Below are 55065 nucleotides of genomic sequence, written 5' to 3'. Positions count from 1 at the left end.
GGGGCGGCCGAAATGCGCAAGCAGGATGACCTTGGCGCCCTTTTTCGAGAGCTCGGCGATGGTCGGGCCGATGCGCTCGATGCGGGTGGCGTCGGTCACCTTGCCGTCGGCGACGGGAACGTTGAGGTCGACGCGCACCAGGACGCGCTTGCCGCTGACGGCGCCGATATCATCGAGTGTCTTAAAGCCGGCCATGGTCGTTCCTTCCTGGTGCCTTGACGCAATCCGGACGGAAAACCGCCCACACTTTTCGTGAAATTGCTCTAGCGAAAACGCGGCGACCTTACTCGGCGCGAAGGACGATGCAAGGGCCGCGTCGATGGCGCGCGCGCAAAAATGATGTCGCCGTGAGACATCAGCCTTCGCCGGTTGCCTTCTGCCCGTCCGCTGCGGGCGCCACCGTGTTAACCGGCACGTCGTCGGCTGCCTGCTTCGCCGTCGGCCTGCGCCAGCTGCGGATCAGCGCCGCGATGCGATCGCCGATCTCGCCGGCGCTCATGAACACCGGCACGCGCGCGACCGGCGCGGTCGGCTCGAAGGACAGGCCGAGGCCGGTGATTCTGCCTTTCTCATCGACATCGCGCACGATCAGCTCGATCGGTCCGATCATCACACGGTCGGCATATTCGGCACGGCCGCCGAGCCGCTCGGTAACGAGCGCTGCAACGGTGAGCTTCTGCTCGGCCTCGGACAGGCCGGGGGCATAGGCGGCTTCCAGCTCCGCGGCCGAGCGGGCCGGATCGACGGCAAAGGCGCCGAAGAAGTCGGCATCCTCAGGATCGACCACGGCGCGGCTGGCAAAAAGCTTGTCGAGCAGACGCGGGTAGCGGTCCGGTACGAAGATGTAGACCTGATCGCCGGCCGCCAGCCGGCCCATGTCCTGGAAGCGCATCGAGCGGCCGTCGCGCAGCACCAGCGAGGGCCTCGCCCAGCGCGGGATGCGCTCGCCCCGCGCCACCGGGCTGCCGGGTGCTACGCGATAGGCGAGCAGCTCATGATGTGCCGAGCCCGGCAATTCGAGCTCAACCTTGTCCAGCGGCCCAAGACGGGCCGGCACGATCAGCCCGAGGCGGCGCGCCAGCGGACCGACCGTCCAGCCCTGCACCACCAGCGACACCAGCACGATGATGAAGGCGGCGTTGAAGATCAGCCGGCCGTGCTCGAGCCCGCCGAGCAGCGGCGTGATGGCGAGCAGGATCGAGACCGCGCCGCGCAGGCCGACCCAGGAGACGAAGGCGACCTCTGGCCGCGGCAGCCGGAACGGGGTCAGGCAAAGCCAGACGGCGACCGGGCGGGCGACGAAGATCAGGAACAGGCCGAGCAGGATCGCCGGCACAAGGATTTCGGGGAATTGCGAGGGTGTGGCGAACAGGCCGAGGATCAGGAACATGATGATCTGCGCCAGCCACGACATGCCGTCCTGGAAACGCTTCAGGATGGTGACGGCGCGTATGTCGGAATTGCCGGCGATCAGCCCGGCAAGATAGACGGCGAGGAAACCCGAGCCGCCGACGGCGCCGGCTGCCGCGAACACCATCAGCGATAGCGTCAGCACGAAGATGGGCAGCAGGCCGTGATCGAGATTCAACCGCTCGACCAGACGCACGATGGCAAAACCGCCGAGCACGCCGATGACGGCGCCGAGCCCCATATTGGCGAGGAAGCCGAGCAAAAGGTTGGTGGCCAGCACGTTGGCTTCCGGGTTGGCATGCGCGGCGATGATCTCGACCAGGGTGATGGTGAGGAAGATGGCGATCGGGTCGTTGGTGCCGGATTCCACCTCGAGCGTCGCGCGCACGCGCTCGCGCAGATGGATCTCGCCGGCGCGCAGCAGGAAGAAGACGGCGGCCGCGTCGGTGGAGGCGACGGCAGCGCCAAGCAGGGAGGATTCCAGCCAGCTGAGCTTGAGAACATAGGAAGCGGCGGCGCTGAAGATGGCTGTGGTCAGGATAACGCCGATCGTGGCCAGCGACAGCGCCGGCCCGGCTGCTTGCCTGAGCGCGTTGAGCGGCGTGCCGAAACCGGAATCGAACAGGATCACGGCCAAAGCCAGTGAGCCGGCAAAATAAGCCAGCCGCGCATTGTCGAATTCGATGCCGAGGCCGTCGACGCCGGTGGCAAGCCCGATGCAGAGGAAGAGCAGCAGCAAAGGAGCGCCGAAGCGGAAGGCGATCAGGCTCGAAAACGCGGCGGCGACAATGAGCGCCGTGCCGACCAGCGTCACGAGATAGATCGCATGCTCCATCCGCTATTGCCCCTCCAAATCCCTCTGCTTGTGGCTTTACGGGAGAGTGGGGCGAAGACATGACCAGTGCAAGGCAACAGGATGTTTTTTGGGTTCAATGCTTCCAAACTTCGTCATTCCAGGGCGAAGCAGGAGCGAAGCTCAGCCGCGGATTCTGGAATGACGACGCGATTGGTGTTCCGGCTAGTCACCATGGTGCGCTGATCCGCCGAGACTTAAACGAAAACGCCCGGCCGAAGCCGGGCGTTTTGAACTGTAAATTGACGAGCGATCAGCCGATGGTCTTGCCGAAGGCGACGGCGGTGTCGCCCATGCGGTTCGAGAAGCCCCATTCGTTGTCGTACCAGGACAGCACCGAGACGAAGTTGCCGTCCATCACCTTGGTCTGGTCGAGTGCCACGATCGAGGAATGCGGGTCGTGGTTGAAGTCGATCGACACGTTCGGGTGATGGGTGACCGACAGAACGCCCTTCAGCTTGCCATTGGACGCGGCGATGACCGCTTCGTTGATCTCCTGAGCGGAAGTCGAGCGCTTGGCGATGAACTTGAAGTCGACAACCGAGACGTTCGGGGTCGGCACGCGGATCGAAATGCCGTCGAGCTTGCCCTTGAGCTCGGGCAGGACAAGGCCGATCGCCTTCGCGGCGCCCGTCGAGGTCGGGATCTGCGACAGCGCCGCGGCGCGGGCGCGGTAGAGATCCTTGTGCATGGTGTCCAGCGTCGGCTGGTCGCCGGTATAGGAGTGGATCGTCGTCATCATGCCCTTCTCGATGCCGACGGTCTCGTGCAGCACGGCCGCCAGCGGCGCCAGGCAGTTGGTGGTGCAGGACGCGTTCGAGATGACGATGTGGTCCTTGGTCAGCTTGTCGTGGTTGATGCCGTAGACGACGGTGAGGTCGGCGCCTTCGGCCGGGGCCGAGACGAGAACGCGCTTGGCGCCGGCGGTCAGGTGCGCGGCGGCCTTGTCGCGGGCGGTGAAGATGCCGGTACATTCGAGCGCGATGTCGACACCGAGCTCCTTCCAGGGCAGCTGGGTCGGATCCTTGATCGCGGTGACCTTGAACTTCTCCTTGCCGACCGAGATCTGGTCGCCGTCGACGGTCACCTCATGCGGGAAGCGGCCATGCACGCTATCATAGCGCAACAGGTGCGCGTTGGTCTCGACCGGGCCGAGGTCGTTGACGGCGACCACGTCGATGTCCTTGCGGCCGGATTCATGGATGGCGCGCAGGATGTTGCGGCCGATGCGGCCAAATCCGTTGATGGCAACTCTGACGGTCATTGTTCTCTCCCTTGGGGCGGATGGGTCCGCAGTGTCATAACGGCGGAAGGCGCAAGAATCCAGCCGCAGAAGGTCGCATTTAAATCGATTAGGTTGGTCCAGCCCGGCAAAACCGTTAATCGGGCTGCCGGGCCCGAGGCAATTCTCCTACTCGCCGTGTAGCCGGGCTTCGACCGCCTTGGCGGCAGCTTCGGCGGTGATGCCGAAATGCGGGTAGAGCTGCTCGATCGAGCCGGAGGCGCCAAAACCGTGCATGCCTACGAAAATGCCGTCGGTGCCGATCAGGTGATCCCAGCCCTGGCGGATGCCGGCTTCGATCGCGACCTTCACCTTGGCGTTGCCGATCGTCTTCTTGCGGTAATCCTCGCTCTGCTGGTCGAACAGCTCGAAGCAGGGCACAGAGACGACGCGGGTCGGATGGCCGTGCTTTTCCAGCAGGTCGCGCGCGCCAAGCGCGATCTCGACCTCGGAGCCGGTGGCGAAGATCGTCACCACGGCCTCGCCGCCGGCGGCGGCCAGCTCATAGGCGCCCCGGCTGGAGAGGTTCGTCGCCGAGTGCTCCGTGCGCACGGTCGGCAGGTTCTGGCGGGTCAGCGCCAGTGTGGAGGGCGTCTTTTCGGATTCCAGCGCGATCTGCCAGCATTCGGCGGTTTCGACCGCGTCGGCCGGGCGGAAGACATTGTGGTTGGGGATGGCGCGAAGTGCGGCCAGATGCTCGACCGGCTGGTGGGTCGGGCCGTCCTCGCCGAGGCCGATCGAATCATGCGTCATGACGAAGATCGAGCGGATGCCCATCAGTGAGGCAAGGCGCATCGACGGGCGGGCGTAGTCGGAGAAGCACAGGAAGGTGCCGCCATAGGCGATCAGGCCGCCATGCAAGGTCAGGCCGTTGATCGCCGCCGCCATGCCGTGCTCGCGAATGCCGTAATGGACATAGCGCTGGCCGTAATCGTCGGGGGTGATGTTCTTGGTCTGGCTGGTCTTGGTGTTGTTGGAGCCGGTGAGGTCGGCCGAGCCGCCGATCGTTTCCGGCACCGCGCCGTTGATGACTTCCAGCGCCATCTCCGACGACTTGCGGGTGGCGACCTTCGGCTTGTCGGCCGACAGCTGCTTCTTGTAGTCGGCGATGACGGCGTCGAAGTTGGAGGGCAGCTTGCCGGCGAGGCGGCGCTCGAACTCGGCCTTGAGCTTCGGCTCGGCCTTCGCCAGGCGGCCTTCCCAATCGGCGCGGGCCTTGGCGCCACCCGTGCCGACGGCGCGCCATGCGTCGAGGATGTCGGCCGGAATCTCGAAGGGCGGCGAGTCCCAGTTGAAGAATTTGCGCGCGCCGGCGATTTCCTCGGCGCCCAGCGGCGAGCCATGCGCCTTGTTGGTGCCGGCCTTGGTCGGGGCGCCGAAGCCGATGGTGGTCTTGCAGGCGATTATCGTCGGCTTGTCGGAATGGCGCGCCGCCTCGATGGCATAGGCGATCGCTTCCGGATCGGTGCCGTCGATGTGACTGGCGTTCCAGCCCGAGGCCTGGAAGCGGGCGACCTGGTCGGTGTTGTCGGCCAGCGAGACCGGACCGTCGATCGAGATGTTGTTGTTGTCCCAGAAGACGATCAGCTTGTTGAGCTTCAGATGCCCGGCCAGCGCGATGGCTTCCTGGGATACACCTTCCATCAGGCAGCCGTCCCCGGCCAGCACATAGGTATAATGGTTGACGAGGTCGTTGCCGAAGGCGGCGTTCATGATGCGCTCGCCGAGCGCGAAGCCGACCGAATTGGCAAGACCTTGGCCGAGCGGGCCGGTGGTGGTCTCGATGCCGGCGGCATGGCCGTATTCGGGATGGCCGGCGGTCTTGGAGCCGAGCTGGCGGAAATTCTTGATCTGGTCGATCGTCATGTCCTCATAACCGGTGAGGTAGAGGAGCGAATAGAGCAGCATCGAGCCGTGGCCGGCGGAGAGGATGAAGCGGTCGCGGTCGGCCCAGTGCGGTGCCTTGGCGTCGAATTTCAGGAAACGGCTGAACAGCACCGTGGCGATGTCGGCGCAGCCCATGGGCAGGCCTGGGTGACCGGAGTTCGCCTTCTCGACGGCGTCCATGGAAAGGAAACGGATCGCGTTGGCCATCCGATCATGTTGTTCACGCGAGGTCATGCTTCCTCCGGAAGTGAGTTGGAGCCTGGGGAGAACCCTTGGAAAAGGATGCCGCGACACATAGCAGGCACGGTCTTTTAGTCAACAAATCGGGATGGATTTTGCCGGGCTTGTGATGGCACCCGGCGCCTACATTAGCGATAGCGGGGGACAGTCGCGAGAGCTTTGTTGACGCGCCCTTCACCCGGCGCCTAATCTTTCCCAGGTAACGCATTCTGAACGCGTGCGATTCGGTGATGGGCAGGGCATAGGACGAAGCCATGACCGGGGAAACGACCCTCAAGGAAGTCATCGCCAGGCTGGGCAAGGCCATGGAAGGGCTGGAAAACGCCGTGGCGGCGAAGCTCGAGCATGAGCGCGATTATTCGGAAGCCGAGGCCGAGGTGCAGCGCATGAACGCCGATCGTTCGCGCCTGGCGCAGGAGCTCGACAATTCCGAAGCGCGCGCCGAGCGGCTGGAGGACGCCAACAAGGAAGTGTCGCGGCGGCTGGTGACCGCCATGGAAACCATCCGCGCGGTCCTGGACAGGTAAGGCAATGGCACAGGTCACGGTTTCCATCGACGGCAAGCAGTATCGCATGGCCTGCGACGAAGGCCAGGAAGAGCATCTGATCGACCTTGCCGAGCGCTTCGACCGCTATGTCTCGCACCTGAAGGATTCCTTCGGCGAGATCGGCGATCAGCGACTCACCGTCATGGCCGGCATCATGGTGATGGACGAGCTCTCGGAGCTCACCAAGCGTGTCAAAGGCATGGAGAGCGAAGTGCTGACCTTGCGCAAGACGCGCGACGAGGCGCTGACCAAGGCCGACAAGAGCGACAGCGTGCTCACGACCGCGCTCGGCGCGCTCGCGCAGCGCATGGAAGACCTCACGGCGACGCTCGCGATAAGGAAAGCCTGAGCGGCCCACCCTCTCGCAAAAGTGGAAAAATCCTGCCGAGCGTCGCCGTGCTCGCCAAAAAAATATTTGGCTGCAGCGAGCTAGGTTACGGCTCCTGGCGTTTGACCGATGCCGCGATGGTGGTAGCTTAGAATGCTTGCCGGCCGCGCCGGCCATCGTTTCATCAAAAGGGTAGGGATAGGTCATGAGTCTTCGTATCAACGATGTCGCGCCGGATTTCACGGCCGAAACCACGCAGGGCACCATCAAGTTCCACGACTGGATCGGCGACGGCTGGGCGGTGCTGTTCAGCCACCCGAAGAATTTCACGCCGGTCTGCACCACCGAGCTCGGCACCATGGCCGGCCTCGAAGGCGAGTTCAAAAAGCGCAACGTCAAGATCATCGGCATCTCGGTCGATCCGGTGTCGAGCCACGAGAAGTGGCAGGCCGACATCAAGACCGCCACCGGCCAGACGGTGAACTATCCTTTGATCGGTGATAAGGATCTCAAGGTCGCCAAGCTTTATGAAATGTTGCCTGCAGGCGCCGGCGAGACCTCCGAGGGCCGCACGCCGGCCGACAACGCCACCGTGCGCTCGGTCTATGTCATCGGCCCGGACAAGAAGATCAAGCTGGCGCTGACCTATCCGATGACCACGGGCCGCAACTTCGACGAGATCCTTCGCGTCATCGATTCCATCCAGCTGACGGCCAAGCACCAGGTGGCGACGCCGGCCAACTGGAAGCAGGGCGACGACGTCATCATCACCGCCGCCGTCTCCAACGAGGACGCGATCAAGCGTTTCGGCGCGTATGAGACGGTGCTGCCGTACCTCAGGAAGACCAAGCAGCCGACGGCCTGAGCCTTTCCTTCTCCCCGTTCCACGGGGAGAAGGTGCCCGAAGGGCGGATGAGGAGCGGCGCGGCAGTCGAGGATCAGCGCGCCGGCCCTTTGAAGCGATTGTTGCCCTGAACGACAACCTCGCAGCGTCGGCGCTGCCCCTCATTGTCCTACCGGACATTTCTCCCCGTATAGTGACGGGGAGAAAGGGGCGCGCGACCGCTTTCGCCAAAAAAACGGCGGCGCCAGATTCTGGCGCCGCCGTTTTGCTGCTCAGTGCGCGGGTGGCTTTACGCCGCCGGCTGCGCCTCGATGGTCCGCAGTGCCTGGGTCTGGCGCTTGGCGGCCGCCTTGACCGCGTCCTGCACCTTCTCGAAGGCGCGCACCTCGATCTGGCGCACGCGCTCGCGGCTGATGTCGAACTCGGCCGAGAGTTCTTCCAGCGTCAGCGGCTCTTCCGCCAGGCGACGCGCCTCGAAGATGCGCCGCTCGCGGTCGTTGAGCACCGACAGGGCGCCCGACAGCATGGTGCGCCGGTTTTCCAGCTCGTCCTGCTCGATGAGCATTTCTTCTTGGCTCTCGTGATCGTCGACTAGCCAGTCCTGCCATTCGCCGGACTCGCCTTCGCTCGCCCGGATCGGAGCGTTGAGCGAAGCGTCGCCCGAAAGGCGGCGGTTCATCGACACCACTTCGGCCTCGGAAACGTTGAGGCGAGTGGCGATCTCGGCGATCTGCTCGGGCTTCAAGTCGCCATCGTCGAGCGCCTGGATCTTGCCCTTCACCTTGCGCAGGTTGAAGAACAGACGCTTCTGGTTGGCGGTGGTGCCCATCTTGACCAGGCTCCAGGAGCGCAGGATGTATTCCTGGATCGAGGCCTTGATCCACCACATGGCATAGGTGGCGAGCCGGAAACCACGCTCCGGTTCGAATTTCTTCACGGCCTGCATGAGGCCGACATTGCCTTCCGAGATCACCTCGCCGATCGGCAGGCCGTAGCCGCGATAGCCCATGGCGATCTTGGCGACGAGCCGCAAATGGCTGGTGACGAGCTTGTGCGCAGCCGTGGTGTCCTGATGCTCGGCATAACGCTTTGCGAGCATGTACTCTTCCTGCGGCTGAAGCATCGGAAAGCGGCGGATTTCTTCCAGGTAACGGGCGAGACCGCCTTCACCGGAAACGATACTGGGTAATGATTGGGCCATGATAGCGCCCCTCTCTCTTTGGAGTGGATGCCCCCGAAACGCGGCGGGCGTTCGTCACGGATGCCAAAGGCTCATCCGCGACAACCTGTGTATATAGGAACAAAACCAGAAAAGACAGGCATTTGTTCAACGCTAAACAGTCTGTCACGCTAAAGTGAACAACGCCGGTCAGGTTTTTTGATGGCTGGTTTGCAGCTTGTTCGTGGCGGGTCGGTTCAGAGTTTTCGGAAGTCGCCGACGAGTTCCTCCATGTCTCCCGGTATCGGCGCTTCGAACCTCACCGTTAGATGGGTGGTCGGATGCCGGAATTCAAGGAGCCACGCGTGCAGGGCCTGCCGGGGAAAGGCTTTGACCCTGGCCTTCAAGGGTTCGGGCAGCCGGTTGGCCTTGGTGCGGAAGGCCTGCCCGTAGTCCGGGTCGCCGATCACCGGGTGCCCGACATGGGCCATGTGGACGCGGATCTGGTGGGTCCGGCCGGTCTCCAGCCGGCATTCGACCAGGCTTGCCGTGGCGAAAGCCTGCTGTCCTTCGCCGAAACGTTCGACGACGCTGAAATGGGTGACGGCATGGCGGGCGTCGTCGCGACTTTCTGGCACCACCGCGCGGCGGACGCGGTCGGCGGCGCGACCCAAGGCAGCCTCGATGGTGCCGGTCGACCGTTGCGGGATGCCCCAGACCAGCGCCAGATAGGCGCGCTTGAGGTCGCCGGTGCGGCCATGATCGGCAAAGGCTTCCGACAGCGCCTTGTGGGCGCGGTCGGTCTTGGCCACGACCATGACGCCGCTGGTTTCCTTGTCGAGGCGATGGACGATGCCAGGACGCCTGACGCCGCCAATGCCGGACAGGCTGTCGCCGCAGTGATGGATCAGCGCGTTGACCAGCGTGCCGGTCCAGTTGCCGGCGCCGGGATGGACGACCAGTCCCGCCGGCTTGTTGATGACGATCAGCTCGTCGTCCTCGTAAAGAATGTCGAGGGGAATGTCCTCGCCCTGCGGCTCTGCCGGCTCCGGAGCGGGCACCAGGATCTCGATCGTGTCACCGACCGTCAGCTTGCGCTTGGCTTCCAGCACCTTCCTGCCGGCGATGGAGACTGCGCCTTGCTTGATCAGCGCCTGCACGCGGCTGCGCGAGAGCTCCGGACCGAGCTTGGCGGCAAGCCACTGGTCGAGGCGCTGGCCGGCGGCATCGGCGCCGGCTTCCAGCACGGTGGCTTCGCCTGCGGCCAACTCATCGTCCGTCGGTTCCTCCCCTATCAATGTCGAACTCTCTTCGTTATGAGCGCTCATCGAAACCCGTTGCGGATTGTTTAGCCATGGCCCGGCCGATCGCCGAAGAAGATGAGGAAAAGCCGCTCGACCCCGCGGCCGAGAATGTGCGCCGCAAGCTCGTCCGCTTCATGATCGTCAATCTCGGCCTTCTGTTCCTCGCCCTTATGGTGGTGATCGGGGCGCTTGTCTACAAAGCCCGCAACGCGCCGGTGGCCGGATCGGCGCCCGCCGGCGATGTTCAGGCTCCGGCCGGTGCGCCGCTCTCGGGCGACATCGTGCTGCCCGTCGGCGCCAAGGTGATCAGCCAGTCGCTCTCCGGCAACCGCCTGTCGATCGACGCCGAGCTTGCCGACGGCGGCCGTTCGATCTTCGTCTACGACATCTCCGAGCGCCGCATCATCGGCCAATTCGCGGTTCGCAACAAATGAGCGGCTTTGCCGAGCAGCGCAGCATTGCAACCGTCGCGCTCGTCGTCGCCAATTACGACGAGGCGATCGCCTGGTATGTCGAGCGGCTCGGTTTCGTGCTGAGCCAGGATGTCGATCTCGGCGGCGGCAAGCGCTGGGTCACCGTCGCGCCAGCGACGGGCAAGGGGGCGCGGCTGCTCCTGGCGGAAGCATCCGGCGAAGAGCAGGCAAGCCACATCGGCAACCAGACCGGCGGCCGGGTCTTTCTCTTCCTCGAGACCGACGATTTTTCCCGCGATCACCAGGCGATGCTCGCCAAGGGCGTCGAGTTCCGCGAAGCGCCGCGCTTCGAGGCCTACGGCACGGTGGCGGTTTTTTCCGATCTCTATGGCAATCTCTGGGACCTGATCGAGCCGAAACGGCAGAGCTGACCGGAGCATTTCGCTAAGTCTACGGACAACCTGAAACCCCAGTTGCTTTTTCCCAGCGGCCAGCCTATGTAGCCGGTTCTTGAGCGCGCCCATCGTCTAGCGGTCAGGACACCGCCCTCTCACGGCGGGAACAGGGGTTCGATTCCCCTTGGGCGTACCAAGCTTCCCATCCAGAAAACTCGTAGCTAAAACAGCTGCTTACCCTGTTCGACCTTCTGTCTTTGTCGCCTGTTGCATCCGGCGTTGTGCAATATCTGTGGAATATGGCTAGCGATTCGTTTGGTCATCCCACAGGGAAGGGACGCTTCGCTCTAAGTCCTCGATGGCAAGGGCGGCGTCCTTCAAGCTCTTCCTCTGTTCGGTCCATAGCGAGTGGATCTTCAACGCCTGAAGCTCCGCGAGGCCTTCTGCAGCTTCCTGATAGCCTTCTCGATCCGCTCGTCATCAGACATTTTAGCCATGGCATAGCGCTCCGTTTGAGCGCACCATAGAGCCGCGCTGTTAATTGCAGCTTACGGCGGCACATGCAGAATGTCTGATGAACCGAAAAGCGCGCTTCAAAGAGCGTGGAGGGACTACAAGGCAAAGGTCGAATACACGACCAGCCCGTACCCTTTCCGGCGCAGGCGCAAAACCCTGATTGACAAGCTCCACGACGACTTTTTCGTTCTGGTTGTCCTCGGCGGCTTTTTCTGGGTCATTTACAAGGTCATCGGCTACTATCTCTTTTAGCCAGTCCTTGTACCAACCAGCGCCCCGCCGTAGCTTTGCATGTGATGGGGGCAGCATGGTGTTGCCCCCAATTCAAGCAACGAGACGCGGACGCTTAGGCGTTGCGGTGCTTGAAGCGGACGATACGGATGTTCAGGGCTCCCACCCGAAACGCCGGCCTCTCGCCATAGGGGCCGGCGTTTTCCGTTCAGTGGGAGGAGTACAGCGCCATCACAGCAATGAGATAGGACATGGCAATCAGGAGGTAGGCGGTCTGGAGCGGCGTCATCTGGGGCGAATCCCTGTTGAAAGATGACCCCCTATATACACCGCCGTTCCTCGCGAATTTCTACCTTTCTGCAACAGTGTCCCCAAACGGGCGTTCCGTTCACGTTGTTCACAGGCAGACGCGGTTCGTCCACAGGCAGCGCCGCTCCCCGGCTTTTCGCTTGGCTCGAATCAGGCAACTGCCAGTCGCTCTACCAACTAGGAATGGTGTCCTATTGCTGTTTTCGTCCATCAAGGACGGAAACAGGAGAACAGCAATGCCCAAGAGCAAGAAAGAGACGACAGAGAAGCAGCCGACCAAGAAGTCCATCGTTCTGGAAATGCTGCGTGAGGGTAGCGTGAGCGTCGCAGCAATCGCTGAGAAGCTATCGATCAGCAAGCAGGCCGCATACTCGCTGATCGGCGATGTGAAGCGCGGGGGTGTCGTCGTTGTCGGCGCCCTCAAGGACGGCGCGATGCACTACAGCGTGGACGCCCCCAAGAAGCCCAAGGCAAAGGCCGCCCGCGCCTTCGGCAAGGGGGCGGCCGTCAGCGACGCTCCTTCATTCCAGACAGAAGCGAATTGAAGTAGCCAGCAGAGGGGGCGGATCGCTTATCAAGCCACACCGCTCCCTCTTCGCCTTGGACCAGCCGTTCCACGATTGTATCGACGCTGCTCAGGCCATAGGGCGTTCTCGCTAGAACGACGAAGCCCTTCCCCGTCTCAGACGCCTCCAACTCGAACTCGTTCTGCTCCATCAGCATCGCTATCGCGCCTTCAACGAGGCCGGGCTTGACGCGGGCTTTCGTCAGGGCGCGGTGCAACGCGCTTTCCACCTGCCCATCACGCCGCGCCTTTTTCGCCGCTTCAACCTTGGCCGGCCCTTCGGTCTTGAGCTTCTCGATCTTCGCATTGAGCTCGGCAATCTCGGCCAGAGCCGACGTGGCGTAGTCGGCGGCGCGGGTAGACAGAACAAGATCGCCGTCCGCATGCCCACGCTCACCGTAGGCGAGGCGATAGGCTTCCGGCACCGTTTCAAGCTCGGCTACCGTGATCTTCCTGCGCAGCTTCACGCCGCCAGTCTCATAAAAAATGTCAGCCATGTTTATGCTCCCTGTTGATGGGCGGCCAGCGCGCTTTCGCGTTTGTCGCGCGCTGCGATTGCGCCGTTGACGTACTTTGTGTCGGCGGCCTGTTCGACCAAGCCAATGAACGCCTTGCCGCCGGTCTCCGCCGCAGCGCGCATCTTGATCAGGCGCTCAAGGCGCTTCATCTCGACCGGAAAGTATTTTTCGCGGAACTTGTGGCGGAGGGCATTCAGTTCACCCGTGCTCACGCCGGTCGTAATGGGGTGAGCGCGCAGAACAGCGCCGATGAGCGCCATATCACTAGTGCTCAGGGCGTCCGCGATTTCCTTGGATCGTTGGGCCGGGGCAAGCGCCTTTAGCGAGTCCCGAATCTCCTTGTCGTAGTCGGTTCCGAAAGCAGTGTCGGGCATCGGCGCGAACGTCGCCTTTTCTATCGATGCGATCGTGGCGCTCACTTTGGCATGCGCGGCGTCCAGGCGATCCGCGACGCGCTTGCCGGTTGCCCTTGCCGCACTCGCGACTTGTATGGCAGCAGCAGCGGGGGCCTGCGATCTGTCGGCAAGTACCGCGTTGGCGAGGTTGACAAGGGCGTGCGCTTCTTCCCTCGCCATCTTCATAGCGTGAGAGAGCGTTTGATGTTCAAGGTCTGGCTCAGGTTGAGCGTTGCCGATCCACCGTTCCGCGAAATGGTCAATTGCCCGCTCATCAATGCTCGGGCTGACATGCAGTTTCTGTTCGTGATCTAGGACGGTTACCATGTCTAATCTCCTTCGGGTTCTTTCCAACCATTTTCCAGCACGAGCGTCGCGTAGCTCAGCACGGCAACCGCCGGCTGAACGTCCATGATTTCGTAGTCCGCAATTACCCAGCGCTGCGGGGCCAACATGATGCGCGCCTTATTCCCATCGCGGCTCATGAACACGGCCTTGTTGCCATCGAGCACCACGGGATCGCCCGGCTGGAAGATGGGTCTTTGGACAAAAGCGAGCTTGTCGGCATCTTTCGTGTAATGGGAGAACACCGAGCCATACCTACGGACTATCGTGACCCGATGTTGGTCAGTGAACCCGTCCACGACCCAGCGCTCCAACTTTCCGTTTGATGACGTATCCACGATGTCACCGATCTGGACCGCCATCAGATTTCCTCCGGCGACGCTTCGCGCCAATCCGCTGACAGGGGAACGTCACCGCCGCACATCATGGCGAAGGCAACGCGCCAGCGGACCGTCCACTCCCGGGTCCCGTCTTCGCGCCGCAGCTGCATGAACATTCCGCGCTGAGCGTGGACCGCGAAAGTCTCACCTGCCAGTTCGCAGATGTCACCCTTGTCGAAGGCCGATGCGCTGGTCCAGCCAAGCGTGTTCGCCGGAAGCAAGGTGTGGATGATGTCGTGGCCATACTCGGCCTTGATGGGACGAACGGCGAAGACGTATGTCCCGGTCGCTCAGCCCTTTGACATCGCGAGCGTTCAACACGAAAGCGACGCACCATTGATTGCCCCTTGGGCTATGGAAGAAATCACCGCTTCGCATGTTCGACCTCACACCGGAATGACCTTGGTTTTTGTCACCGTCTGACGCCGAGCCTGGGCGATGAGCGCAAGGCATCCAGCCACAGCGTTCGCAACGTCATCGTGTGCATTCGGAGAATGGTCGATTACCTCGCGGCCCCCGCTTGTCACGCGCCGCTGCATGCCAACGAGCTGGCTGACCAACTTGCCATGATCCAGAAGCTGGATCGAGCGGCTGTTGAGCATCGGCAGGAAATTCAGGAAAAGCTCGCTCTTGGTCATCGGTGACCTGATGTAGCGGATGCCGTATCGCTCGAATGAGGCTGACACCCACTCCCCGCCATATGCGTCGCCCCAGACATCTGTGCAGCCGTATGACTTCAGGATCGCTGAAAACTTGGCGACGATTTCCTCGGGCTTAAAGGGTGGCTTGGCCTCCTCGACTCGATCCAGAATAATCAGATCCTTGCCATGCTCCTGGTCAACCAGCCCGTCATGCCCAATGGCCATCGTGAAGCTGTCGCTTGACCCGCCGCTCGGATCACAGAAGCCCCAGTAGGGTCGGCGGTGATTGTTTGGCAGGATGACAGCTAGCGCCGCAGCTATGCAGGACTGCACTGTTTCAAGCGAGACAAAGGCCTCAAGATCGGCTCTGAATTCTCCCAGATATTCCGCCCGTGCTTTTGCTTCGTCCTTAAGCAATGCTCGTTCAACGACACGCTGCGGCAACGATGGATTGAAATCACGGCTCGCCCCGCGGGCCACCAGAATGAGGGGGTCGCCCTTTGGACCGAAGTCGCGTTCGACGGCTTGGAACACTTCACCCATTCGGGCGAAAGGCGAACTGATTGCAATCAACGGTCCAGATGTCGTGGCGAGCGACGGGCGGATTGCATTCAGAATCTCCGTATCGGTGTTCGCGCTATGTTCCTCGCTTTGGAAAAATGCGAGTTCGTCGAAAATTGCGCCGATTGATGTGACGCCCCGGAGTCCCCGCCATGATGCCGCGCGCACTTCCAGTCCAATGTTTGTCTTGAGTTCGATCACATCGGCGCCGATCTTTTCGACCTGTTGGGCGAACAGGGGAAGGTCGGTGAAGATCGACTTGCTGTAATCAAATGCGATTCCGGCCTGCTTGGCATTGTAGCTCATATACATGAGCCGTCCGGTTTCACCGGGCACCAGCACGTCCGACCAATCACATAGGCCGCTCAAGTAAGCACTTAGGACGCTCATGGCGCGCGTCTTGCCACCGCGTCGTCCTACGATGCCCCAGAACTCTTCGACCGCAGACAGGGGCTCATGGTGACGCTTCGTCAATTGGGTGAAGATGATGCGCTCGTCGTCCGTAAGCGGCTCGCCCATCATGGCGATCAACATAATCCGCCATGGCAACCAGCTGTCGCCGGCCAAGATGGTCCCGAACAGGTTCTCGTCTTCAAGTGCATGGCGCATGGTGACGAGAGGTGTCATGCCGATGCCCCTTTCTTCGCGGCGAGATATCCCTTGATCGTCTGGGGCGGCTTTTCCCGGCGCTTCATGCCCAGCCTCTCCAGTAGGCGACCAAGGTTCCCGGCGGTGCGACTGTACAGGTCAAGGGTACGCTCCCCGACTGTCGGGTCCTCAGCGAAGCGCGTTTCAAGCTTCTCCAATTCGATGGTCAGCACAGCAACGCGTCGGATCGCGGACTTCTCAGCGGCAGAAAGAGCATCCAGTCCGCCTCGGTCGTTCACATGCTCCGCGATGATCTCCTTCATGCGGCGCACGTAGACGGAACGCTCGTCCTTCGCGCCAAGCAGCGTGGCGGTGCCGTTCGCTATCTGGGAGCGTTGCGGGGACGGCGCATAAGCAACAGGAGGCTGATCGGGTGGGCGATCCATGGGCGAGTTTTGCTTCCGTTTTTCCTGTCATATTGCACAAGTGTTTCACAGAGGAAGCAAAGCATAGCGACAATCGAAGGTTAAAGCACTGTATTTATTAGTATTATAGTGTCGCAAACTGTAGCGGTTCCCGCTGTGTTCAAGCCTTAACTTGGCTTTTGCAGGCTGGCAGGGGGTGACGTCAGCGCTATGCCACAGGGACGAAGGCGAAGGGGCGCAGGAAAACACCCGATTTTTCAGGTTTCTTCATCACCGAAATACAGCCGCCTACAGGGGCGTCTCGCTGCTTCCAGTGTAGTACTCGGGCAGAAGGCGGTTCCGCCCTACAGCCCGGCTCTGCCGGGCGCACCGCAGGCGTTTCCAGGAGCACTTGGCGCGCTAGCTGCACCCGCCCAGATAATGCGCGCACGGAAGCAGCTTTTCAGAAACAAGTTCCGTACACGCTGGATGTGCAATCCACCCTGGATGTAGCACGTAGCACTGCATCTTCGAGGGCTGCTACCACAGTGCTACCTGAACAACCCTGCAACTACAGTACGTTAGCTTCGAGGGTAGCCCGTAGCCCCGGTTTTTGCGAAAAAAGCAAAAAAAAAAACTGTTTTACGTACGCACGCTGCTACAGCGCTGCCGGGCTACAGCCATGCATCCTCAAAATTCGTCCCGACCGAAGTTAATCGGAGGATCAGGCTCCTTGCTCGATGCCGGTTCCTTTATCTTCCATATCCGTTTGTTCACCCCCTTCACATGCAGTTGATGGTCAGTAGCGCCACAGTCTCTCAGCCACGTAAATATTTTCGTGGGGTCGTGTCTGAATCCTTGTCGGTCGAGATGCTTCAATAGTCCCTCAGCACGGAACCAAACTTCACCGTCTCCTGTAATGTGCGGTGACATGCTCTCCACGAGCTGTTCCTTCGTCGTCGTGCGCGCCTGCCCAAGGAGATACATATCAAGCATGCTGCGAAAGCGCCCTACATCGAGCATCTCATCAGCTACCTCAATTACTTGAGCATTTCTGCACAGCTCATCAATGTAGCGGTCCCATCGGGGCCCTAGCTGCTTCGGCGGGAGTCGGTTGATTGTAGAAAGCACCTTCGTTCGGAATTTTAGCTGATTGGTCAATTCTTCAGTGGTGAGCATCATTCGCTTGTCGGCAATGGTCGCAAACCAGTAAACCGGGTTGCCCTCGTACTTCACAAGGTTTGAAATCTCGGGGCCCACATTGCCCTCGCCGCCGCCAACGCCATGTTCGCAAGTCAGGCAGATGCGGCGATTACAGTGCGCGGCAATCGGTGGCTTGCGGCAGCGGTAGCCATAGTCCTTTTTCGCCACACTCTTCTGGATCGTGTTGATCTCGGAAAGCGTCAGCGGCGGATCGCATGTGGCAACGTTGTACTCCTGCAGTTTGTCCTGCCAGTCGTCGGGGAAACGCATTTTGAGGTAAACAGCGACATTGTACATTCCATCGTTCCGCGTGCCATCGGGGAAGCCACCATGCTTCTCGAGATGCCGGAGACAGGGCGGCCCGTCAGCGAACATGTCGCTGTCATCGCCGTTAGGCTCAATCTGGATGTCCGTGAGGTCGTCTTCCGTTATCGACATTTCCTCGGCATGTTGGACGAATTGCCGAAGGTCGAGAACGTTACCGTCCTTGATGCCATAGCGGGTTGTTTTGTCGGCAAAGTAATAGGGCATGTTCAACCAATTGCCGATGTCCTTGTCCTGGTCGTAGCGCATCGTCTGTTTGGGGAAGATCTCACACCCGCCATGCCCTAACTCTGCTGCCCACGCCGAAAGCGCATCGACGACAACGGCAGCGCCAACAGGGTTCCGAAGAGGAGCGCAGAGGGATGATCCCGAGTCCTGCGCCTGTCCCTGCAACATGAGTTTGCCAATGATCAAGTGTGGGCGGCGAGGTGTAGGTCGCAGCCTTGCCCTCGTTTTTGCCCTTCTCGTTGACGCGCTTGTTCTCGTAGCGCCCATGGGCCTTCTCGAACCCTTGGAAGAGGGCCGACAATCTGAGAGTGGGGTCGTCGCTAAATTGGTCCATGAGCCGCAAGTCCTTGTTATGACTACAATTCGCGGCTAATGTCCCCTTCGAGGATACCGCAAGTCCCCTCAGTCCTTTGCCCGTCGCGCGGCTCAATCGCTCGCGACGGGTTTTTCTTGAAGGGGGCGCCCGCTCTCAGACAAACAGCAATCGGAGAGCGGGCGCTATGCCACGTCGCTGACCTTGCAAGGGTTGAAAGCACCAAAGACCCTCGCTCACGCGCGCCATGGCTTGTCAGGAATGGCTACGCTGCTTCCCGCGCCGCTTCAGCGATGCGCGCTTCCCGCCATGCAAGAGCGGCGGCATGCGTAATGAGAATCTTGCTTCGGACACGCATGATTGCAGGCGCAGTGCCCTGCCTGCGTAGCCGGTAGAACGTGTCCCGGCTAACTTTCTCAAGCTCGCACCATTCGCGCAGAGTGTATGAGGGGAGAAGGTGTTCCATGAATGTGCTCCGTTTCTAGGGGCACATTTAGCGACAGCGTGGGACGGCTCGCTACGGCGCAGAATTCGCAGATTTATTTGCGCGAACGTCGGACAGCATTCTCCACCGTCACGGGGTCGCACCTATGTCGCTTCCCAAGTTGTTCAAACGCTTCTTTCGGCTTCATACCTTCCTCACGTAGCTGCCGATATTCAATTTGTACCCGGTCCGCAAACTTCGGTTCGACCCGCTTGTCGCGCGACTGCGCTGGTCGTCCTTGCGGCATGCTGGCCTTTCCGTCCAGATAATCGGCAACGTCGATCAGTAGCTGCTCGTGCTCCCACCCGCCGACCCGCAAGTCCTCAGCAAGAACTCTCAGTTCCGCTGCCCATGCCTTGGTCGGCGCGCGGCCATCCTCCTCGCGGTCAGCGTAAAGCTGTGACAGGATCTCGTCGCTCAGACTATCCGATGGCTTCGACATTCGTCTTCTCCACCACGCCAAAGCGAGGAGCGCCTGCCCTGATCGCTTCCTTCACATATGAGGGCGTCAGATGGCCATAGTGCTTCTCGACCATGCGGGTATCAACATGTCCGAGGTTCTTCGCCACCACCATCAGCGGCATCCCGTTCATAACGGACAAGCTCGCCCACGTGTGCCGCAGTTCGTGGAACTTCACAGGAGGACTGATTTTCGCCTGCTTGCATGCATCGACCATCGGACGCGACTGATGCGACTCGCGCCACTCCGTTCCATCTGCCTTCACTAGCATCAGTTCGGAACCTTCCCTGCCAACTGTGACGGACTTGAAGAACTCTACCCCTTCCTCGGTCAAGTTGATGTGGCGTGGCTTCCCGGTCTTGCTCACATGGATTGCCAGCGTCTCGGCCGCCGCGTTGAAGTCCCTGACACGCAGGCGGCAGAGCTCGCCGTATCTACAGCCCGTCTGCAGTGCAGCTTGCACTAGCTTGCGGAAGTCGGCGGCACTCGCATTGATCAGCCGCTGCGCTTCCGACACGTGCAAGAAGCGAATGCGGGCGCTGTCCACATCCTCGAATGCCTCAACCCGCCGCCATGCTTTATCGTCCTTGACCTTCTCCTCGCGAAAGGCTCGGTTGAGAGCCGCCTTGAGGACAGTCAGCACGCGGTTCGCCGTGGACTTGCGTCGGCGCTTCGTCTCGTCGTCCATTTGGACGGTTGAGAACTTCTGCTCCTTGCCCTTCTTTGTGCGGAGGCGAGGGGGCGTGGCGGCAAGCTTGTTGTGCCATCGCCGTATCTTGTCGGGCGTCAATTCCGTGACAACGGTGTTGCCAAACTCGGGGCGGATAAGCTGCTCGACAGTTATCTCTGTGTCTCGATACGACTTCTGCCGTTCCTTGGCGTGAGCCAGGTAATCATCAAGCGCTTCGCCCACAGTGTAGGGCGATGCTGGACCCTCGCGCTTCGCACCCAGGATGGCGCGTGCTTTATCGACAGCTTGCCACCAGTTGAGCACCTCCACGCCGTCTGCATCGAGTATGTCATCGGCTGTTCCGATCTTGGCGACCTTGTAGTTTTGGTCGCCGACGTACGAACGCATCACCCAGACTGAAGCGACTTTTCCTTTCCGATACCCCACGTGCAGCCCCTCAGCGATGCTGCGGTAGTAGGGATCGCCTCGCGCTTTCAGCTTCTCGCGGGCTGCTCTCGACTCCAGATTTACGTCCCTAACGCGCTTTGCCATTTTGGCCTCCTGTGCAACATTTGTGAAATATTACGGCGTGCTACAGGTTCTTACAAGGTGCGATGGCTTTCGCTACTACATAAATAATATCAAATACTTATTCCAAACAAGCTGCGACAGTCTGCGACAGGCTGCGAACAAGTTTAGGGCTCTCTCACGGCGGGAACAGGGGTTCGATTCCCCTTGGGCGTACCAAGCAACTCTCCTGTAGACCGAAAGACCAATCCCTGCTGGGTCCAATCTGGCGTTCGCGCGTTCGTCCGTTCTGGCGCAGCGCTTGCAGTTGCTTTAGCATTCTCTGCACAAAGCCTGCCGCAAGTGCGGGCGGGAGGAGTCCAATGCGGAAGCTGCAGTCGCAAGGCGTTCATCACATCACGCTGGTCGGCGCCGGGCGCCAGACCTCGATCGACTTCTGGGAGGGCGTGCTCGGCATGCCTTTCATCTTCGAGCAGCCCAATCTCGACAAGGCGAGCGAAAGCCATCTTTATTTCGATCCCGGCGACGGGCGGCTGATCACCGTCTTCACCGACGAGACCCGCGTCCCGGTCAAGCGGCGGACACCGACCGATATAGGCTGCGTCCATCACATCGCGTTCTCGGTATCGCGGGTCACCTTCCTGCAGGCAGTCGCGCGGCTCGACGAGCGCGGCATCAAGCACAGCGGCGTCAAGGATCGCGGCTTCATGGATTCGATCTATTTCGAAGATCCGCTCGGGCTGTTGATCGAGCTCGCGTCCTACCGCTTCGACCCGCCGGCCGGCTTCACCCATGCCGACGTGCTGATGGAGGCGCACAAGATCCGCGTGGCGCGCGGCGACTACAATATCGCCGAATTGCACCTTGCCGACGCCATCCAGGCGCTGGTCGAGCGGTCACGCGAAACCCTGTCGGAAAACAGGGTGCCGAAGAATCCGTACTGAGCAAGCAAGGGAGGGACATGAAATGGCAAAAGCCGCAACAAAGAGCGCGAAGAAACCCGCTGCCAAGGCCGCGCCGAAAGCCGCGGTAAAAGCCGCCGCGAAATCGGGCGCCAAGGCATCGGCGAAGCCGGCGGCCAAAGCGGCCGCGAAGGCGACATCGAAAATGGCGAAGCCAGCTAAGAAGCCTGGCATAAAACTCAGCATGCTGAGGCCGAGCGTCAACAACATGACGGTGCGGGTGTTCGCGCGCGCGGCCGGGCTCGATCCGGCGGAGACCGATGCCTGGGGCCTTACGCGTTCGCCCGAATTCCTGGCGCGCAATCCGGCGCATCTGACGCCGATGATCGAGGACAAGGGCCTGCCGCGCGGCGTGCTGTGGGAAAGCTGCGCCATCATGCAGTATCTCGCCAACAAGCACGGGCTGGACAAGTTCTATCCGAAGGCGCCAGCCAAGCGGGCGATGATCGATAGCGCCATGTTCTACCTGGTCGGCACGCTTTATCCCTATGTCGCGCGCGCGACGTATCCGGCGCTCGGCTTTCCGCAATATGCCGGCGAGGTCGGCCACAGCGACGCCCATCCCGACAAGAAATCGGAAGCGCAGAAGGCGGCGATGGCTGCGATCGCCGAGCCGCTCGAGGTGTTTCACTCCTTCTTTCGCAACGGCAAACCATTCATCGGCGGCAACAACCCGTCGATCGCCGACATAAGGCTGGCGGCAACGCTCGAGTTCCTGGCGGTCATCGACTACGCGCTGCCCAGCTGGGCGAAGGAATACATGGCGGCCATGGAGAAGAAGCTCGGCAAGGCCTATGCGGAGCCGGCAGGCGATGTGCGCGGCTACATCGCGCATGTGAAATCGCAGGCCAGGGCGTAACAGCCGGATCAGGTTAAGGTTTCGTTTACCCAACGCCTGTCTACTGGTCACAGTCCTCGCCGCGACCACGGATGTACTGGCGCGAAGCGGAGGCGAAGGGAAAGGTCGGCCCAGCGCCGGCCTTCTGCTTTTCCGGCGGTTGGGTCGCCTCCCATCGGCCATCACGACATACGACTTATTCGGTGCCAGACCGGTTGAAATCCTATTGTCATCGGCGTGATCGATCCTACCATTACCTTGGTCGACAGGTGCGAGCCGGGCAAAAAGCGATGAGGACGGCGATGACAAGAACGGTGAAACTTTCCGCGGTCGCGGTCGCGCTTCTGGCGAGCGCCGCTATCACGGCCGAAGCCGCGCCGCTCAACGGTATGAACGAGGTTGGCGCCGCCTTGCTCGCCTGCTGGACGCCGCCGGCCAATTCCGACAATTCCTCGGTGACGCTCAGCTTCAGCTTCAAACGCGACGGCACGCTGATCGGGCCGCCGAAAACAACCGCTATCCATGTCAGCGGCGACGACAAGGCTCGTAAGGCGTATATCGACGCTGCGACCAAGGCCCTGAACGATTGTCTACCGCTCAGCCTTTCGCCCTCGCTGGCGCAAGGCATCGCCGGAAATGTCTTTACGCTGCAGTTCAACTCGCCGAAGAAGTAGGCCACGGCGAAGGCACCGAGCCTAAGGCGCGTCGCGATCTTTCTAGATTCGCTCCATGCGCTTTAGGTTTTTGGGCATGTCTTTATCCCGAAATCGGTTCCCACTTTCGGCAGACATGCTTTAGCCCGTATCGCACTTTTCCCGGAATTGCTTTCAGGTCAAACCGCGTGCGCGCCTGATCTGGGCGTGCTTTTCCAGTTCCGGCATCTCGAAGACATAATCGTTCCAGGCGGAGTCCGGGATCTGCCCGGCCAGGTAGCAATCCAGCAGAAGGTTTTGTTCGGGGGTAAGGGGTCTCAGCGCGTGCTCATGATCCAGCCCAAGCGAATGGATCAGGTTTCTGGTCAGGCCAGAGACGGTGAAGTGAATGGACATCTTCAGTCTCCCTCTGCGCAGCGCGCGTCACATCAACGCCAACAACGTCCGTCACCGGGCAAAGGTTTCATCAGCGATCCGTGATCGCGCCGCGGTCGCGGCCGGGCTGAATCTGTCGGGTTGTCTTTCTTCACGGGCAGTGGATCCAGCCGGCATCGACCGGCGGATCGAGGCAAAGCTACTCGCAGATGACGCGGTAGCGCTTGCCGGTTTCGCCGACATTCCTGCAGGTAAGAGCGGTCTGCTCGTCCGAAGACTGATCAGCCAGATTCTGGTTATATGAAGGCCTTGCCGGAGACCTGGAATAGCGCCTGACCGACGGGCCTTGCGGCGCGCCCGGCGGCGGCAAAGGAAACACGTCCGACGCGATCTGCCGCGACGCGGTCGTTCCCGGCGGCGCCTTGTCCCAGACACGTCTGACGTCCATCCGGCTCGGGACGATGACCGTGCCGTCGTCGCTGCGCGCGCAGCCGCCCGCCGCAAGCAGCGCCGGGCACAGGATGAAAGCCGCGATTCGACCAAACATTAGCAACACCTCAGGCACCTTATAATGCGTTGTTGCCATCATCGCCAACGGGCGGATTACCGCAGCCGGCGCCAGGGCCGGAAGCTGGCTCAACGGCACCGGGGGCAGGCGGTTGCAATCATTATGGTTAGCGGATCGTTAATGCTTGTCGGGCACATTCCCCCGACGGACCGGCACAGTTCGGCCTTGGGGGTAGGAATGGCGGATACGGACGGGACTGTCGAGGCGGACAACAAGGCGGACAGGCGCGGCAACGAGGCCTTTCTCGGCGACGTCCACGATATGGCCGGGACCTCGGAGGCGCTTGCCAATCTCAGGCTGATGGTCGATTCGATGCCGATCGGCGTCATCGTTCTCGATGCCGAATTGCGGGCGGAGGTGGTCAACCGGGCATTTTACGACTTCTGGCAGATCGATCCGCGGCGCGCTCCGGCCGGCAGTCGCTTTCGCGACCTCATGGAAGCCAGTCGTGATGCCGATCCGCTCGGCGCCGAGGAACAGGCCTGGCAAAGCCATGTGACCGAACGGGAGGCCGAAATCCGGGCTGGAAGCGCAGGGTCCAGGCAGTTGCCGCGCAAGGACGGCCGCACGCTGATCGCCTCGCTGGCGCCTCTTCCAGGCGGCAAGCGGCTGATCTCCTATGTCGACATCACCGACATAAAACAGCGCGAGACCGAGGCGGAGGACGCGCGCAAGAATCTCGTCACCGTGCTGGAGTCGCTGCCGGCGGGGGTCATTATCTACGATCGCGACGACCGCTTCGTCTTCGCCAACCGCAAGCTGCAGGATACGCTGCCGGCGCTGAAGCCGGCCTGGCAGCCTGGCTGCACGTTCCGCGAGGCGTTGGCGCTTGGCCACTCCGTCGGCTATTTCCGCTCGAGCGGCGACCCCGGAATCGACGGCCTGTATGGCGTCGACACCGAGCGCTGGCTTGACGCCATGCTCAAGCGGTACCGTTTGCCGAGCTCGGCCTACGAACGCCTCAACGCCGACGGGCGCTGGTACCAGGTCTATGACATGCGCACCGACGACGGCACATTCATCGGCGTGCGTGTCGATATCACCGACATCAAGGCGCGCGAGAAGGCGTTGCGCGATTCCATGCGCCAGATCGACCTTTACCGGCATGTGATGGACGAATTGCCTGTGGCAGCCTTCATCAAGGCCGACGATCTCAGCATAGAATTCGTCAACAAGGCCTGGTGCGCGCTGACCGGACTGCCCAAGGACGAGGTGCTCGGCAAGACCGATCGCGAGCTTTTCGCGACCGAAGAGGCGGACGGTTTCAGCAATGACGACAACGAAGTCGTGGCGACCGGCGCGGGACGCGAGATCGAGGAAGCCGTCACCCACCGCGACGGCACGGTGCGCCAGCTGATGACGCGCAAGAGCCGGCTGGTGGCGATCGACGGGTCGGTACATCTGGTCGGCTCCAGCACCGACATCACCGACGTCAAGGCGCGCGAGCAGGCGCTGCGGCAGAGCATGAGCGAGAACGAGGTGTTCCGCAGCCTCATCGACAATGTGCCGGTGTCGATCTATGCCAAGCGTTCGGACCTCAGGCAATTCTACGTCAACAAGGGCTGGTGCGATCTCACCGGCTTCAGCAAGGAAGAAGCCGTCGGCAGGACCGATGTCGAGATTTTCGGCGCGGACGGCGAAGCCTTCGTCGCCGGCGACCTTGCCGTGCTGCGCACCGGCGAGACGCAGGAGATCGAAGAGACGGTGACGATGCCGGACGGCAGCGTCAGGCATCAATTCGCGCGCAAGGGCGCGATGATCGCCTCGGACGGCTCGCTCTATCTCATCGGCTCCACCACCGACATCACCGAGCTCAAGCAGCGCGAGGCGGAGCTCAGCGAGGCGCGCCGGCGCGCCGTGCTCGCCGACCGGGCCAAGTCGGAATTCCTCGCCAATATGAGCCACGAGATCCGCACGCCGATGAACGGGGTTCTTGGTATGGCAGAGCTGCTGGCAAAGTCGGACCTCGATCCGAAGCAGAAGACGTTCACCGACATCATCGTCAAATCCGGCAATGCGCTGCTCACCATCATCAACGACATCCTCGACTTCTCGAAGATCGATGCCGGCCAGCTGGTGCTCGACCCTGCGCCCTTCAATCTGGCCGAGGCGATCGAGGATGTGGCGACGCTGGTCTCGACGCGCGCCAAGGAGAAGGACCTCGAGCTCATCGTTCGCATTCAGCCGGGCCTCGACGGCCAGTTCGTCGGCGATGTCGGCCGTGTCAGGCAGATCGTCACCAACCTGCTCGGCAACGCGGTGAAATTCACCGACAAGGGTCATGTCCTAGTCGACGTGACGGGTGAGCGGGTTCCGGCGGGAACGAGGCTCACCATTTCCGTGACCGATACCGGCATCGGCATTCCGGAAGACAAGCTGAAGCAGGTTTTCGAAAAATTCAGCCAGGTCGACACCTCCTCGACCAGGCGGCATGAGGGCACCGGGCTTGGCCTTGCCATCACCTCACGTCTGGTCGAGATGATGGCCGGCGAGATCGGTGTCGACAGCGCCGAAGGCAAGGGTTCGACCTTCTGGTTCACGATCACGCTGCCCAAGGCCGAGCAGGGCGGGCAGCGCATCATGCCGGTCGACGTCACCGGCGCGCGCGTGCTCATCGTCGACGACAATGCCGTCAACCGCTCGATCCTCAGCGAGCAGATGGCGTCGTGGACGTTCGATTCCTGCGCGGCCGAAAGCGGCGCCGAGGGGTTGAAGGTGCTGATTGCCGCCGCCGCCTACGGCGTGCCGGTCGACTGCGTCGTGCTTGATTATCAGATGCCGGGCATGACCGGCGCCGAGATGGCGCGCATCGTGCGCAATACGGCGGGCCTGGCGCATACGCCCATCATCATGCTGACCTCGGTCGACCAGTCGCTTGCCGGCACGGCCTATCGCGACCTCGGCATCGATGCGCAGCTGATCAAGCCGGCGCGCTCCTCCATTCTCCTGGAAACGCTGGTCTCGACCATCCAGCGCCACCGCCACAGCAGCGCGGCGGCGCAACCCGCCATTGGCACCGCCAGCCCCCCGCGAGCCGCTCCGGCGCAGACGGCGGCATCGGAGCGCGCCATGCTGCAACCGCCCCCGGCGCGGGCGCGTCCGCGCCCCGCCGATGCCGAGCGCGAGCTCGACATCCTCGTCGCCGAGGACAATGAGGTGAACCAGATGGTGTTCACCCAGATTCTTGGCGAGACCGGTTACCGCTTCGAGATCGTCGGCAACGGCCGCAAGGCGCTCGACGCCTTTGGCAGGCTCAATCCGCGCATGATCCTGATGGATGTATCGATGCCGGAAATGAACGGGCTGGAGGCGACGGGCGCGATCCGCCGGCTCGAGGAGGACATGGGCACGCATGTGCCGATCGTCGGCGTCACCGCGCATGCACTGAAGGGCGACCGCGAACGCTGCCTGGAAGCCGGCATGGACGATTACCTGCCGAAGCCGATCAGTCCGCGGGCGCTGCTCGAAAAGCTCGAGCGCTGGCTGGGTTCGGACGTCGAGACCCGGCGCAACGCCGGTTAAAACGAATTTGGCGGGCAGGACGGCGGCAAGGGGCTGACGCATGCGTATGGTGCGATCGCACCATACCAAAGCAAGCGCCAAGCTCGGACAATCATGACATTGATTCCGCTCTTCGGTTACGGGCGGGAGCAGCGACCGCCGACAAGAAACAGCGTCGACTCTACCCCAACGGACCCTGTTTTCGGCGATGGCCAGGCCATGATCCGCTCTGGCTTACAGGCAACGCACTCTCGTCCGGATTTTATTTCCCGGCGGCCGTCATCCGGCCGCCGGGATAAATTTTGTTTCAAAAGTCAGACAAGTTGCTGATTTCCGCGGCAAACTCCGTCCGGCCCTTCGAGGCCGCTGCGGAACCCTTCCGAGCATCCTCGTCCAGACGTTACCGGGCTGACACGAAACTGTCATGCGACTGTAATAATCGAGGGCTATTGCGCTGACCGGGCGCCGATACAACGGGTGCCGAAAGACCATCTTCCGAACAGGAGCAGGCCACATGAGACATTTCATCCGCTCTGCGGCCGTTGCAATTGCAATGGCTGCGGCATCAACCCTTAGCATGGCCGCCGCGATGGCAGCCGACATTTCCGGCGCTGGCGCCACCTTCCCCTATCCGATCTACGCGAAGTGGGCCGACGCCTACAAGAAGGAGACCGGCATCGGTCTCAACTACCAGTCGATCGGCTCCGGCGGCGGCATCAAGCAGATCAAGGCCAAGACCGTCACCTTCGGCGCTTCCGACGCGCCGCTGAAGGGCGAGGATCTCACCTCCACCGGCCTCGCGCAGTTCCCGATGGTGATGGGCGGCATCGTGCCGGTCGTCAACCTCGAAGGCATCAAGCCGGGCGAGCTGGTGCTCGACGGTCCGACGCTCGCCGACATCTTCGCCGGCAAGATCACCAACTGGAACGACGCGGCGATCAAGAAGCTCAACCCCAACATCAAGCTGCCCGACCAGGCTATTGCCGTCGTCCACCGTTCGGACGGCTCGGGCACCACCTTCAACTTCAGCTACTACCTGGCCGACGTCAGCGCCGACTGGAAATCGAAGGTCGGCGTCAACACCGCGCTTGAATGGCCGGTGGGCATCGGCGCCAAGGGCAATGAAGGCGTCGCCAACAACGTGTCGCAGACTGGCGGCGCGATCGGCTATGTCGAATACGCCTATGCCAAGCAGAACAAGCTCACCTATACCGACATGGTGAACAAGGACGGCAAGAAGGTCGAGCCGACCGCGAAGGCGTTCTCGGCCGCCGCGGCCAATGCCGACTGGAGCTCGCAGCCGGGCTACGGCGTTATCCTGGCCAACCAGGCGGGCGCCGAATCCTGGCCGATGACTTCCGCCACCTGGATCCTCGTCTACCAGAAGCCCGATGATGCGGCAGCCACGGCCGAAGCGCTCAAGTTCTTCGCCTGGTCCTATGCCAAGGGCGACAAGATGGCTGCTGAGCTTGACTACGTTCCGATGCCCGACAAGGTCGTGAAGAGCGTCGAGGAGATGTGGGGCAAGGACATCGTCGACAAGGATGGCAAGCCGGTCTACTCCGGCATGTAATTCCCGCCGAATGAGGAGGGCGCCTCTAGCGCCCTCCTGTCTCTTTCGAAATGCGAGGGGCTAAATGACAGCCGTTTCCGAAGCCGCGACATCGTCCGCCCTGCGGACCAGAGAAGCGACGGTGCGCCGCTTCGCCGTCACCGACATGGTTTTCCGGACGGCGACGCGCCTTTCCGCCATACTCGTGCTCGTTCTGCTCGGGGGGGTCGCGATCTCGCTGGTCGCCGGATCGTGGGAGGCCCTGTCGAAGTTCGGCTTCTCCTTCCTGACCACCGAATCCTGGAACCCGGTCACCGAGAATTTCGGCGCGCTCGCGCCCATCTACGGCACCATCGTCACTTCGGCCATCGCCATTCTCATCGCCGTGCCGATCGGCATCGGTATCGCCATCTTCCTGACCGAGCTTTGTCCGCGCCCGCTCAGGCGTCCGATTGGCATCGCCGTCGAGCTGCTCGCCGGCATTCCCTCGATCATCTACGGCATCTGGGGCCTGTTCGTCTTCGCGCCGTTCCTGCAGACGACTGTGCAGCCCTTCATCATCAGTCTTTTCCACGGCATACCGGGGCTCTCCAGCCTGTTTGCCGGTCCGCCCTACGGCATCGGCTTGCTGACCTCGTCGCTGATCCTCGCCATCATGGTGCTGCCTTTCATCACCTCGATCACCAAGGACGTGTTCGACACGGTGCCGGCGGTGCTGAAGGAATCGGCCTACGGCATCGGCTGCACGACCTGGGAAGTGACCCGGCGCGTGACCATCCCCTATACCCGCATCGGCATCATGGGCGGCGTCATGCTCGGCCTCGGCCGCGCGCTCGGCGAGACGATGGCCGTCACCTTCGTCATCGGCAACGCGCACCGCATCAGCGCCTCGCTGTTTGCGCCGGGCACGACGATCTCGGCGACCATCGCCAACGAATTCACCGAAGCCGACGGCAACCTCTATACATCCTCGCTGGTATCGCTCGGCCTGATCCTGTTCATCATCACCTTCATCATCCTCGCGCTCGCACGCTACATGCTGTTGCGCATCGATAGCCGCACGGGAGCCTGACCGATGTCGACTGCCGCATCGCTTCACCAAAGCCGCAAGCGCAAGAATGCCGTGATGATGACGCTGTGCGTCGTCGCGGCGGGCATCGGGCTGGCCTGGCTGGCGCTGATTCTCGGCGCCCTGCTCTACAAGGGGCTTTCCGGGGTGTCGCTCTCCGTGTTCACGGAAATGACGCCGCCGCCCGGCGATGCCGGCGGCCTGCTCAATGCCATCTACGGCAGCATCGTCATGACGATCATCGGTATCGTCGTCGGCACGCCGATCGGCGTGCTGGCCGGCACCTACATGGCCGAATACGGACGCTTCTCGAAGCTTACGACGGTGGTGCGCTTCATCAACGACATCCTCTTGTCGGCGCCTTCCATCATCATCGGCCTGTTCGTCTACGAGCTGATGGTGCGGCCGATGGGGCACTTCTCGGCGATTGCCGGCGCGGTCGCGCTGTCGATCCTGGTGATCCCCGTCGTGGTGCGCACCACCGAGGACATGCTGAACCTTGTGCCCAACGCGCTGCGCGAAGCAGGCACCGCCATCGGAGCACCGCGCTGGGTAGTGATCCGCTCGGTTGCCTATCGCGCGGCGCTCTCCGGCATCGTCACCGGCATCCTTTTGGCGATCGCCCGCATCTCCGGCGAGACGGCGCCGCTTCTCTTCACCGCGCTCAACAACCAGTTCTGGTCGAGCAATCTCAATGCGCCGATGGCCAGCCTGCCGGTAACCATCTTCCAGTTCGCTCTCAGCCCCTACGAGGAATGGCAGCAACTGGCCTGGACGGGCGCACTCATAATCACCCTGACGGTTCTCGGGCTGAGCATCATCGCCCGCAGCCTAACCGGACGCAGAGAGGACAGATGAAACCGATGTTGTCCACCGACCTGAACGCAGCCGACACGACCGTCGAGAAGGCCAAGATCGAGGTCAAGAACCTCAATTTCTACTATGGCCAGTCGAAGGCGCTGAAGGACATCAACCTGTCCCTGCCCGAGCGCAGCGTGACCGCCTTCATCGGCCCGTCGGGCTGCGGGAAGTCGACGCTGCTGCGCGTGCTCAACCGCATCTACGAGCTCTATCCGAAGCAGAGCGCCGAGGGCCAGGTGCTGCTCGACGGCAAGAACATCCTCGACCGTTCGCAGGACCTCAACCTGCTGCGCACCAAGATCGGCATGGTGTTTCAGAAGCCGACGCCGTTCCCGATGTCGATCTACGAGAACATCGCTTTCGGCGTCAGGCTCTATGAGAAGATCAGCAAGGCCGAGATGGACAGCCGCGTCGAGCAGGCGCTGAAGCGCGCAGCACTCTGGAACGAGGTCAAGGACAAGCTCAACGCCAGCGGCCTCAGCCTCTCGGGCGGCCAGCAGCAGCGCCTGTGCATCGCCCGTACCGTTGCGGTGAAGCCCGAGGTCATCCTGCTCGACGAGCCGGCCTCGGCGCTCGATCCGCTGTCGACCGCCAAGATCGAGGAACTGATCGACGAGCTGCAGGCCGACTACACGATCGTCATCGTCACCCACAACATGCAGCAGGCGGCGCGCGTGTCGCGGCAGACGGCGTTCATGTATCTGGGCGAGCTGGTGGAGTTCGACCGGACCGAGAAGATCTTCACCTCGCCCCGCGAAAAGCGCACGCAGGACTACATCACCGGCCGCTTCGGCTGAGCTCATACGAGGACATCATCATGGCCGAACATACCGTCGCTTCCTTCGACGAGGATCTGAGGCAGATCAGCCGGCTCATCAACGACATGGGCGATCTCGCCAGCTCGATGGTCGGCGCTTCGACCAAGGCCCTGCTCGAGACCGACAATGCCATGGCGCAGCGCGTCGTTTCCGACGATGCCATCATGGACGCGCGCCAGCGCGAGCTCGACGACCGTGCCATCACGCTGATCGCCAAGCGCCAGCCGATGGCCGACGACCTGCGCAATGTGGTCGGCTCGATCCGCATGGCGGGCGACCTCGAACGCATCGGCGACCTCGCCAAGAACATCGCCAAGCGCGTCGGCTCGGTCGGCGTCAGCGCCGCGCCGCGCGACCTCACGCATTCGATCGATTCCATGGCGCAGCTGGTGCTGATCCAGGTCCAGGCCGTGATCCAGGAATATACGGTGGGCGACGCCACGGCGCTGGCCAAGCTTCGCAACGACGACGAGCGCATCGACGTCAAATACACATCCGTCTTCCGGGAGCTCCTGACCTACATGATGGAAGACCCGCGCAACATCACCGCCTGCACGCATCTTCTGTTCTGCGCCAAGAATCTCGAGCGCATCGGCGACCATGTGACCAACATCGCCGAGAATGCCTATTATGTGCTGACCGGCACGCAATTGCCCGCGAATCGTCCCAAGCAGGACGAGACGACAATGTCGGCGCCGGCGGCCTGACGAAGGGTACCTGCCAATGATCGCGCCACGCATCATGGTGGTGGAGGACGAGGAGCCGCTTGGGGTGCTGCTCCGCTACAATCTCGAATCCGAGGGTTACCAGGTCGAAGTGGTGACCCGCGGCGACGAGGCCGAAATCCGCCTTCAGGAAAACGTTCCCGACCTGCTCGTGCTCGACTGGATGGTGCCGGCGGTTTCCGGCATCGAGCTCTGCCGGCGTCTCAGGATGAGGCCTGAGACCGAACGGTTGCCGATCATCATGCTGACGGCGCGGGGCGAGGAAAGCGACCGCGTGCGCGGCCTTTCGACCGGCGCCGACGACTATCTGGTCAAGCCGTTCTCGACACCGGAGTTCATGGCGCGCGTCAAGGCGCTGCTGCGCCGCGCCAAGCCGGAGGTGCTGTCCAGCGTGCTCAAGGTCGGCGACATCGTGCTCGACCGCGAGTCGCACCGCGTCTACCGCAAGAAGAGCGAGATCAGGCTCGGCCCGACCGAGTTCCGGCTGCTCGAATTCATGATGCGCCACCCCGGCCGCGTGTTCTCGCGCAGCCAGCTGCTCGACAATGTCTGGGGCGAGACGATCTATATCGACGAACGCACCGTCGACGTCCATGTCGGGCGGCTGCGCAAGGCCGTCAACAACGGCCGCATGCCGGACGTCATACGTACCATCCGAGGCGCAGGTTACGCGATCAGGGAAGATTAGGGCTAAGGCGCCGAGGCGCTGATGGATTCTGTCTCCAGCATCGGATCGCGTGCATTGGCGATTAGTCGAGACGCTTGTGCTTCGTCATCCACGGGCGGAGCAAGGAGCGCAGCGACGCAGCGCAGACCCGAGGATCCATTCCGTGATGTCGATGCGTTGCGACAGTCCAGAATTCTGTGCCGCTGCGCTCGACGCGTGAGGTAGCGGCATGGATTCCAGGGTCTCCGCGACGGAGCTTCGCTCCTGCTCCGCCCTGGAATGACGAAGCTGCGGGGCCTTCCCTTCGCTAATTTCAAGCGTCTGCTGCTGTCCCCGGACCTCTTCAAGGCTGCCTCAGGCCACGTTCTTTCCCGTCCCCGCTCTTGCCTGGCCTCCGGGTGCGAAAATCTCCTGGTCGACGAAGGTCAGCGCGCGCATGGCGCAGCCTTCGCGGATCAGCGGCAGTTCGTTCGGCTCGGTGTCGAAGGAGATCGATTCGGAGTGCTGGCCCCCGGCCGTCTGGGCGATCGCCTCGCGCAGCGCCGGCTCGATCAGGTCGAAGGCGGCCGCGCTGACGCCGACCATGGCGACGGGCGCCGGGTCGATGAGGGCGAACAGGCTGCCGAGACCGAAACCAAGCGCTTCGCCGGCCCGGCGGTAAGCCTCCCGTTCGGGGCCGTCCCTCTCGCGCGCCTTCGCGGCAAGGGCCCGCATGTCGGCGTCGCCGACGTCGACCGGCTCGGCGTCCTCGCTCATTTTCATGGCGCTGCGCCAGATCGCATAGTTGCCAGCATAGGCCTCGACGCAGCCGCGGCGGCCGCAGCGGCAAAGCGCCCCGCCCGGGCGGTGAATCATGTGGCCGAACTCGCCGCCGGATGAATGCGTGCCGGTGAACAGCGCACCCTTGAGCACGAGACCCATGCCGATGCCGTGCGACAACAGGATGGCGATGAAGTCGTCGCGATAGCGCTCCGGGTCGCGCCATTGCAGCGCCACCGCCATCATGTTGCAGTCGTTCTCCATGGTGGCGGAGATGCCGAACTCCTTCTCTAGGATGTCGGCGAAAGGAATGTCGGTCAGCGGCGTTATCGGCGACCACAGCATGGAGCGCGCATGCGAATCGGTGATGCCCTGAATGCCCATGGCGATGCGGGCGACGCTGCCAATGTCGAGGTCGGGATCCTGCAGCCGGCGCCGCACGATCGCCACGCATTCGCCGATCAGCTCGTCGCGGGGCATAACAAGCGTGTCCAGGCGCTGCTGCTCCTCGGCAACAACTTGGCCGGCATAGTCGATCACGGCGACCGACAGGAAGTTCAGCGACAACACCACGGTCAGCACCGCGGCGGCTTCAGGGTTCAGCGCCAGGCCGATCTGCGGCCGGCCGCGTTTCAACGCCGTCGGCTCGCTGGCCTTGCTTTCGGTGAGAATGCCCTCCTGGATCAGGTCGGCGGAGATCGCCGAAATGGTCGAGTGGCTGAGCCCGGTGGTGGCGGCAATTTCGGTCCGTGATGGCTGACCGGCGCGGCGTACCGCCGAAATCACCATGGCGCGGTTGCGCCGGCGCAAATCGTCGTGGCGGATTCCGACCGACATCGTTTCGCACGTCCTCCCCAGTCATCGCGGCCTTGTGATAATGCCATGGCCTGTCGCTGACACGCTAGGGATTGTGGCAGAAGCCAGGGGCGATGTCATTATTTATTGCGGATGCCGAAAAAAATGCCTGAGCCCATCAAAACCCATCAGAATCTCGGTTGACAGCGCTGTTGTGCTGGACCACTATTTTTTTGAGGCTCGAAAAAAAGCCTCTGTGCCGGCCTTCGGGCCAGTCTGGGTCGCGCCGCACGGCGCAGGGAGGATATCATGAAGAAATTTGCAGCCGCCATTCTGGCGGGCGTTGCCATGTCGCTGACGCTGGCGTCCGTCGCCGAGGCGAAGGACAAGGTGATCGGCGTGTCGTGGTCGAATTTCCAGGAAGAGCGCTGGAAGACCGACGAAGCAGCGATGAAGGCCGCCATCGAGGCCGCCGGAGACAAATATATTTCGGCCGACGCGCAGTCCAATCCGGGCAAGCAGCTGACCGACGTCGAAAGCCTGATCTCGCAGGGCGCCAACGCGCTGATCATCCTGGCGCAGGATGCCTCGGCAATCGGCCCGGCAGTGCAGAAGGCGCTCGATGAAGGAATCCCGGTCGTCGGCTATGACCGCCTGATCGAGAACAAGGACGTGTTCTACCTGACCTTCGACAACAAGGAAGTCGGACGCATGCAGGCCCGCGAGGTGTTCAAGGCCAAGCCGGAAGGCAACTATGTCTTCATCAAGGGCTCGGGCTCCGATCCGAACGCCGACTTCCTGTTCGCGGGCTCCATGGAAGTCCTGAAGGACGCAATCGACAGCGGCAAGATCAAGAATGTCGGCGAGGCCTACACGGACGGCTGGCTGCCGGCCAACGCGCAGAAGAACATGGAGCAGTTCCTGACCGCCAACGACAACAAGGTCGACGCGGTCGTGGCTGCCAATGATGGCACCGCCGGCGGCGTTGTCGCGGCGCTGACGGCGCAGGGGCTGGCCGGCACCGTGCCGGTCTCGGGCCAGGACGGCGACCACGCGGCGCTCAACCGCATCGCGCTCGGCACGCAGACCGTGTCGGTGTGGAAAGACGCGCGCGAGCTCGGCAAGAACGCCGCCGAGATCGCCTCGCAGCTCGCCGACGGCAAGAAGATGGGCGACATCGCCGGCGCCAAGGACTTCACGACGCCCGGCGGCAACACCGTCAAGTCGCTGTTCCTGACGCCGGTCGCGATCACCAAGGACAATCTCAACGTCGTCATCGACGCCGGTTGGATCAAGAAGGACGAGGTCTGCGCGGGCGTGCCCGCCGGCAGCGTCCAGGTCTGCAACTGAGCCTTGCCGACGTTCGATCAAAAATACCTGCGCCGCGGCCAGGAGCGGTTCAATGAACCGCTCCTGGTTTTTGTTGCCGCAATCCCGGACGGAAAACCGCTACGCACTTTTCCTGGGATTGCCTTAAAGCCGCGGCGTTTTCTCAAAAGATTTTGCCGTTCTGCCTCAGGCGGATAGCTTCTAGGCTGAGTTCCGGCATCCGCGCCAGACGGCAAGCCGGTGGGAGGAAATCATGACCGACACGACGTCTACCCAACCGGCGGACACCGCGCGAGCGTCGGAACTCGGCACTGTTGCCCGGTTCCTGAAGGCGACCGAGCTCGACACCCGCATGCTGGGCATGATCGGTGCGCTGCTCCTCATCTGGATCGGGCTGCATGTGATTTCCAGCCTGCGGCTTGGCGTCAATCCGCTCGACTTCGACAGCCGCACGTTCCTGACGCCGCGCAATCTCTGGAACCTGTCGGTTCAGTCTTCGGCCGTGGCGATCATGGCCTCCGGCATGGTGCTGGTCATCGTCATGCGCAACATCGACCTGTCGGTCGGGTCGGCCGAAGGGCTGATCGGCATGGTCATGGGCTTTGCCCAGGCGCATTTCCTGGTTCGCTTCGTCGGGCTTGAACTGGGAAACCCCTGGATCTGGGTTCTGGCGTTGCTGATCGGCCTGGCGCTCGGCCTTATCATCGGCGCCTTCCAGGGCTTCGTTATCGCCTATCTCGAAGTGCCGGCCTTCATCGTCACGCTGGGCGGATTGCTGGTATGGCGGGGCGCTGCCTGGTGGGTCACCAGCGGCCAGACCGTTGCGCCGCTCGACGCCACGTTCCAGTTGATGGGCGGCGGCCCGGCGGGCTCGATCGGCGCCAGATGGAGCTGGGCCGTCGGTATCGTCGCCTGCCTGGCGGTTATCTTCATGCATTTCAACGGCCGCGTGCAGCGCAAGCGCTTCCGCTTCCCCCTGCGTCCGGTCTGGGCCGAGACGCTGCTTGCCACGGTCACCTGCGCGGTCATCCTGGGCGCGGTGTGGCTCGCCAACTCCTATCCGTGGCCGGTCGGCATCGTGAACCGCTACGCCGCTGCCAACAACATCATCGTGCCCGAAGGCGGGCTGTTCATCGCGCACGGTATCGCCATTCCGGTCCTGATGGCGGTCGCCGTCGGCCTGATCATGACCTTCGTCACCAAGCGCACTAGATTCGGCCGCTACGTCTTTGCCATCGGCGGCAATCCGGAAGCCGCCAATCTTGCCGGCATCAACACGCGCTGGATCACCATGAAGGTGTTCATGATCATGGGCGTGCTGGCGACGATCGCGGCGGCGATCTCGTCGGCCAGGCAGAACTCCTCGACAAACGCGCTGGGGACGCTGGATGAACTGCTGGTCATCGCCGCGGCGGTCATCGGCGGCACGTCGCTCGCAGGCGGTTCCGGAACCGTGCTCGGCGCCATGCTGGGCGCATTGCTGATGCAGTCGCTGCAGTCCGGCATGGTGTTGCTCGGCGTCGATTCACCGCTGCAGAGCATCGTCGTGGGCGCCGTGCTGGTCGTCGCGGTGTGGCTCGACACCCTCTATCGCAAGCGCGTCTGAGCAAGGACTATAGGGAGGAAAGGGATCATGGCTGACAAGACCGCTCCCGCCGGCGTTCCGCTGGTCGACATGCGCAACGTTTCGATCGCCTTCGGCGGCATCCGCGCCGTCGACGACGCATCTGTCGATCTTTTCCCCGGCGAAGTGATGGCGCTGCTCGGTCACAATGGCGCCGGCAAATCGACGCTGATCAAGATCCTGTCCGGCGCCTACAAGCGCGACAGCGGACAGATATTCATCAATGGCGAGGAGGCTTCGATCTCCAATCCGCGCGACGCCAAGAAATACGGCGTCGAGACGATCTATCAGACGCTGGCGCTGGCCGACAATGTCGATGCCGCGGCCAACCTCTTCCTCGGCCGCGAGCTGATGACCGGTTGGGGCACGCTCGACGACGTCGCCATGGAAGCCGAGGCGCGCAAGGTGATGGGCCGGCTCAATCCGCGTTTCCAGCGCTTTAAGGAGCCGGTTATCAAGCTGTCGGGCGGACAGCGGCAGTCGGTGGCGATCGCGCGCGCGATCCTGTTCAACGCCCGTATCCTGATCATGGACGAGCCGACTGCGGCGCTCGGCCCGCAAGAGACGGCGCAGGTCGGCGAACTGGTCAAGCAGCTCAAGGCCGACGGCATCGGCATCTTCCTGATCAGCCACGACATTCACGACGTGTTCGAGCTCGCCGACCGGGTCTGCGTGATGAAGAACGGCCAGGTGGTCGGCACGGCGCGCACGACCAATGTCACCCAGGACGAGGTGCTCGGCATGATCATTTTGGGCAAATGCCCGCCAGGCGCCATTCCGGGCCCGGGGGCGCTGAAGATCGCAGCATGAAGTCGAACTGATAGCCGGCTAATTAACGGCTGCGTGATATACCAGCCGCGGTGATGGTTTGACCGCGCCATTGTGTTGGCGCCGAGACTTGCCCATAAAGATCGTCGACCGTCCACGGGCCGCATCCTTGATTTGAAGAAGCTCTTTCCGATCCTTGCCTTTGTCGCCGTCGCGCTGATCAGCCTGACCATGGCAGGGTTCGCCTATTTCGCGACGCAGGAGGCGGCGCGGATCAAGTTCGAGGGCACGGCCGACGACGCGCTCAACCGCATCGAGAGCCGCGTCGACCTGCATCTGTCGCTGCTGCGTTCGACGCAGGCGCTGTTCGATGCCCGCAACGGCGACATCTCGCGCGGCGAATTCAAGGCCTTCTTCACCGCCCTCGACATCGACGACAATTTCGCCGGGCTGCGCGGCATCGGCTTCCTGAGGCTCGCCAAGACCGGCGACGAGGCGGCGGTGGAACGCGATATCCTGCACGATCATGGGTCGGCGCATCCGATCTATCCCGCCACGACGCAGCAATGGCGCACGCCCATCGTGCTGTTCGAGCCGCTCGCTGCCTCCAACCAGTCGATCATCGGCTTCGATATGTTCACCGAGCCGGTACGGCGCGCGGCGATCGAAACGGCGATGGCAGACGACCGGCAGCATGCGAGCGGTTTGGTCCAGCTTGGCCAGGGCGCCGGCGTGGCGCAGACCTTCACGGGCTTCCTGGTTTTCGTGCGACTGAACGTCGAAACCGCGCCCGAGGTGATCAATGCAAGCCGCTCCTCCACGTCCGGCTTTCTCTACGCTGCCTTCCGCGCGCAGGACTTGTTCCAGGTCGCGCTCAGCCGTTCTCCGCTGCTGCCGGTCAATGTCGAGGTCTATGACGGCAAGCCCGAGGACGGCAATCTTCTGTTCCGTTCGGAGGCGCCGCCAGCAGAACGCATCGGGGCGACGCTTCTGGCGCGTCGCGATATCGTTGTCGCGGGCCGGCCCTGGACCGTGCTGTTCAGGCCGACAAGCGCCTTCGAACCGCCGTCCTCGCGCGCCATTCCGGTGATGCTCGGGCTATTCGGCCTTTTGCTTGCCGGCGCCATTGCGCTGGTGGCGCGCTACCAGGAGCGCGCCTATGAGGCGAAATCGGCGCTACACGAGGCGACCGAAAAGAGCCTGCTGGAAAAGGATCTGATCCTGCAGGAGATGAAGCACCGCATCAAGAATTCGATCACCCGCGTGCTGGCGATCGCGCGACAGACGGCTTCGCAAGCCACCGACGTGAAGGAGTTTTCGGCTTCGTTCTCGGCGCGCCTGCAGGCCATGGCTGCATCGCAGGACATGCTGACCCGCTCGCGCTGGCAGAAGGCCGATCTTGGCGACCTGCTGCGCATCGAGCTCGGGCAGGTGTTCGGCAAGGACCTTCCCGACGGCGTGTTGTCAGGGCCGGAAGTGCTGCTGGACGAGACGACGACGCAGGCGCTAGGGTTGACCTTCCACGAACTTGCCACCAACGCGCTGAAATATGGCGAGGCCGGCAGTTCGGTGGGCGCCCTCAAGGTCGACTGGAGCGTCAACGGCCGCGGTCGCGAGCGGACGCTGGTTCTGAACTGGCGCGAGGCGGGTCAGAAGGAACTGGAAGTGCCAGTCAAGACCGGCTTCGGCACCAAATTGATAGATCTCAACGTCACGCGCGAATTGCGAGGCACCATCGCGCGCGACTACCACGCCGACGGCTTGAAGGTGGAAATCAGGATCCCGCTGGGCGCGTAAGGCAAAACAGCGACTTGAATTTGAATTTAGAGCAAACCGGAGGCCGGCTGCCGGCCCCCGGTCTTTCCCGTGCTGAACTAGTTGCAGCGAGCCGTGTAGATCCGGCCGCGATGATCGCGATACTGGCAATAGCCGTTGCGCAGGTTGCGAACCAGAAGGCCCGACCCGGCGCCGACGGCCGCGCCGATCAGCGCACCCTTGCTGCCGCCGACCAAGCCGCCCACGCCGGCGCCGATCAGGCCGCCGCCGACGACGTCCTGCTCGGTCGTTGTGCAGCCGCTGACAGCGACCACGGCAACCATGGCAATCATCATCTTCCGCATAGAATTGCTCCTCACTTTTGTCCTCACTTTCGGCAGTGCCAGCAACCATTTAGCATGAAAAAAGGTGCTTTGCCTGCCCGATTTTACTGTTGCCTAACGTAGTCTTTTCGGAACGCTTGCCGTTCGACGCGACAAGCATGCCGGGCACCTCCAGCGTTGCGAATTGCGTGTCGTCGGGCCGCACGTTCCCGACGATCTGATCGCAGTCGTCCAGCGCGGGATCCATAGTGGCCGACAAGTCAAAGCCGTGTGCGGGGTCAGAACAATTGCCAGGCCGCGGTCAGCGCCACGGCGGCCAGAAGCGCGATCGCGCCCAGGCGGAGCGAAAGATGCGACGACCGCGGCGCCCGCGGCAGATCGGCATCCTGGAAGCCGCTCATCGAGACGCGGGCGGCCTGCTCCAGCCTGTTCAGGTCGGCAACCACCATTTCGGTCTCCCCAGGTCGCGCCGGGGCGCGGATGGGTTTCCGGCGCATCGTCAGCCGGGAGCACAGGATCGGACTTTATGGTGAACAGCCGGTTAAAGCGCCTCCGCCGGCAAAGCGCTCCCGTCTCCGTCTGACGCAATTGCGGACGGATGGTTACGGCTAAGCCGCCTGACCGTCGCGCACTTTGCCTGGAATGTTCCTACGCCATCGACCGCGCTATCAATCCGTCTCGAAATTCCCGTGCGGGACGGTGAGACGGTATTCCATCCGGTCTCTGCCGATTTCCAGCGTCGCGGAGCCATTCAGCGACATCGGCACGACGCGTTCCAGCGCCACGCTGCCGAAACGCTTCTCATTGCGCTGCGCGTCGCCGACCGCCTCCGTCCAGGTCAGCAAGAGGTTGGGCGAGGTTCCATCTTCGGCCTCGAGCTTGGCGCGCACCTCGACATGGCCGTCCGGCCGCGACAGTGCGCCATAGCTCACTGAGTTGACGGCCAGCTCATGCATGGCGAGACCGATATGCAGGGCAGCGTTGGGGTTGAGGTAAGGATTTTCGCCCGCGAACCGCAGGCTTTGAGCCAGATCGCTGCTGTAGCGGCCGACCTGGCCGGATACGAGCTCGTGCAGCGCTGCTCCTCGCCAGTTGGAGGATGTGACGAGATCCTGCGAGGACGCGAGCGATTGCAGCCGGCCACGAAACCGCGCCAGGAACTCGCCGAGCGTCTCCGTATACCGCCCGGTCTGAGTGGCGACGCTCTGGATGATGGCGAGGAGATTTTTCGATCGATGGCTGACTTCGCGCAGCAATGTCTTCAGGGTCTGCTCGCGGCGTTTCTGCTCCGTCGTCTCCACCATCGTCGTGACGACGCCGAGGACATCGCCGGCTTCCCCCCGGTCTGCATCGATCCAAAGCTGGAACCAGCGTACCCCCTGGTGCCCCGGAATGCTGAGCTCGAGCTGGTCCGGGTTGCCGGATTCGATCACCTTGAGTTTGGCAGCCCTTATGCGTTCGGCCTGCGCCGGCGAGAGCAAGTCCTTGCCGTCGGCTGTATCGGACGCCCAGGGCGCGTTCATGTTGCGCGCCCAGACCGTTTCCATCTGCCGATCCTGGTAGAGAACCGAAATCCCTGCGTTATGCAGGGCGTGAAGCAAGGCCCGCCCCACCTGCATCCCGCTTTCCGAGGGATGCATCGCGATCACTTCGCGCTTTTCGAACCTGTCTTGTGTGGGACCTTGGGAAGGCATCGGAAATCCCCCACTCGGCCCTTGAACGGCCCAATCCGCAACTTGTTCCGCACGAGACGACACCCTGAAATTGGGCTTCCAAAAACGGTCCGCCGGACGGTGCTCTTTCGAGGCGCCGTCCGGCGGTGGCTGGAAACCGTTTGAGGGGTGCGGCTTCCAGTGTTGCGGTCAGGCTCTCCTGAAGAGGCCTGCGATGAGCGAAATCACCAGGAAGGCGAGAAAGATGAAGAACAGGATTTGCGCGATGCCTGCCGAAGTGCCGGCGATGCCGCCGAACCCAAGCGCGCCGGCGATGATCGCAACTACGAGAAATACGAGCGCCCAGTACAGCATGATGCGTCTCCTTCTTATGTCGGGAAAAGAACGTGGCCAGATGCCGTTTGTTCCACCATTTGCTGAAAAAGACGATCCCCCAAAGCGAGCTTTTCAGACCGCACACAGCCACGCGTCACGCATGGCGCGGAGCCTTGGCGTGACACTTGGGATCCAGCTTCGGAAGGGATCAGGCGGCGGCCTTGGCCTGACGGTCGAAGAACAGGGCCTGGCTGATCAACGCCTTGACCATGTCGGGATTGAACGGCTTGGTGACCAGGAAGGCCGGCTCGGGCCGTTCGCCGGTCAGCAGGCGTTCAGGGAAGGCAGTGATGAAGATCACCGGCACAGGCGTCGAGGACAAGATCTCGTTGACGGCTTCGATGCCCGAGCTCCCATCGGCGAGCTGGATGTCGGCCAGAACCATTTTCGGCCGCGTCCTGCCGAACAAGGCCACAGCCTCGGCATGCGTGCGCGCCGTGCCGACGACGCGGTGGCCGAGGCTCTCGACCATCTCCTCGATATCCATGGCGATCAGCGGCTCGTCCTCGATGATCAGCACATCGGTCGCGACTTGCCGGGAAATCTCGTTGCTCGCCTGGGCAAGCAGCTCCGAGAACTCATCCTCGTCGACGTCGAGGATCTCCGCCGCCTCGTCCTCGCTGAAGCCCTCGACGGCAACCAGAAGGAAAGCCTGCCTCGGCAGGGGCGCGATCGCATTCAGATTGGCCGCGGCCCGCTGCTCCCAGGCGGTCTGCGCCTGTTCCTGCGGCACGCGGATGGCCACGGAGGTGAACAGCCTGGCGAAAACCTTGTACAGCGCAATACGGTCGCTCGAGGCTTCGGGGAAGATATTGGTATCGGCGATAATGGCTTCCAGCATCGCGGCGACCAGCGCGTCACCGCTCTCCTGCGATCCCGACACCGCGCGCGAGAAGCGGCGAAGGAACGGGAGATGAGGAGCGATGGTTGCGGACAGACTCATTATTGACGTCTCCCTCAGATGACGTTTCATGTTCAAGGCCGCATTGGTTGCAAGCCCCTCTGCATCAAACGCCGGCTTCCGGAAAAAGTTCCGCCGGCCGCGGAACTAAATTAGCAGGTGAGCGTTTCGGATCCAGGGATGGGCAACCAGACGAGGGTTCCGCTTGCGTTGTGGTTTGAAGTCGAAGAGCGGCTCGGGTGCTGGAAATTAGGGCTATTTATGAAGGAAATGTCAAAAAAACAGATGGCTGATGCCGCAAGCAGGCATCGGAACGGCGATGGCAATCCGCTCGGTGCAAACTCCGAAATCGCTCGCAAGCTCAAGCAGTATTATGACGAACTGGTCTCGGATCGTGTGCCGGACCGTTTCGCTCAGCTGCTCAGCCAGCTGGAACAGACCGAACCTGCCCAGAAAAAGGACTGAGGCATGGCGGCGGTATCCCAGAGTTTCAAGACCGAGCTGCTCGGCGCGATCCCGAGCCTGCGGGCTTTCGCCGTGTCGCTCACACAGAATGCCGACCGGGCCGACGACCTCGTCCAGGAAACGCTGGTCAAGGCATGGGACAAGCATGAGAGCTTCCAGCCGGGCACCAATTTGAAGGCCTGGCTGTTCACCATCCTGCGCAATGAATTCTATTCGCAGATGCGCAAGCGCGGCCGCGAAGTGCAGGACAGCGACGGCATCATGACGGCCAGGCTTGCCGTTCATCCGGCCCAGCATGGCCAGCTCGATCTCAAGGATTTCCGCGGCGCGCTCGAGCAACTGCCCGAGGACCAGCGCGAAGCCATCATCCTGATCGGCGCTTCCGGCTTCTCCTATGAAGAAGCCGCCGAGATCTGCGGCTGCGCGGTCGGCACGATCAAAAGCCGCGTCAGCCGGGCGCGCGCCAGGCTGCAGGAGATCCTCAAGATTTCCGGAGAGGACGAGTTCGGGCCCGACGCGATCTCGGCGCAGGTCACAGGTTCGAACGCGGCTTAACTTTCGAGACGCGAAGGCGACAAGTACCTGCTCGCGCCATTCGGCGTCGTCATTCGGCGCGCTTGACGTATCCGGCATTCCTCGGGGAACCCGGATTCGCACCGGCCGGCCATGATGTGAGCGCGCAAGACGGCCTGAGATCGCCTCGGCAGCGACCGTCAGGCCGCCGGAGCGGCCCGTCCGCAGGCGATCGCCACGGCTTCGACGAGATCGTCGCCCGAGTAAGGCTTGGTCACCAGTCGAACGTCGGGGAATGAGTTCTTGATTTCGTCCGAATCCGAATAGCCGGAGGCGAATACGAACGGCACGCCCTCTGCGCGCAGCCGCGCGGCGAAATCCAGGGTCGACACCCCGCCAAGCATCAGGTCGACAACTGCCGCGTCGAAGCTCGAAGGCAGCGCCTGCCCGTCGATGTCGGCGATCTCTCGCGCGATCGTCACATCCGCGGCGCCGTGGTCACGGCAAAGCTGCTCGACATCCATCGCTATCAGGAACTCGTCTTCGAGGACAAGAATGCGCAATCCGTCAAGCAATGCTGTCACTTATGGGGTGTCTCCTTGGCAGCCGCACTCATGCGCGCAATCCGTCACGATGTCATTTAAAAAAGACATGGACATGACCTCAGCGGAACCGCTGCCCCCCTCAAACGTTTCCTTGCGCCCCTAGGGCAGGGATTTCGAAGAGGGGTCGAATGTCCGCACGTTTGGTTGCCACCCGCCAATATCCTTGCGAACAATGCCCGCTGCGGCCGCTGCCGGCCTTCCGCGAATTCGACGAGCAGGAGTTGTCATTTATCGACACCTTCAAGCGTGGTGAATTGGCTGTCGACAAAGGTGCGACCGTGCTGGTCGAAGGCAGCCACAGCGCGCATCTTTACACGGTGCTGTCGGGTTGGGCGTTCCGCTACAAGCTTTTGCCCGACGGGCGCCGGCAGATCCTCAATTTTTCCATGCCTGGCGACCTCATCGGTCTGCAGGGAAGTCTGATGGGCGAAATGCAGCATTCCGTCGAAGCCCTGTCGCCGATGCTGCTTTGCGTTTTCGAACGCGATCAGCTGCAGGAACTCTATCGCAACCATCCCGGCCTTGCCTATGACATCACCTGGATCGCGTCGCGCGAGGAGCGCATGCTGGATGAGAACCTGCTCAGCATCGGCCGCCGCACCGCGCTTGAACGCGCCGCCTATCTTATCGCCTTCATCGCCCGCCGGGCTCGCGGCGCCGGGCTCAACGGCACGACACCGGTGCAGATCCCGATTACGCAACAGCACATCGCCGACACGCTCGGCCTCTCGCTGGTCCATACCAACAAGACGATCCGCAAGCTGATGGACCGCAAGCTCATCATGTGGCGGGACGGCGGCTGCGAAGTGATCGACTATGACGGGCTGAAGAAGCTTGCCCGCTGGGAGGGGCTAGGCGAGGAATGCAGGCCGCTGATCTAGGTTGGCTTGCAACGACCGGAACCATGGCGCCGAAGGGGCGTTGAAACCAACGCAAACACAAGGAGTTAGAGAATGGCAACCGCCGCAGGCAAATCCGCCACAGACGAAGCAACCGCCGCCGATCTGGAGGCCGATATCGAGCAACTGAAAGCGGACATCCAGCGACTCACCGAGCAGCTCGCCACGACTGGTCAACACGGCTACGGCGCGGCCCGTCGCGCCGCCGCGGACGGCGTCGAGCAATTGCGCGCGCAGGGCGAAGCCGCGTTCGAGAGCATGCGGGGAAGCGCCGAGGATATCGAAGCGCAGCTGATCGCCAAGGTGCGCGAGAAGCCGGTGACCTCGCTGGCCATCGCGGCGGGCGTCGGTTACCTGTTCGCCCTGCTTTCCCGCCGCTAACCGCAGATGGGGGCGCTTGTCTCGCTGATCTCGGCCCTCGCCTCGGGCGAGGCGATGGCCGCTTTGCATAGGACGCGGACCGCGGCAATCCTTTACGGGCTTGCCGCCATTTTCGCCTTGTGCGGTGTCGGCTTCCTCATCGGCGCCGCCTACATCTGGCTGGCGGTCCGCTACGGACCGATGGCGACCAGTCTCGGCTTCGGCGTCGGCTTCCTGGTGGTTGCCGGGCTCATCCTCGTCATTCACAAGCTGGCGGCCGGCATGCGCAGCAAGCGCCGGGCGCGGCGACGCCAGGCCAATATGACGGCGGCGGGCGTTACCGCAGCACTTGCCTTGCTTCCGGCCCTCGCCAAAAGCAAAGGCGGGCTTGGAGCCGTTGTCGCGCCTGCCCTGGCGGTCGTCGCGTATGCCATCTATCGCGAGAACACCAAGTCCGGGCCGTCGAAGCCGGACCCGGAAGACTTGCTTTGAGCAGTGCCGGAGCGCTCATTTCAAGGACGGCTCGAGCGGCATCGATATTTCGGCGAAGACGCCATCCGGGCGAAATTCGTGGATCACCTCGCTGTCGATGACCTTGGCGAGGCTGCGGCGGATCAGGATCGAGCCAAAACCCTGGCGATCCGGAGGCTCGACCCGCGGCCCACCGCTTTCGCGCCAGGTCAGCACCAGGCGGCGCGCGCCTTTGCGGCCTTGCGTCTTCCAGTCGAGATCGACTTTTCCCGACGGCGCGGAGAGTGAGCCGTATTTCATCGCGTTGCTGGCGAGCTCATGCAGGATCAGGCCGAGCCCGACCGCTTGATCGGGCGAGAGCAGAAGCTCGGGACCCGAAATCGCGATACGCGGCTGGCGGCCCGTGTCGAAAGCCCTGACCTCGATGCGTGCCAATTCGCCGATGCCAATGCCGCGCCATTCGCGGTCGGACAGCAGATTATGGGCGGCGCCGAGCGCCTGCAGCCTGGCACCGAAGGCCTCCAGGAACACACTCGGCTGGCGAGCGTGGCGGACGGTCTGCGTCGCCAGCGCCTGCACGGTCGCCAATGTGTTCTTGACGCGGTGGTTGAGCTCACGCAGCAAGAGGCGCTGCCGCTCGTCGCCGAGCTTGCGCTCGGTGATGTCGTAGTTGACGCCGAAGATCAGCGTCGGCTTGCCCTCGCCGTCGCGTTCGATCACGCGTCCGCGCGTGGCGATCCAGCGGGGTGGATGGACCCCCTTGACCCGGTACTCGCCAAAATAGTCGTCGCTGCCGCTCAGCGCGTCGCGGAAACGCGTCTCGGTCTGGTAGACGTCGCGCGGGTCGATGGCGCGCAGGATGTCGCGCGCCTTCAGCCGGTTCGAAGGCGGCAGGTTGAAAAGCTCGGCCAGAAGCGTGTCGCATTCGATCATGTCGGTGCGTATGTCCCACGCCCAGCTCGCCAGTGAGGCGGCGTCGAGCGCGATGGCGCGGCGCTTTTCCTCGCGCGCCAGTTCCGCCTTGGCGATGGCGCCGTCGCGGGTGGCGTCCTTCAGCGCGAACAGGCTGGCCGCGAGGTCGGCCAGCATTCTCAGCTTCGCCAGCTTGTCCTCGGCCGGAAACGGTCTCGGCTGGCGATCGAGCACGCAGAGCGTACCGATCCTGGCACCGGCCACCATCATCGGCACGCCGATAAAAAAACGGATGTGCTGCTTGCCCGTGACCAGCGGATTGTCGGCGAAACGCGGATCGAGCGTGGCGTCGGTCACCACCATGGGATCGTCGCCGGCGGCGATGGCGTGGGCGCAGAAGGAAGTGCTGCCCGGCGTCTCCTTCTCGTCGAGGCCGATGCGCGCCTTTAACCGTCGGCGACTGCTGCCGATCAGGCTCACCAACGCGACAGGCGCTTCGGCGGTTGCCGCAGCGAGACCGGTGATACGGTCCAAGTCCGGATCGGTTGCCGTATCCATGGCGCCCAGGCCCTGAAGCAGGGTGAGCCGCTCCGCATCGATCACGACGCGGCTGACGTCCGCTGGCAAACTATCCGCCTTGCTGCTCACCATTCCCTCAAAACGCCACGCAATCGGCCATCATATACACGCAATCGGTTGCCGCATGCTTGCGGGGCGTCTTTTCCGACACGGAACCTTCCCGAACAGGATCCGTTACCGACCATGTCGTGCCTGAAGCGCCCGCCGCCGCGCAGCATGGAGGCCAATCGTGACCAAGATTGTACCTGAAGACAAAGCTCGCCAGGGGCATTGGGGCTGGCACGCCCTCAGAATCCTCATCGCCGGGCTGCTGCTCGCCTTCATCGCGTGGGGCGCGGTCGAGATCTACGGCGAGCTGATCAAGTCGCCGACGACCCAGCAGAACGTGCCGACGGCGCCGCCCGCCGAGCAGAAATCCACTCAAGGCAGCTGATCTTTCCATCACGCCGCCTTCGCCTGCGCATTGCGGGACGGGACAAGCACGTTCAGGGCGCCGGGGTGACTCTCGACCGTGGTTTCCCTCTCCAGCCTGATCAATTCGCCGTCCAGCACCGCGCTGAACTTCCTGGTGGGCGAACGGATTTTCAGCACGACCTTGCCAGCCTGATGCACTTCGACATGCGCGCTCTGGCGCAACCTGCCGCGCAGCATGTCCAGCAGCAGCTTCGCCAGATGATGACGCCGGCGCGCGACGCTGACATAGATGCCGAGCACGCCGCCAGCCGGGTTGTCGGCATAGGGCAGGTGGCCTTCGCCGAACAGATTGTTGGAGATGCCGATGCCGGTCGTGCGGGTGACGATCTCGGCCTTGCCGATGCTCAGGCTCACCTTGAGCGCCGGCGGGTTCTTGATAGCCGCCCACGCCGCGCGCACGGACGCCTGCATCTTTCCAAGGCGCGAGCCGAAATCCATTTTCTCGCGCAACTGGACCATCTTGGCGTGCATGCCGACGGAGAACTGATGCACGAAAGGCTGGCCGTTGGCGCTCGCCATATCGACGGCAATCACCTCGCCGTCGGCAAAGGACTGCAACGCCGCTTCCAATGTCTGCGGGATGCCCAGGCCGCGCGCAAACAGGTTCATCGTGCCGGCCGGCAAGATGGCCAGGGCCTTCTTCTTGTTCATGAGGAGGGATGCCGCGGTGGAAATCGTGCCGTCGCCGCCTCCGGCGAGAACAACGTCGATATTTCGCCTGGCGATGACCTTTTCCAGCGCCGTGGCGACGTCGCGACCGGCAACGATGTCGATCTCGACCGAATGCCCCGCCGCTTCGAGGGTCTGACGCAGCTTTTCGGAAAATGCTTCCATGTCGATGGTGCGGAGGGTGCCGCCGTCCTGGTTCAGCACCGCAGCAAACCGCATATCGCGCTCCGTGTTCGAGTCATTTTGAGCCGGCAGACCCTCAGCCGCAGGCTGAACGAGGAGGCCGCCGCAAAGGTTCCGCCGGGAGGTCAGCAATCCATGGACGCGTGAACGTGTTGCGGTTGGAACAACCCTCCGGTCACAACGTTGTGAACCTGTAGACATTGCCGCTTCCGACCTGCCGTCAAGAGGCTGGCCAAGAAGCGTCATGCGCAGATCAGGCACGAGGAGAGACCATCATGATGATCCGCACTCTTTTTGCGACGACCGCGATCGCAACCCTTCTAGCAACCGGGGCTTTCGCGCAGACGACGCCCGCCCCGGCTCCACAGCCCCCAGCAGCCGAGAATCCGGCGCCGGTCCCGCGCGCCGATGGCGCCCTGATGAGCAATATTATCGGCGAGTCCGTCTATAACGGCACGGGAGACGATGCACAGAATATCGGCAAGGTTGACGATGTCGTCTTCGATGCCAGCGGCAATGCCAAGTCGGCCATTATCGGGGTCGGCGGGTTCCTTGGCGTCGGCAAGAAGGACGTCGCTTTCGACTACGCCAAGCTGGAATGGGCAGAGAAGAACGGCGACCGCTGGCTGGTCGCCAAGTCGACCAAAGAGGAGCTGAACGCTCTGCCGTCATTCGACCGCAAGCCGTATGATCCGGCGCCGGCGCAGTCGACCGGCGCTACGCAGCCCGCCAATAACACGACGACAGCCCAGGCTCCCGCGGCCGCACCGGCCGAGCCGGTGAAGAAGGCGGAGGGCAACATCGCCACCAACATCATGGGCGAGTCGGTTTATAACGGCACTGCGGACGATGCTCAGAAGATCGGTGACGTGAAGGACATCGTGCTTGCCAAGGACGGCAAGGCCGAGTCCCTGGTGATCGGCGTCGGCGGCTTCCTCGGCATCGGCACGAAGAACGTCACTTTCGACTTCGACAAGGCGAAATGGGCGGAGAAGAACGGCGACCGCTGGCTGGTGGCCGAGACGACGAAGGAGCAGCTGCAGGCCCAGCCGGAGTTCGACCGCAAGCCCTATGATCCGGCGCCCGGCACGACGACGGCCGCGAACAACGCGCCGGCAACGACCACGCCTGCGGTGGTCGCTTCGGGCACGACGTCCGATAAGGGAGCTAAGCCGGCAGAGCCCGCCAAGCCGGCGGCCGAGAACAAGCCTGCGACGCCGCCGGCCCAGAGCACGGCTGAGAACAAGCCTGCCGATAATAGCGGCGCTGCCACCGACCAGACCAAGACGGCTTCCATCGACAAGTCGACCCTGACCGAGATGCCGATGGGCAACATGCGCGTCGACGACCTCAAGGGCACGACGGTCTATGGCGCCAACGACGAGAAGATCGGTTCGATCGGCGACGTCGTGCTGACGCCCGACAACAAGCCGGACGCGGTCATCGTCGATGTCGGCGGCTTCCTCGGCATCGGTGCCAAGGAAGTGGCGATCGGCATGGATAAGCTCAAATTCATGACCGACAAGAACGGCAAGAAATATCTCTACACCAACTTCACCAAGGAGCAGCTGCAGGCGCAAACGGCCTATGACAAGAGCAGTTATGCCGCCAACCGCGACCAGCAGCGGATGATTCTAAAGTGACGATCAGGCAGTAGGAATTAGGCAATAGGGAATAGGGAATAGGGAATAGGGAATAGGGAATAGGGAATAGGGAATAAAGGCTATTGCCTCCGGCCCTCCAACGTGGACCATCTCCTACTGCCTACTGCCTACTGCCTACTGCCTACTGCCTACTGCCTACTGCCTACTGCCTACTGCCTACTGCCTACTGCCTACTCACGTACCCCACCACTCCATCTTCCGTCAGTTCCGCCAAGGCAAGGGACTGATCGAGGTGAGCGGCACGCCAGGCGAGCATCTTCTCGGCGAACTCGAGCCGTACCGGGAGATAGGCTGGCTCGTTCGCCACATTGTTCAGCTCGCCTGGGTCCTTCGATAGGTCGAACAGAAGCGCCGGCAGACCGCCGCCGAAATGGACATATTTGAAGTCCGCCGCGCGGATGACGGCGAGGTTGCAGGCGTTCGATCCGACACCGAAATGGCGTTCGGCTTCCCCTTGGGCGACCGTGCGGAAATCAAACTCCCAATGCGCGGCGTCGCGCCAGGCTTCCGGTTCCGTTCCATCCAGCCGAGGCGCGAGCGAACGGCCGTCGAGGTGGCGCTGCGGGGCGGCGCCGATCAGGTCGAGCAAGGTGGGGAAGACATCGACGGCTTCGGTGAAATGATCCAGGGATGTGCCCGCGGCGGCTCCCCGCCGCGGATCGCGGATGATCAACGGAATGTGGTAGCTGGCGTCGAAGAAGCCGCCTTTGCCGAGCATGTAATGATCGCCCATCATCTCGGCATGGTCGGAGGTGAGCACGATCACGGTGTCGTCCCAGGCACCCGCCGATTTGATCGCTTGCCAGATGCGGCCGAGCTGCGCGTCGACCTCGGAGATCATGCCGTAATAGATCGCGCGGATGCGGCGAAAGTTCTCCTCGCTCCAGTCCGGCACGTTGCCCTCGATGCCGGGGACGAATTTTGTCCGCCTCTGCCCGGCGAGATCGTAGGCGAGATAGGGATGGCTGCCGGCCTCGGCCTGCCAACTTGCAGCGCGTTTGAACGCGGGACCTTCGGCCGGATCATACATGCTGTTGTAGGGCTCCGGCACGATGAAGGGGGGGTGCGGGCTGATGAAGGAGATATGCGCGAACCACGGCGCGCTCTCCTCCTGCTCGCCAAGCCAGCGGATGAACTCGCCGGCCAGGAACGCGGTCGGCGTTTGGTCTTTCGAATAGATCGGCGGCGCGTTGGTCACGTCGCGTTCTGCCTGGCCGCGGGCCGGACGGTGGACGTCGGGGCTGCCTGCGCCGGTGTCGATACCCTGGGTCCGCAGCCATGACAACCATTGCTTCTGATGCTCGGGCAGGGCCTGGCGCACGGTGAATCCCGGCAGCACGCCTTCATAGCTGCGCAGGCGCGGATCCCCGGCCGCCAGCCGGCGCGGATCGAGCGCGACATCTGTGTAGCCGAACAGGGTGGGATCATAGCCCGCCGCGCGCGCCGAAAGCGCGATGTTGCCATGGCGCGCGTCAAGCGGCGTGCCGTTGCGGCAGACGCGATTGTTCATCTGGTAGAGCCCGGTGTAGAGGCACGCGCGGGCAGGCGAGCAGGGTGCCGCCCCGCCGTAATGGCGGCGGAAAAGCACGCCCTCCGCGGCGAGCGCATCCACGTTCGGCGTCATCACCACCGGATGGCCGGCCGCCGACAGGCAATCGCCACGCCACTGGTCGCAGGTGATGAGCAGGACGTTCGGGCGGTGCGTGCGATTGTCCAAGATCGTCTCCTTGTGGAAGCGTTCAGATGGAACGGAAATCACCCGCGTTGCAAGCCAAGCTTGGTGACAGATCGGTGAACATGTTTCGAACTGTCGTTCACTTTCATGATACAGTCCATTCTATGTTTGCCCGCTTTGCCGCCGGCCCGCTCATCCTCATATTGGCGTGGACAGCGGCAAGGGCCGCACAAGGACAAAGGGAAGGAGCAGGATCATGCTCAATCAGATACAGGGGCTGCATCACGTCACTTCGATGGCGAGCGACGCACGCCGCAATAATGAGTTCTTTACGAAAAAGCTTGGCCTGCGCCGGGTTAAGAAGACCGTCAATTTCGACGCGCCGGATGTCTACCATCTCTACTATGCCGACGAGGTCGGCACGCCGGGTTCGGTGATGACCTATTTCCCGTTCCCCGATATCGCCAAGGGCCGGCACGGCGTCGGCGAGGTGGGCACAACGGTATTCTCGGTGCCGGAAGGCACCTTGGCCTATTGGGAAAAGCGCTTCGCCGATGAGGGCGTGGGCAATGTTGCCCGCACCGAAAGCTTCGGCGAAAAGCGGCTCACCTTCACCGGCCCGGACGTCGACAGTTTCGCGCTCGTCGAGGACAAGACCGACAAGCGGGCGCCCTGGGTCAAGGGCGGTGTTCCCGGCGACGAGGCGATCCGCGGCTTTCACTCGGTCTCGCTGCGGCTGAAGGACGGCGGCGCCACCGAGGAGCTTTTGAAATTCATGGGCTATGAGGAGGGCGACAAGTCCGGCAATATTCGCCGGCTGGCGATCAAGAACGGCAACGGCGCCGACGTCGTCGACATCGAATCGCTGCCGGGTGCCGGCTTTGCCAATCTCGGCGCCGGCTCGGTACACCATGTCGCTTTCGCGGTCGAGGATCGCGCAAAACAGCTGGAAGTGCGCAAGGCGCTGGTCGACACGGGCTATGGCGTGACGCCGGTCATCGATCGCGACTATTTCTGGGCGATCTATTTCCGCACGCCGGGCGGCGTGCTGTTCGAGGTGTCGACCAACGAGCCGGGCTTCGACCGCGACGAGGACACCGCGCATCTCGGCGAGGCGCTGAGGCTGCCGGCGCAGCACCAGCATCTGCGGCCCTATCTCGAACAGCATCTGCAGAAGCTGGAAGACTGAAGCCATGAGCAAGGACGCTTACATCCACAAGGTGCTGCCCGGCGTACCGGGCAGCCCGCTGCTCTTCGTCCTCCACGGCACCGGCGCCGACGAGAACCAGCTTCTCGGTTTCGGCCGCGAGCTTATGCCTTCGGCGACGATCGTCTCGCCGCGCGGCGATGTGTCGGAGCACGGTGCTCCCCGTTTCTTCCGCCGCACCGGCGAGGGTGTCTACGACATGGACGACCTGGCGCGAGCGACATCGAAGATGGCGGGCTTCGTCAAGGCGCATGTCGAGACCGCAAAACCCTCGGCGGTGTTCGGCCTCGGCTACTCCAACGGCGCCAACATCCTGGCCTCGATGGTGTTCGCCGAGCCGGGCCTGTTCGATGGCGCGACGCTGATGCATCCGCTGATCCCGTTCGAGCCCCACGTCCAGGGCAGCCTTGCCGGCCGCCGCATCCTGATCACGGCCGGCAGGCGCGACCCGATCTGTCCGCCCAATTTGACGTCGCGGCTCGAGGCCTATTTGCGCGCCGACGGCGCCGATGTCACAGTGGAATGGCACGACGGCGGGCATGAGGTTCGGCCGAATGAAATCGAAGCGGCGCGGCGGTTTTTCGCGCCGGCGCCCGTTGCCGAAGGAGGCAAGTAACATGGCCGACCAACTGCCCGAGATCGAACTGGAAGACCGCGGCTCCAAGGGGCGTTACGTACTGCGCGGCCCGGGCGGCGCCGAGGCCGAGATGACGTTCACCAAGATCGGCGAGCACCAGCTCATCATCGACCACACTGAGGTGCCGGACGTCTTTCGCGGCCAGGGCGCCGGGCTTCGGCTCGTCACCCGCGCGGTCGAGGATGCGCGTGCCGCCGGCAAGAAGATCATCCCGCTCTGCCCCTTCGCCAACGCCCAGTTCCGCCGCCACCCGGAATGGGCGGATGTGCTGAAGCGGTAGCACCGTCTTTCCCTTCTCCCCCTGTGGGCCTGTTGCGCAGTTAGCGAGAACAGGCTCGCAGAGGGGTTTTGGCCGCGAAGTCTGTTGTGCTTGGTGGGCGATTTGGCCTTGGGGTTGAGTTTGATGGTGGCGGTGCGGCCCCTAGGCCGGTAGCTGGGCGCACCTATCCTGTGATGGCCGCCCATCGGCGCATGTTGAAAGCGATCGCCGCCATCGTTACCTGGGCTGCGGCCT

General features: G+C 62.7%; 58 protein-coding genes and 1 tRNA gene (1 of these 59 only partly in view). 32 read left to right on the top strand and 27 right to left on the bottom strand.

Features of this window, described 5'->3' with window-relative positions; translation table 11 throughout:
- The 4 genes from LB552_RS26660 to tkt all read right to left on the bottom strand — a co-directional run.
- Nucleotides 1-195, bottom strand: the 5' end (the start) of a protein-coding gene (locus LB552_RS26660; RefSeq protein WP_224611136.1) for a phosphoglycerate kinase. The gene continues 1002 nt to the left of window position 1, outside the view; only the first 195 of its 1197 coding nucleotides appear in the window; it begins with the start codon at nt 193-195; its stop codon lies beyond the left edge, outside the window.
- 160 nt (nt 196-355) lie between these two features.
- Entirely contained in the window at nt 356-2245 is a 1890-nt protein-coding gene (locus tag LB552_RS26655) for a potassium/proton antiporter (RefSeq protein ID WP_224611135.1), read from the bottom strand.
- Nucleotides 2246-2516: 271 nt separating this feature from the next.
- A complete protein-coding gene (gene gap, locus LB552_RS26650) occupies nt 2517-3527 on the bottom strand; it encodes a type I glyceraldehyde-3-phosphate dehydrogenase (protein WP_095767356.1) in 1011 nt (336 codons plus the stop codon).
- Nucleotides 3528-3674: 147 nt separating this feature from the next.
- A complete protein-coding gene (gene tkt / locus LB552_RS26645) occupies nt 3675-5666 on the bottom strand; it encodes a transketolase (protein ID WP_224611134.1) in 1992 nt (663 codons plus the stop codon).
- 260 nt (nt 5667-5926) lie between these two features.
- Here tkt and LB552_RS26640 point away from each other — a divergent pair, with 260 nt between their 5' ends.
- The 3 genes from LB552_RS26640 (at nt 5927) to LB552_RS26630 (ending at nt 7413) form a co-directional block, all read left to right on the top strand.
- On the top strand, nt 5927-6199 hold the full coding sequence (locus tag LB552_RS26640) for a DUF4164 domain-containing protein (RefSeq protein WP_023763725.1): 273 nt from the start codon (nt 5927-5929) through the stop codon (nt 6197-6199).
- 4 nt (nt 6200-6203) lie between these two features.
- A complete protein-coding gene (locus LB552_RS26635; protein ID WP_095767358.1) occupies nt 6204-6569 on the top strand; it encodes a cell division protein ZapA in 366 nt (121 codons plus the stop codon).
- Nucleotides 6570-6753: 184 nt separating this feature from the next.
- Nucleotides 6754-7413 carry a peroxiredoxin gene (locus tag LB552_RS26630; RefSeq protein ID WP_140847021.1) on the top strand — a complete coding sequence of 220 codons (660 nt, stop codon included), beginning with the start codon at nt 6754-6756 and terminating at the stop codon, nt 7411-7413.
- 268 nt (nt 7414-7681) lie between these two features.
- Here the strand turns inward: LB552_RS26630 and rpoH are convergent, their stop codons facing one another.
- Nucleotides 7682-8593, bottom strand: coding sequence for an RNA polymerase sigma factor RpoH (gene rpoH, locus LB552_RS26625; protein WP_095767360.1), 912 nt, complete (start codon nt 8591-8593; stop codon nt 7682-7684).
- A gap of 215 nt (nt 8594-8808) precedes the next feature.
- Nucleotides 8809-9879, bottom strand: coding sequence for an RluA family pseudouridine synthase (locus tag LB552_RS26620; RefSeq protein WP_224611133.1), 1071 nt, complete (start codon nt 9877-9879; stop codon nt 8809-8811).
- A gap of 26 nt (nt 9880-9905) precedes the next feature.
- Here LB552_RS26620 and LB552_RS26615 point away from each other — a divergent pair, with 26 nt between their 5' ends.
- From LB552_RS26615 to LB552_RS26595, 5 genes are all read left to right on the top strand, one after another.
- A complete protein-coding gene (locus LB552_RS26615) occupies nt 9906-10289 on the top strand; it encodes a fimbrial protein (protein WP_095767362.1) in 384 nt (127 codons plus the stop codon).
- The gene (locus tag LB552_RS26610; protein WP_224611132.1) at nt 10286-10699 is read left to right on the top strand and encodes a VOC family protein; all 414 of its coding nucleotides are present in this window, start codon (nt 10286-10288) and stop codon (nt 10697-10699) included. Before LB552_RS26615 ends, LB552_RS26610 begins: the two co-directional genes overlap by 4 nt.
- Before the next feature lie 85 nt (nt 10700-10784).
- Nucleotides 10785-10859: transfer RNA gene (locus LB552_RS26605), tRNA-Glu, on the top strand.
- Nucleotides 10860-11230: 371 nt separating this feature from the next.
- Nucleotides 11231-11431: a hypothetical protein gene (locus tag LB552_RS26600; RefSeq protein ID WP_224611131.1), complete on the top strand. Its 201-nt coding sequence runs from the start codon at nt 11231-11233 to the stop codon at nt 11429-11431.
- A 524-nt stretch (nt 11432-11955) separates the two neighbouring features.
- Entirely contained in the window at nt 11956-12264 is a 309-nt protein-coding gene (locus tag LB552_RS26595) for a hypothetical protein (protein ID WP_224611130.1), read from the top strand.
- Here the strand turns inward: LB552_RS26595 and LB552_RS26590 are convergent.
- The 9 genes from LB552_RS26590 to LB552_RS26550 all read right to left on the bottom strand — a co-directional run bounded on the left by LB552_RS26590 (nt 12227) and on the right by LB552_RS26550 (nt 20350).
- A complete protein-coding gene (locus LB552_RS26590; RefSeq protein WP_224611129.1) occupies nt 12227-12781 on the bottom strand; it encodes a hypothetical protein in 555 nt (184 codons plus the stop codon). The genes LB552_RS26595 and LB552_RS26590 overlap by 38 nt on opposite strands.
- A gap of 2 nt (nt 12782-12783) precedes the next feature.
- Entirely contained in the window at nt 12784-13524 is a 741-nt protein-coding gene (locus LB552_RS26585) for a hypothetical protein (protein WP_224611127.1), read from the bottom strand.
- A 2-nt stretch (nt 13525-13526) separates the two neighbouring features.
- The gene (locus LB552_RS26580) at nt 13527-13904 is read right to left on the bottom strand and encodes a hypothetical protein (RefSeq protein WP_224611125.1); all 378 of its coding nucleotides are present in this window, start codon (nt 13902-13904) and stop codon (nt 13527-13529) included.
- Nucleotides 13904-14143: a hypothetical protein gene (locus tag LB552_RS26575; protein WP_224611123.1), complete on the bottom strand. Its 240-nt coding sequence runs from the start codon at nt 14141-14143 to the stop codon at nt 13904-13906. Before LB552_RS26575 ends, LB552_RS26580 begins: the two co-directional genes overlap by 1 nt.
- Nucleotides 14144-14308: 165 nt before the next feature.
- The gene (locus tag LB552_RS26570) at nt 14309-15751 is read right to left on the bottom strand and encodes a hypothetical protein (protein WP_224611121.1); all 1443 of its coding nucleotides are present in this window, start codon (nt 15749-15751) and stop codon (nt 14309-14311) included.
- Nucleotides 15748-16158, bottom strand: coding sequence for a hypothetical protein (locus LB552_RS26565; protein ID WP_224611119.1), 411 nt, complete (start codon nt 16156-16158; stop codon nt 15748-15750). The genes LB552_RS26570 and LB552_RS26565 overlap by 4 nt, the downstream gene beginning before the upstream one ends.
- A 648-nt stretch (nt 16159-16806) precedes the next feature.
- A complete protein-coding gene (locus tag LB552_RS26560; protein ID WP_224611117.1) occupies nt 16807-18039 on the bottom strand; it encodes a hypothetical protein in 1233 nt (410 codons plus the stop codon).
- Nucleotides 18040-18723: 684 nt separating this feature from the next.
- Nucleotides 18724-19110, bottom strand: a complete 387-nt coding sequence (locus LB552_RS26555; protein WP_224611115.1) for a hypothetical protein — start codon at nt 19108-19110, stop codon at nt 18724-18726.
- Nucleotides 19091-20350, bottom strand: a complete 1260-nt coding sequence (locus LB552_RS26550; RefSeq protein ID WP_224611113.1) for a tyrosine-type recombinase/integrase — start codon at nt 20348-20350, stop codon at nt 19091-19093. The genes LB552_RS26555 and LB552_RS26550 overlap by 20 nt, the downstream gene beginning before the upstream one ends.
- A gap of 338 nt (nt 20351-20688) precedes the next feature.
- On the opposite strand from LB552_RS26550, the gene LB552_RS26545 reads away from it, so the two are divergent.
- The 3 genes from LB552_RS26545 to LB552_RS26535 all read left to right on the top strand — a co-directional run bounded on the left by LB552_RS26545 (nt 20689) and on the right by LB552_RS26535 (nt 22800).
- Nucleotides 20689-21270, top strand: coding sequence for a VOC family protein (locus LB552_RS26545; RefSeq protein ID WP_224527141.1), 582 nt, complete (start codon nt 20689-20691; stop codon nt 21268-21270).
- Between the two features lie 22 nt (nt 21271-21292).
- A complete protein-coding gene (locus LB552_RS26540) occupies nt 21293-22147 on the top strand; it encodes a glutathione S-transferase family protein (RefSeq protein ID WP_224611111.1) in 855 nt (284 codons plus the stop codon).
- A 281-nt stretch (nt 22148-22428) separates the two neighbouring features.
- Nucleotides 22429-22800 (top strand): hypothetical protein, encoded by a 372-nt coding sequence (locus tag LB552_RS26535; protein WP_224611110.1) that lies wholly within the window; start codon nt 22429-22431, stop codon nt 22798-22800.
- Between the two features lie 153 nt (nt 22801-22953).
- Here LB552_RS26535 and LB552_RS26530 read toward each other — a convergent pair whose 3' ends face one another.
- Both LB552_RS26530 and LB552_RS26525 read right to left on the bottom strand, forming a co-directional pair.
- Nucleotides 22954-23175 (bottom strand): hypothetical protein, encoded by a 222-nt coding sequence (locus LB552_RS26530; protein ID WP_224611109.1) that lies wholly within the window; start codon nt 23173-23175, stop codon nt 22954-22956.
- A gap of 178 nt (nt 23176-23353) precedes the next feature.
- Nucleotides 23354-23701 carry a hypothetical protein gene (locus tag LB552_RS26525; protein WP_224611108.1) on the bottom strand — a complete coding sequence of 116 codons (348 nt, stop codon included), beginning with the start codon at nt 23699-23701 and terminating at the stop codon, nt 23354-23356.
- Between the two features lie 198 nt (nt 23702-23899).
- Here LB552_RS26525 and LB552_RS26520 point away from each other — a divergent pair, with 198 nt between their 5' ends.
- The 7 genes from LB552_RS26520 to phoB all read left to right on the top strand — a co-directional run bounded on the left by LB552_RS26520 (nt 23900) and on the right by phoB (nt 32936).
- Nucleotides 23900-27244, top strand: coding sequence for a response regulator (locus LB552_RS26520; protein WP_224611107.1), 3345 nt, complete (start codon nt 23900-23902; stop codon nt 27242-27244).
- A 493-nt stretch (nt 27245-27737) separates the two neighbouring features.
- Nucleotides 27738-28796, top strand: coding sequence for a phosphate ABC transporter substrate-binding protein PstS (gene pstS, locus LB552_RS26515; protein ID WP_224611106.1), 1059 nt, complete (start codon nt 27738-27740; stop codon nt 28794-28796).
- Nucleotides 28797-28860: 64 nt separating this feature from the next.
- On the top strand, nt 28861-29847 hold the full coding sequence (gene pstC, locus LB552_RS26510; protein ID WP_095767367.1) for a phosphate ABC transporter permease subunit PstC: 987 nt from the start codon (nt 28861-28863) through the stop codon (nt 29845-29847).
- Nucleotides 29848-29850: 3 nt separating this feature from the next.
- Complete coding sequence (gene pstA, locus LB552_RS26505) at nt 29851-30702, top strand: phosphate ABC transporter permease PstA (RefSeq protein ID WP_095767368.1); 852 nt, start codon at nt 29851-29853, stop codon at nt 30700-30702.
- Entirely contained in the window at nt 30699-31502 is an 804-nt protein-coding gene (pstB, locus tag LB552_RS26500; protein WP_095767369.1) for a phosphate ABC transporter ATP-binding protein PstB, read from the top strand. The genes pstA and pstB overlap by 4 nt, the downstream gene beginning before the upstream one ends.
- Nucleotides 31503-31522: 20 nt before the next feature.
- Nucleotides 31523-32230, top strand: coding sequence for a phosphate signaling complex protein PhoU (phoU, locus tag LB552_RS26495; protein WP_224602296.1), 708 nt, complete (start codon nt 31523-31525; stop codon nt 32228-32230).
- A gap of 16 nt (nt 32231-32246) precedes the next feature.
- Entirely contained in the window at nt 32247-32936 is a 690-nt protein-coding gene (gene phoB, locus LB552_RS26490; protein WP_010911896.1) for a phosphate regulon transcriptional regulator PhoB, read from the top strand.
- A 333-nt stretch (nt 32937-33269) separates the two neighbouring features.
- Here the strand turns inward: phoB and LB552_RS26485 are convergent, their stop codons facing one another.
- Entirely contained in the window at nt 33270-34511 is a 1242-nt protein-coding gene (locus LB552_RS26485) for an ROK family protein (RefSeq protein WP_140847045.1), read from the bottom strand.
- A 267-nt stretch (nt 34512-34778) separates the two neighbouring features.
- Here LB552_RS26485 and xylF point away from each other — a divergent pair, with 267 nt between their 5' ends.
- The 4 genes from xylF (at nt 34779) to LB552_RS26465 (ending at nt 39987) form a co-directional block, all read left to right on the top strand.
- Nucleotides 34779-35819: a D-xylose ABC transporter substrate-binding protein gene (gene xylF, locus LB552_RS26480; RefSeq protein WP_095767551.1), complete on the top strand. Its 1041-nt coding sequence runs from the start codon at nt 34779-34781 to the stop codon at nt 35817-35819.
- A 232-nt stretch (nt 35820-36051) separates the two neighbouring features.
- A complete protein-coding gene (locus LB552_RS26475) occupies nt 36052-37404 on the top strand; it encodes a sugar ABC transporter permease (RefSeq protein WP_224611105.1) in 1353 nt (450 codons plus the stop codon).
- Between the two features lie 27 nt (nt 37405-37431).
- Nucleotides 37432-38232 (top strand): ATP-binding cassette domain-containing protein, encoded by an 801-nt coding sequence (locus LB552_RS26470; protein WP_224611104.1) that lies wholly within the window; start codon nt 37432-37434, stop codon nt 38230-38232.
- Between the two features lie 132 nt (nt 38233-38364).
- Entirely contained in the window at nt 38365-39987 is a 1623-nt protein-coding gene (locus LB552_RS26465; RefSeq protein ID WP_224611102.1) for a CHASE domain-containing protein, read from the top strand.
- Nucleotides 39988-40064: 77 nt separating this feature from the next.
- Here the strand turns inward: LB552_RS26465 and LB552_RS26460 are convergent, their stop codons facing one another.
- The 5 genes from LB552_RS26460 to LB552_RS26440 all read right to left on the bottom strand — a co-directional run bounded on the left by LB552_RS26460 (nt 40065) and on the right by LB552_RS26440 (nt 43280).
- Nucleotides 40065-40310, bottom strand: a complete 246-nt coding sequence (locus LB552_RS26460) for a YMGG-like glycine zipper-containing protein (protein WP_095767375.1) — start codon at nt 40308-40310, stop codon at nt 40065-40067.
- Nucleotides 40311-40567: 257 nt separating this feature from the next.
- Complete coding sequence (locus tag LB552_RS26455; protein ID WP_224611100.1) at nt 40568-40738, bottom strand: hypothetical protein; 171 nt, start codon at nt 40736-40738, stop codon at nt 40568-40570.
- A gap of 219 nt (nt 40739-40957) precedes the next feature.
- The gene (locus tag LB552_RS26450; RefSeq protein WP_224545662.1) at nt 40958-41929 is read right to left on the bottom strand and encodes a sensor histidine kinase; all 972 of its coding nucleotides are present in this window, start codon (nt 41927-41929) and stop codon (nt 40958-40960) included.
- A gap of 222 nt (nt 41930-42151) precedes the next feature.
- On the bottom strand, nt 42152-42316 hold the full coding sequence (locus LB552_RS26445; protein ID WP_018429836.1) for a DUF1328 domain-containing protein: 165 nt from the start codon (nt 42314-42316) through the stop codon (nt 42152-42154).
- 169 nt (nt 42317-42485) lie between these two features.
- Complete coding sequence (locus LB552_RS26440; RefSeq protein ID WP_095767378.1) at nt 42486-43280, bottom strand: response regulator; 795 nt, start codon at nt 43278-43280, stop codon at nt 42486-42488.
- 219 nt (nt 43281-43499) lie between these two features.
- Here LB552_RS26440 and LB552_RS26435 point away from each other — a divergent pair, with 219 nt between their 5' ends.
- Both LB552_RS26435 and LB552_RS26430 read left to right on the top strand, forming a co-directional pair.
- The gene (locus tag LB552_RS26435; RefSeq protein ID WP_224527505.1) at nt 43500-43703 is read left to right on the top strand and encodes a NepR family anti-sigma factor; all 204 of its coding nucleotides are present in this window, start codon (nt 43500-43502) and stop codon (nt 43701-43703) included.
- Between the two features lie 3 nt (nt 43704-43706).
- Entirely contained in the window at nt 43707-44258 is a 552-nt protein-coding gene (locus LB552_RS26430; RefSeq protein WP_040985057.1) for an RNA polymerase sigma factor, read from the top strand.
- 158 nt (nt 44259-44416) lie between these two features.
- On the opposite strand, the gene LB552_RS26425 is transcribed toward LB552_RS26430, so the two are convergent.
- Entirely contained in the window at nt 44417-44800 is a 384-nt protein-coding gene (locus LB552_RS26425) for a response regulator (RefSeq protein ID WP_224611097.1), read from the bottom strand.
- A 149-nt stretch (nt 44801-44949) separates the two neighbouring features.
- Between LB552_RS26425 and LB552_RS26420 the strand changes: the two genes are divergently transcribed.
- The 3 genes from LB552_RS26420 (at nt 44950) to LB552_RS26410 (ending at nt 46572) form a co-directional block, all read left to right on the top strand.
- Nucleotides 44950-45702: a Crp/Fnr family transcriptional regulator gene (locus LB552_RS26420; RefSeq protein ID WP_224611095.1), complete on the top strand. Its 753-nt coding sequence runs from the start codon at nt 44950-44952 to the stop codon at nt 45700-45702.
- A 72-nt stretch (nt 45703-45774) separates the two neighbouring features.
- Nucleotides 45775-46101: a YqjD family protein gene (locus LB552_RS26415; RefSeq protein WP_140545906.1), complete on the top strand. Its 327-nt coding sequence runs from the start codon at nt 45775-45777 to the stop codon at nt 46099-46101.
- A 6-nt stretch (nt 46102-46107) separates the two neighbouring features.
- Nucleotides 46108-46572, top strand: a complete 465-nt coding sequence (locus LB552_RS26410) for a phage holin family protein (RefSeq protein ID WP_224611093.1) — start codon at nt 46108-46110, stop codon at nt 46570-46572.
- 15 nt (nt 46573-46587) lie between these two features.
- Here LB552_RS26410 and LB552_RS26405 read toward each other — a convergent pair whose 3' ends face one another.
- Entirely contained in the window at nt 46588-48114 is a 1527-nt protein-coding gene (locus tag LB552_RS26405) for a sensor histidine kinase (protein WP_224611091.1), read from the bottom strand.
- A gap of 157 nt (nt 48115-48271) precedes the next feature.
- Here LB552_RS26405 and LB552_RS26400 point away from each other — a divergent pair, with 157 nt between their 5' ends.
- On the top strand, nt 48272-48475 hold the full coding sequence (locus LB552_RS26400) for a hypothetical protein (protein WP_095767385.1): 204 nt from the start codon (nt 48272-48274) through the stop codon (nt 48473-48475).
- Between the two features lie 8 nt (nt 48476-48483).
- Here the strand turns inward: LB552_RS26400 and LB552_RS26395 are convergent, their stop codons facing one another.
- Nucleotides 48484-49404: a diacylglycerol/lipid kinase family protein gene (locus LB552_RS26395; protein WP_224611089.1), complete on the bottom strand. Its 921-nt coding sequence runs from the start codon at nt 49402-49404 to the stop codon at nt 48484-48486.
- 242 nt (nt 49405-49646) lie between these two features.
- Here LB552_RS26395 and LB552_RS26390 point away from each other — a divergent pair, with 242 nt between their 5' ends.
- Nucleotides 49647-51011, top strand: a complete 1365-nt coding sequence (locus tag LB552_RS26390; protein ID WP_224611167.1) for a PRC-barrel domain-containing protein — start codon at nt 49647-49649, stop codon at nt 51009-51011.
- Nucleotides 51012-51195: 184 nt separating this feature from the next.
- Here LB552_RS26390 and LB552_RS26385 read toward each other — a convergent pair whose 3' ends face one another.
- Nucleotides 51196-52749: an alkaline phosphatase family protein gene (locus tag LB552_RS26385; protein WP_224611087.1), complete on the bottom strand. Its 1554-nt coding sequence runs from the start codon at nt 52747-52749 to the stop codon at nt 51196-51198.
- Nucleotides 52750-52963: 214 nt separating this feature from the next.
- On the opposite strand from LB552_RS26385, the gene LB552_RS26380 reads away from it, so the two are divergent.
- Genes LB552_RS26380 through LB552_RS26370 form a run of 3 tightly spaced genes read left to right on the top strand, consistent with a single transcriptional unit; the run spans nt 52964 to nt 54831 of the window.
- Entirely contained in the window at nt 52964-53896 is a 933-nt protein-coding gene (locus tag LB552_RS26380; protein ID WP_224611085.1) for a VOC family protein, read from the top strand.
- A gap of 4 nt (nt 53897-53900) precedes the next feature.
- The gene (locus tag LB552_RS26375; protein ID WP_224611083.1) at nt 53901-54530 is read left to right on the top strand and encodes an alpha/beta hydrolase; all 630 of its coding nucleotides are present in this window, start codon (nt 53901-53903) and stop codon (nt 54528-54530) included.
- Nucleotide 54531: 1 nt separating this feature from the next.
- A complete protein-coding gene (locus LB552_RS26370; RefSeq protein WP_095767389.1) occupies nt 54532-54831 on the top strand; it encodes a GNAT family N-acetyltransferase in 300 nt (99 codons plus the stop codon).
- Nucleotides 54832-55065: the final 234 nt, after the last annotated feature.

Origin of the sequence: Mesorhizobium sp. CA7, assembly GCF_020165015.1 — a bacterium.
Lineage (GTDB): Bacteria > Pseudomonadota > Alphaproteobacteria > Rhizobiales > Rhizobiaceae > Mesorhizobium.
Note: the sequence above shows the minus strand (reverse complement) of the source record. Positions and strands in the feature narration are given on the sequence as shown.

Excerpts from the sequence above, each read along its gene's own strand:
- LB552_RS26655 (WP_224611135.1), bottom strand. The coding sequence starts at position 2,245 with ATGGAGCATGCGATCTATCTCGTGACGCTGGTCGGCACGGCGCTCATT.
- gap (WP_095767356.1), bottom strand. The coding sequence starts at position 3,527 with ATGACCGTCAGAGTTGCCATCAACGGATTTGGCCGCATCGGCCGCAAC.
- tkt (WP_224611134.1), bottom strand. The coding sequence starts at position 5,666 with ATGACCTCGCGTGAACAACATGATCGGATGGCCAACGCGATCCGTTTC.
- LB552_RS26640 (WP_023763725.1), top strand. The coding sequence starts at position 5,927 with ATGACCGGGGAAACGACCCTCAAGGAAGTCATCGCCAGGCTGGGCAAG.
- LB552_RS26635 (WP_095767358.1), top strand. The coding sequence starts at position 6,204 with ATGGCACAGGTCACGGTTTCCATCGACGGCAAGCAGTATCGCATGGCC.
- LB552_RS26630 (WP_140847021.1), top strand. The coding sequence starts at position 6,754 with ATGAGTCTTCGTATCAACGATGTCGCGCCGGATTTCACGGCCGAAACC.
- rpoH (WP_095767360.1), bottom strand. The coding sequence starts at position 8,593 with ATGGCCCAATCATTACCCAGTATCGTTTCCGGTGAAGGCGGTCTCGCC.
- LB552_RS26620 (WP_224611133.1), bottom strand. The coding sequence starts at position 9,879 with ATGAGCGCTCATAACGAAGAGAGTTCGACATTGATAGGGGAGGAACCG.
- LB552_RS26615 (WP_095767362.1), top strand. The coding sequence starts at position 9,906 with ATGGCCCGGCCGATCGCCGAAGAAGATGAGGAAAAGCCGCTCGACCCC.
- LB552_RS26610 (WP_224611132.1), top strand. The coding sequence starts at position 10,286 with ATGAGCGGCTTTGCCGAGCAGCGCAGCATTGCAACCGTCGCGCTCGTC.
- LB552_RS26600 (WP_224611131.1), top strand. The coding sequence starts at position 11,231 with ATGTCTGATGAACCGAAAAGCGCGCTTCAAAGAGCGTGGAGGGACTAC.
- LB552_RS26595 (WP_224611130.1), top strand. The coding sequence starts at position 11,956 with ATGCCCAAGAGCAAGAAAGAGACGACAGAGAAGCAGCCGACCAAGAAG.
- LB552_RS26590 (WP_224611129.1), bottom strand. The coding sequence starts at position 12,781 with ATGGCTGACATTTTTTATGAGACTGGCGGCGTGAAGCTGCGCAGGAAG.
- LB552_RS26585 (WP_224611127.1), bottom strand. The coding sequence starts at position 13,524 with ATGGTAACCGTCCTAGATCACGAACAGAAACTGCATGTCAGCCCGAGC.
- LB552_RS26580 (WP_224611125.1), bottom strand. The coding sequence starts at position 13,904 with ATGGCGGTCCAGATCGGTGACATCGTGGATACGTCATCAAACGGAAAG.
- LB552_RS26570 (WP_224611121.1), bottom strand. The coding sequence starts at position 15,751 with ATGACACCTCTCGTCACCATGCGCCATGCACTTGAAGACGAGAACCTG.
- LB552_RS26565 (WP_224611119.1), bottom strand. The coding sequence starts at position 16,158 with ATGGATCGCCCACCCGATCAGCCTCCTGTTGCTTATGCGCCGTCCCCG.
- LB552_RS26560 (WP_224611117.1), bottom strand. The coding sequence starts at position 18,039 with ATGTTGCAGGGACAGGCGCAGGACTCGGGATCATCCCTCTGCGCTCCT.
- LB552_RS26555 (WP_224611115.1), bottom strand. The coding sequence starts at position 19,110 with ATGTCGAAGCCATCGGATAGTCTGAGCGACGAGATCCTGTCACAGCTT.
- LB552_RS26550 (WP_224611113.1), bottom strand. The coding sequence starts at position 20,350 with ATGGCAAAGCGCGTTAGGGACGTAAATCTGGAGTCGAGAGCAGCCCGC.
- LB552_RS26545 (WP_224527141.1), top strand. The coding sequence starts at position 20,689 with ATGCGGAAGCTGCAGTCGCAAGGCGTTCATCACATCACGCTGGTCGGC.
- LB552_RS26540 (WP_224611111.1), top strand. The coding sequence starts at position 21,293 with ATGGCAAAAGCCGCAACAAAGAGCGCGAAGAAACCCGCTGCCAAGGCC.
- LB552_RS26535 (WP_224611110.1), top strand. The coding sequence starts at position 22,429 with ATGACAAGAACGGTGAAACTTTCCGCGGTCGCGGTCGCGCTTCTGGCG.
- LB552_RS26530 (WP_224611109.1), bottom strand. The coding sequence starts at position 23,175 with ATGTCCATTCACTTCACCGTCTCTGGCCTGACCAGAAACCTGATCCAT.
- LB552_RS26525 (WP_224611108.1), bottom strand. The coding sequence starts at position 23,701 with ATGTTTGGTCGAATCGCGGCTTTCATCCTGTGCCCGGCGCTGCTTGCG.
- LB552_RS26520 (WP_224611107.1), top strand. The coding sequence starts at position 23,900 with ATGGCGGATACGGACGGGACTGTCGAGGCGGACAACAAGGCGGACAGG.
- pstS (WP_224611106.1), top strand. The coding sequence starts at position 27,738 with ATGAGACATTTCATCCGCTCTGCGGCCGTTGCAATTGCAATGGCTGCG.
- pstC (WP_095767367.1), top strand. The coding sequence starts at position 28,861 with ATGACAGCCGTTTCCGAAGCCGCGACATCGTCCGCCCTGCGGACCAGA.
- pstA (WP_095767368.1), top strand. The coding sequence starts at position 29,851 with ATGTCGACTGCCGCATCGCTTCACCAAAGCCGCAAGCGCAAGAATGCC.
- pstB (WP_095767369.1), top strand. The coding sequence starts at position 30,699 with ATGAAACCGATGTTGTCCACCGACCTGAACGCAGCCGACACGACCGTC.
- phoU (WP_224602296.1), top strand. The coding sequence starts at position 31,523 with ATGGCCGAACATACCGTCGCTTCCTTCGACGAGGATCTGAGGCAGATC.
- phoB (WP_010911896.1), top strand. The coding sequence starts at position 32,247 with ATGATCGCGCCACGCATCATGGTGGTGGAGGACGAGGAGCCGCTTGGG.
- LB552_RS26485 (WP_140847045.1), bottom strand. The coding sequence starts at position 34,511 with ATGTCGGTCGGAATCCGCCACGACGATTTGCGCCGGCGCAACCGCGCC.
- xylF (WP_095767551.1), top strand. The coding sequence starts at position 34,779 with ATGAAGAAATTTGCAGCCGCCATTCTGGCGGGCGTTGCCATGTCGCTG.
- LB552_RS26475 (WP_224611105.1), top strand. The coding sequence starts at position 36,052 with ATGACCGACACGACGTCTACCCAACCGGCGGACACCGCGCGAGCGTCG.
- LB552_RS26470 (WP_224611104.1), top strand. The coding sequence starts at position 37,432 with ATGGCTGACAAGACCGCTCCCGCCGGCGTTCCGCTGGTCGACATGCGC.
- LB552_RS26460 (WP_095767375.1), bottom strand. The coding sequence starts at position 40,310 with ATGCGGAAGATGATGATTGCCATGGTTGCCGTGGTCGCTGTCAGCGGC.
- LB552_RS26455 (WP_224611100.1), bottom strand. The coding sequence starts at position 40,738 with ATGGTGGTTGCCGACCTGAACAGGCTGGAGCAGGCCGCCCGCGTCTCG.
- LB552_RS26450 (WP_224545662.1), bottom strand. The coding sequence starts at position 41,929 with ATGCATCCCTCGGAAAGCGGGATGCAGGTGGGGCGGGCCTTGCTTCAC.
- LB552_RS26445 (WP_018429836.1), bottom strand. The coding sequence starts at position 42,316 with ATGCTGTACTGGGCGCTCGTATTTCTCGTAGTTGCGATCATCGCCGGC.
- LB552_RS26440 (WP_095767378.1), bottom strand. The coding sequence starts at position 43,280 with ATGAGTCTGTCCGCAACCATCGCTCCTCATCTCCCGTTCCTTCGCCGC.
- LB552_RS26435 (WP_224527505.1), top strand. The coding sequence starts at position 43,500 with ATGAAGGAAATGTCAAAAAAACAGATGGCTGATGCCGCAAGCAGGCAT.
- LB552_RS26430 (WP_040985057.1), top strand. The coding sequence starts at position 43,707 with ATGGCGGCGGTATCCCAGAGTTTCAAGACCGAGCTGCTCGGCGCGATC.
- LB552_RS26420 (WP_224611095.1), top strand. The coding sequence starts at position 44,950 with ATGTCCGCACGTTTGGTTGCCACCCGCCAATATCCTTGCGAACAATGC.
- LB552_RS26415 (WP_140545906.1), top strand. The coding sequence starts at position 45,775 with ATGGCAACCGCCGCAGGCAAATCCGCCACAGACGAAGCAACCGCCGCC.
- LB552_RS26410 (WP_224611093.1), top strand. The coding sequence starts at position 46,108 with ATGGGGGCGCTTGTCTCGCTGATCTCGGCCCTCGCCTCGGGCGAGGCG.
- LB552_RS26405 (WP_224611091.1), bottom strand. The coding sequence starts at position 48,114 with ATGGTGAGCAGCAAGGCGGATAGTTTGCCAGCGGACGTCAGCCGCGTC.
- LB552_RS26395 (WP_224611089.1), bottom strand. The coding sequence starts at position 49,404 with ATGCGGTTTGCTGCGGTGCTGAACCAGGACGGCGGCACCCTCCGCACC.
- LB552_RS26390 (WP_224611167.1), top strand. The coding sequence starts at position 49,647 with ATGATCCGCACTCTTTTTGCGACGACCGCGATCGCAACCCTTCTAGCA.
- LB552_RS26380 (WP_224611085.1), top strand. The coding sequence starts at position 52,964 with ATGCTCAATCAGATACAGGGGCTGCATCACGTCACTTCGATGGCGAGC.
- LB552_RS26375 (WP_224611083.1), top strand. The coding sequence starts at position 53,901 with ATGAGCAAGGACGCTTACATCCACAAGGTGCTGCCCGGCGTACCGGGC.
- LB552_RS26370 (WP_095767389.1), top strand. The coding sequence starts at position 54,532 with ATGGCCGACCAACTGCCCGAGATCGAACTGGAAGACCGCGGCTCCAAG.